Source organism: Pseudomonas haemolytica (assembly GCF_009659625.1).
Taxonomy (GTDB): Bacteria; Pseudomonadota; Gammaproteobacteria; order Pseudomonadales; family Pseudomonadaceae; genus Aquipseudomonas; species Aquipseudomonas haemolytica.
Genome location: NZ_VOIW01000006.1, coordinates 57672 through 115342, shown reverse-complemented (window position 1 = coordinate 115342; position 57671 = coordinate 57672). Strand labels below are relative to the sequence as shown.

General features: G+C 59.7%; 47 protein-coding genes and 1 pseudogene (2 of these 48 cut by a window edge). 20 read left to right on the top strand and 28 right to left on the bottom strand.

What is annotated here, in order from left to right; genetic code table 11:
- The 3 genes in view from gnd to FRT59_RS19810 are tightly spaced (each overlapping or abutting the next) and all read left to right on the top strand, a layout consistent with a single transcriptional unit that may run on beyond the window.
- Window positions 1-886, top strand: the 3' portion of a protein-coding gene (gene gnd, locus FRT59_RS19820; protein WP_153872128.1) for a phosphogluconate dehydrogenase (NAD(+)-dependent, decarboxylating). The gene continues 98 nt to the left of window position 1, outside the view; the window shows 886 of its 984 coding nt (coding positions 99-984); its start codon lies beyond the left edge, outside the window; the stop codon is at window positions 884-886.
- Entirely contained in the window at window positions 883-2406 is a 1524-nt protein-coding gene (gene zwf / locus FRT59_RS19815; RefSeq protein ID WP_034119324.1) for a glucose-6-phosphate dehydrogenase, read from the top strand. Before gnd ends, zwf begins: the two co-directional genes overlap by 4 nt.
- A complete protein-coding gene (locus FRT59_RS19810; protein WP_153872127.1) occupies window positions 2403-3227 on the top strand; it encodes an HAD family hydrolase in 825 nt (274 codons plus the stop codon). The genes zwf and FRT59_RS19810 overlap by 4 nt, the downstream gene beginning before the upstream one ends.
- A gap of 66 nt (window positions 3228-3293) precedes the next feature.
- On the opposite strand, the gene FRT59_RS19805 is transcribed toward FRT59_RS19810, so the two are convergent.
- The gene (locus FRT59_RS19805; RefSeq protein WP_034119322.1) at window positions 3294-3554 is read right to left on the bottom strand and encodes a hypothetical protein; all 261 of its coding nucleotides are present in this window, start codon (window positions 3552-3554) and stop codon (window positions 3294-3296) included.
- Window positions 3555-3887: 333 nt separating this feature from the next.
- Here FRT59_RS19805 and FRT59_RS19800 point away from each other — a divergent pair, with 333 nt between their 5' ends.
- Complete coding sequence (locus FRT59_RS19800; RefSeq protein WP_153872126.1) at window positions 3888-5210, top strand: sigma-54 dependent transcriptional regulator; 1323 nt, start codon at window positions 3888-3890, stop codon at window positions 5208-5210.
- A 118-nt stretch (window positions 5211-5328) separates the two neighbouring features.
- Here FRT59_RS19800 and FRT59_RS19795 read toward each other — a convergent pair whose 3' ends face one another.
- The 7 genes from FRT59_RS19795 to FRT59_RS19765 form a co-directional block, all read right to left on the bottom strand.
- A complete protein-coding gene (locus tag FRT59_RS19795; protein WP_034119320.1) occupies window positions 5329-6630 on the bottom strand; it encodes an autotransporter domain-containing protein in 1302 nt (433 codons plus the stop codon).
- A gap of 50 nt (window positions 6631-6680) precedes the next feature.
- The gene (locus FRT59_RS19790) at window positions 6681-7424 is read right to left on the bottom strand and encodes a hypothetical protein (protein ID WP_153872125.1); all 744 of its coding nucleotides are present in this window, start codon (window positions 7422-7424) and stop codon (window positions 6681-6683) included.
- A gap of 37 nt (window positions 7425-7461) precedes the next feature.
- A complete protein-coding gene (locus FRT59_RS19785) occupies window positions 7462-8142 on the bottom strand; it encodes a C39 family peptidase (protein WP_153872124.1) in 681 nt (226 codons plus the stop codon).
- A gap of 61 nt (window positions 8143-8203) precedes the next feature.
- Window positions 8204-8935, bottom strand: a complete 732-nt coding sequence (locus FRT59_RS19780; protein ID WP_153872123.1) for a hypothetical protein — start codon at window positions 8933-8935, stop codon at window positions 8204-8206.
- A gap of 68 nt (window positions 8936-9003) precedes the next feature.
- Complete coding sequence (locus FRT59_RS19775; RefSeq protein WP_034119315.1) at window positions 9004-9555, bottom strand: hypothetical protein; 552 nt, start codon at window positions 9553-9555, stop codon at window positions 9004-9006.
- Window positions 9555-10007, bottom strand: coding sequence for a hypothetical protein (locus tag FRT59_RS19770; protein WP_034119313.1), 453 nt, complete (start codon window positions 10005-10007; stop codon window positions 9555-9557). The genes FRT59_RS19775 and FRT59_RS19770 overlap by 1 nt, the downstream gene beginning before the upstream one ends.
- Before the next feature lie 315 nt (window positions 10008-10322).
- Window positions 10323-11318 (bottom strand): FecR family protein, encoded by a 996-nt coding sequence (locus FRT59_RS19765; RefSeq protein ID WP_153872122.1) that lies wholly within the window; start codon window positions 11316-11318, stop codon window positions 10323-10325.
- 152 nt (window positions 11319-11470) lie between these two features.
- On the opposite strand from FRT59_RS19765, the gene FRT59_RS19760 reads away from it, so the two are divergent.
- Window positions 11471-11740, top strand: coding sequence for a PepSY domain-containing protein (locus FRT59_RS19760; RefSeq protein ID WP_034119310.1), 270 nt, complete (start codon window positions 11471-11473; stop codon window positions 11738-11740).
- An 18-nt stretch (window positions 11741-11758) separates the two neighbouring features.
- On the opposite strand, the gene FRT59_RS19755 is transcribed toward FRT59_RS19760, so the two are convergent.
- Complete coding sequence (locus FRT59_RS19755) at window positions 11759-16903, bottom strand: dermonecrotic toxin domain-containing protein (RefSeq protein ID WP_153872121.1); 5145 nt, start codon at window positions 16901-16903, stop codon at window positions 11759-11761.
- Between the two features lie 170 nt (window positions 16904-17073).
- On the opposite strand from FRT59_RS19755, the gene FRT59_RS19750 reads away from it, so the two are divergent.
- The gene (locus FRT59_RS19750) at window positions 17074-18111 is read left to right on the top strand and encodes an Ldh family oxidoreductase (protein ID WP_153872120.1); all 1038 of its coding nucleotides are present in this window, start codon (window positions 17074-17076) and stop codon (window positions 18109-18111) included.
- A gap of 40 nt (window positions 18112-18151) precedes the next feature.
- Here the strand turns inward: FRT59_RS19750 and FRT59_RS19745 are convergent, their stop codons facing one another.
- Window positions 18152-18472, bottom strand: coding sequence for an ElaB/YgaM/YqjD family protein (locus FRT59_RS19745; protein WP_034119307.1), 321 nt, complete (start codon window positions 18470-18472; stop codon window positions 18152-18154).
- 164 nt (window positions 18473-18636) lie between these two features.
- Between FRT59_RS19745 and FRT59_RS19740 the strand changes: the two genes are divergently transcribed.
- On the top strand, window positions 18637-18891 hold the full coding sequence (locus FRT59_RS19740) for a hypothetical protein (RefSeq protein ID WP_003190904.1): 255 nt from the start codon (window positions 18637-18639) through the stop codon (window positions 18889-18891).
- Here the strand turns inward: FRT59_RS19740 and FRT59_RS19735 are convergent.
- A complete protein-coding gene (locus tag FRT59_RS19735; RefSeq protein ID WP_153872119.1) occupies window positions 18884-19783 on the bottom strand; it encodes a LysR family transcriptional regulator in 900 nt (299 codons plus the stop codon). The genes FRT59_RS19740 and FRT59_RS19735 overlap by 8 nt on opposite strands.
- A gap of 90 nt (window positions 19784-19873) precedes the next feature.
- Between FRT59_RS19735 and FRT59_RS19730 the strand changes: the two genes are divergently transcribed.
- On the top strand, window positions 19874-20800 hold the full coding sequence (locus FRT59_RS19730) for a carbon-nitrogen hydrolase family protein (RefSeq protein ID WP_153838275.1): 927 nt from the start codon (window positions 19874-19876) through the stop codon (window positions 20798-20800).
- Between the two features lie 49 nt (window positions 20801-20849).
- Here the strand turns inward: FRT59_RS19730 and FRT59_RS19725 are convergent, their stop codons facing one another.
- From FRT59_RS19725 to FRT59_RS19715, 3 genes are read right to left on the bottom strand one after another with little or no spacing between them, the layout of a single operon-like run.
- On the bottom strand, window positions 20850-21401 hold the full coding sequence (locus tag FRT59_RS19725; protein WP_153872118.1) for a GNAT family N-acetyltransferase: 552 nt from the start codon (window positions 21399-21401) through the stop codon (window positions 20850-20852).
- Between the two features lie 5 nt (window positions 21402-21406).
- Window positions 21407-21868, bottom strand: a complete 462-nt coding sequence (locus FRT59_RS19720) for an LEA/WHy family protein (RefSeq protein WP_043050713.1) — start codon at window positions 21866-21868, stop codon at window positions 21407-21409.
- 15 nt (window positions 21869-21883) lie between these two features.
- The gene (locus FRT59_RS19715) at window positions 21884-23311 is read right to left on the bottom strand and encodes a nucleobase:cation symporter-2 family protein (RefSeq protein ID WP_034119303.1); all 1428 of its coding nucleotides are present in this window, start codon (window positions 23309-23311) and stop codon (window positions 21884-21886) included.
- A gap of 233 nt (window positions 23312-23544) precedes the next feature.
- On the opposite strand from FRT59_RS19715, the gene FRT59_RS19710 reads away from it, so the two are divergent.
- Window positions 23545-25170 (top strand): methyl-accepting chemotaxis protein, encoded by a 1626-nt coding sequence (locus FRT59_RS19710; protein WP_153872117.1) that lies wholly within the window; start codon window positions 23545-23547, stop codon window positions 25168-25170.
- A gap of 420 nt (window positions 25171-25590) precedes the next feature.
- Here the strand turns inward: FRT59_RS19710 and FRT59_RS19705 are convergent, their stop codons facing one another.
- The 5 genes from FRT59_RS19705 to FRT59_RS19685 all read right to left on the bottom strand — a co-directional run bounded on the left by FRT59_RS19705 (window position 25591) and on the right by FRT59_RS19685 (window position 30703).
- A complete protein-coding gene (locus FRT59_RS19705) occupies window positions 25591-26568 on the bottom strand; it encodes an NAD(P)-dependent oxidoreductase (protein ID WP_034116795.1) in 978 nt (325 codons plus the stop codon).
- Window positions 26565-27857 carry an MFS transporter gene (locus FRT59_RS19700; RefSeq protein ID WP_034116796.1) on the bottom strand — a complete coding sequence of 431 codons (1293 nt, stop codon included), beginning with the start codon at window positions 27855-27857 and terminating at the stop codon, window positions 26565-26567. Before FRT59_RS19700 ends, FRT59_RS19705 begins: the two co-directional genes overlap by 4 nt.
- A gap of 45 nt (window positions 27858-27902) precedes the next feature.
- Complete coding sequence (locus FRT59_RS19695) at window positions 27903-28844, bottom strand: sugar kinase (RefSeq protein WP_153872116.1); 942 nt, start codon at window positions 28842-28844, stop codon at window positions 27903-27905.
- The gene (locus FRT59_RS19690) at window positions 28837-29619 is read right to left on the bottom strand and encodes a sugar phosphate isomerase/epimerase family protein (protein ID WP_034116798.1); all 783 of its coding nucleotides are present in this window, start codon (window positions 29617-29619) and stop codon (window positions 28837-28839) included. The genes FRT59_RS19695 and FRT59_RS19690 overlap by 8 nt, the downstream gene beginning before the upstream one ends.
- A 67-nt stretch (window positions 29620-29686) precedes the next feature.
- Entirely contained in the window at window positions 29687-30703 is a 1017-nt protein-coding gene (locus tag FRT59_RS19685; RefSeq protein ID WP_325168003.1) for a LacI family DNA-binding transcriptional regulator, read from the bottom strand.
- Window positions 30704-30933: 230 nt separating this feature from the next.
- Here FRT59_RS19685 and FRT59_RS19680 point away from each other — a divergent pair, with 230 nt between their 5' ends.
- The 3 genes from FRT59_RS19680 to FRT59_RS19670 all read left to right on the top strand — a co-directional run bounded on the left by FRT59_RS19680 (window position 30934) and on the right by FRT59_RS19670 (window position 37553).
- Window positions 30934-32907, top strand: a complete 1974-nt coding sequence (locus FRT59_RS19680) for a hypothetical protein (RefSeq protein ID WP_153872115.1) — start codon at window positions 30934-30936, stop codon at window positions 32905-32907.
- Between the two features lie 97 nt (window positions 32908-33004).
- Window positions 33005-35068 carry a hypothetical protein gene (locus FRT59_RS19675; protein WP_153872114.1) on the top strand — a complete coding sequence of 688 codons (2064 nt, stop codon included), beginning with the start codon at window positions 33005-33007 and terminating at the stop codon, window positions 35066-35068.
- 283 nt (window positions 35069-35351) lie between these two features.
- Window positions 35352-37553 carry an autotransporter outer membrane beta-barrel domain-containing protein gene (locus FRT59_RS19670; protein ID WP_411828987.1) on the top strand — a complete coding sequence of 734 codons (2202 nt, stop codon included), beginning with the start codon at window positions 35352-35354 and terminating at the stop codon, window positions 37551-37553.
- 70 nt (window positions 37554-37623) lie between these two features.
- Here FRT59_RS19670 and FRT59_RS19665 read toward each other — a convergent pair whose 3' ends face one another.
- From FRT59_RS19665 to FRT59_RS19655, 3 genes are all read right to left on the bottom strand, one after another.
- On the bottom strand, window positions 37624-38265 hold the full coding sequence (locus FRT59_RS19665) for a DUF1345 domain-containing protein (RefSeq protein ID WP_034116802.1): 642 nt from the start codon (window positions 38263-38265) through the stop codon (window positions 37624-37626).
- Between the two features lie 191 nt (window positions 38266-38456).
- The gene (locus FRT59_RS19660; RefSeq protein ID WP_153872112.1) at window positions 38457-41555 is read right to left on the bottom strand and encodes an efflux RND transporter permease subunit; all 3099 of its coding nucleotides are present in this window, start codon (window positions 41553-41555) and stop codon (window positions 38457-38459) included.
- 6 nt (window positions 41556-41561) lie between these two features.
- Window positions 41562-42704 (bottom strand): efflux RND transporter periplasmic adaptor subunit, encoded by a 1143-nt coding sequence (locus FRT59_RS19655; RefSeq protein WP_153838266.1) that lies wholly within the window; start codon window positions 42702-42704, stop codon window positions 41562-41564.
- A gap of 289 nt (window positions 42705-42993) precedes the next feature.
- Here FRT59_RS19655 and FRT59_RS19650 point away from each other — a divergent pair, with 289 nt between their 5' ends.
- From FRT59_RS19650 to sfnG, 5 genes are all read left to right on the top strand, one after another.
- A complete protein-coding gene (locus tag FRT59_RS19650; RefSeq protein WP_005788610.1) occupies window positions 42994-43695 on the top strand; it encodes a response regulator in 702 nt (233 codons plus the stop codon).
- A 3-nt stretch (window positions 43696-43698) separates the two neighbouring features.
- On the top strand, window positions 43699-45003 hold the full coding sequence (locus FRT59_RS19645; RefSeq protein WP_153872111.1) for an ATP-binding protein: 1305 nt from the start codon (window positions 43699-43701) through the stop codon (window positions 45001-45003).
- A gap of 59 nt (window positions 45004-45062) precedes the next feature.
- On the top strand, window positions 45063-45833 hold the full coding sequence (locus FRT59_RS19640; protein ID WP_153872110.1) for a class I SAM-dependent methyltransferase: 771 nt from the start codon (window positions 45063-45065) through the stop codon (window positions 45831-45833).
- 91 nt (window positions 45834-45924) lie between these two features.
- Window positions 45925-46710 (top strand): sulfite exporter TauE/SafE family protein, encoded by a 786-nt coding sequence (locus FRT59_RS19635; RefSeq protein ID WP_153872109.1) that lies wholly within the window; start codon window positions 45925-45927, stop codon window positions 46708-46710.
- Between the two features lie 321 nt (window positions 46711-47031).
- Entirely contained in the window at window positions 47032-48117 is a 1086-nt protein-coding gene (gene sfnG, locus FRT59_RS19630) for a dimethylsulfone monooxygenase SfnG (RefSeq protein WP_153872108.1), read from the top strand.
- A gap of 17 nt (window positions 48118-48134) precedes the next feature.
- Here sfnG and FRT59_RS19625 read toward each other — a convergent pair.
- Window positions 48135-48578 (bottom strand): annotated as a pseudogene (locus FRT59_RS19625) (GNAT family N-acetyltransferase); the annotation flags it as partial.
- Between the two features lie 94 nt (window positions 48579-48672).
- On the opposite strand from FRT59_RS19625, the gene FRT59_RS19620 reads away from it, so the two are divergent.
- Window positions 48673-50259: a RimK family protein gene (locus tag FRT59_RS19620; RefSeq protein WP_153872106.1), complete on the top strand. Its 1587-nt coding sequence runs from the start codon at window positions 48673-48675 to the stop codon at window positions 50257-50259.
- 6 nt (window positions 50260-50265) lie between these two features.
- A complete protein-coding gene (locus FRT59_RS19615) occupies window positions 50266-51204 on the top strand; it encodes a magnesium transporter CorA family protein (protein WP_153839935.1) in 939 nt (312 codons plus the stop codon).
- A 14-nt stretch (window positions 51205-51218) separates the two neighbouring features.
- Here the strand turns inward: FRT59_RS19615 and map are convergent, their stop codons facing one another.
- Window positions 51219-51974, bottom strand: coding sequence for a type I methionyl aminopeptidase (map, locus tag FRT59_RS19610; protein WP_153872105.1), 756 nt, complete (start codon window positions 51972-51974; stop codon window positions 51219-51221).
- Complete coding sequence (locus FRT59_RS19605) at window positions 51974-52174, bottom strand: ParD-like family protein (RefSeq protein WP_003190946.1); 201 nt, start codon at window positions 52172-52174, stop codon at window positions 51974-51976. The genes map and FRT59_RS19605 overlap by 1 nt, the downstream gene beginning before the upstream one ends.
- A gap of 396 nt (window positions 52175-52570) precedes the next feature.
- Between FRT59_RS19605 and FRT59_RS19600 the strand changes: the two genes are divergently transcribed.
- Window positions 52571-52840 carry a DUF1652 domain-containing protein gene (locus tag FRT59_RS19600; RefSeq protein WP_153872104.1) on the top strand — a complete coding sequence of 90 codons (270 nt, stop codon included), beginning with the start codon at window positions 52571-52573 and terminating at the stop codon, window positions 52838-52840.
- Window positions 52841-52927: 87 nt separating this feature from the next.
- On the opposite strand, the gene FRT59_RS19595 is transcribed toward FRT59_RS19600, so the two are convergent.
- The 3 genes from FRT59_RS19595 to xylB all read right to left on the bottom strand — a co-directional run.
- A complete protein-coding gene (locus FRT59_RS19595; RefSeq protein ID WP_153872103.1) occupies window positions 52928-55528 on the bottom strand; it encodes an autotransporter family protein in 2601 nt (866 codons plus the stop codon).
- Window positions 55529-55672: 144 nt separating this feature from the next.
- Window positions 55673-56611, bottom strand: coding sequence for a carbohydrate kinase family protein (locus FRT59_RS19590; RefSeq protein ID WP_153872102.1), 939 nt, complete (start codon window positions 56609-56611; stop codon window positions 55673-55675).
- Window positions 56612-56623: 12 nt separating this feature from the next.
- Window positions 56624-57671, bottom strand: partial view of a xylulokinase gene (gene xylB / locus FRT59_RS19585; protein WP_153872101.1) — the 3' portion only. Its footprint extends 434 nt past the window's final position; 1048 of the gene's 1482 nt are visible here — the last part of the coding sequence; its start codon lies beyond the right edge, outside the window; it ends in the stop codon at window positions 56624-56626.

Below are 57671 nucleotides of genomic sequence, written 5' to 3'. Positions count from 1 at the left end.
AGCCTTCGTCAAAGGCTTGAGCGAGGAGGGCGCTACCGGCGTCGCCGACTTGAAAGCCCTGGTGGCCGGCCTGCAAAAGCCCCGCGCCGTCTGGGTCATGTTGCCGGCAGGCGCGCCTACCGAAGACACCATCAATGCGCTCAGCGAACTGCTGGAAGACGGCGATGTGATCATCGACGGCGGCAACACCAACTATAAGGACGACGTGCGTCGCAGCAAGGCCCTGGCGGAAAAGGGCCTGCACTACGTCGACGTCGGCACTTCGGGTGGCGTCTGGGGGCTGGAGCGTGGCTACTGCATGATGATCGGTGGCGATGTCGAGACCGTGCAGCGCCTGGACCCGATCTTCAAGAGCCTGGCGCCGGGCCTGGGCAACATTCCGCGCACCAAGGACCGTTCGGCCTCTGCCGACCCGCGTGCCGAGCATGGCTACATTCATGCCGGCCCTGCGGGTTCGGGGCACTTCGTCAAGATGATCCACAACGGCATCGAGTACGGGATGATGCAGGCGTTTGCCGAAGGTTTTGACATCCTCAAGACCAAGAACTCGGAAAACCTGCCAGAAGACCAGCGCTTTGACCTCAACGTTGCCGATATCGCCGAAGTCTGGCGCCGTGGCAGCGTGGTGTCGTCCTGGCTGCTGGACCTGACCGCCGATGCCCTGGCCACCGACCCGAAACTCGACGGTTACTCCGGCTCCGTAGCCGACAGTGGTGAAGGCCGCTGGACCATTGAAGCGGCGATGGAGCAGGCGGTGCCGGTGCCGGTGTTGTCGACTTCGCTGTTCGCGCGTTTCCGTTCCCGCCAGCAGAGCACCTACGGTGACAAAATGCTGTCTGCCATGCGCTTCGGCTTTGGCGGCCATGTGGAGACTTCCAAAAAATGACCGCTACCGGCAAGAAACCCAAGGCCGAACCTGCACCACCGACTACCCTGTTTCTGTTTGGCGCCCATGGCGACCTGGTCAAGCGCCTGCTCATGCCGGCGCTGTACAACCTGAGCCGTGATGGCCTGCTGGGCGATGGCCTGCGTATTGTGGGCGTTGATCACAACGCCATCAGTGACGCGGACTTCGCCAAGAAGCTTGAGGACTTCATTCGTACCGAGGCCGCCAACAAGGTCAGGGGTAGCGCTGAAAATGCCCTCGACCCTGCGCTGTGGGCGCAATTGGCCAAGGGCATCAGCTACGTTGAGGGCGATTTCCTCGACGACAGCACCTATGCCGATATCGCGCATAAGATTGCCGACAGCGGCACCGGCAACGCAGTGTTCTACCTGGCGACCGCACCGCGCTTCTTCAGTGAAGTGGTGCAGCGCCTGGGCAGTGCCGGGTTGCTGAATGAGACGGACGAGGGCTTTCGCCGCGTGGTCATCGAGAAGCCGTTTGGCTCCGACCTGGCCACCGCCGAGGCGCTGAACGCCTGCCTGCTCAAGGTGATGAGCGAGAAGCAGATCTATCGCATCGACCATTACCTGGGCAAGGAAACGGTGCAGAACATCCTGATCAGTCGTTTCTCCAACGTGCTGTTCGAAGCGTTCTGGAACAACCACTACATCGACCATGTGCAAATCACCGCGGCTGAAACGGTCGGCGTGGAAACCCGGGGCAATTTCTTCGAGAAGACCGGCACGCTACGGGACATGGTGCCCAACCACCTGTTCCAGTTGCTGGCGATGGTCGCCATGGAGCCGCCGGCAGCCTTTGGCGCCGACGCAGTGCGCGGCGAGAAGGCCAAGGTGGTCGGTGCGATCCGCCCCTGGTCCCTGGAAGATGCCCGGGCCAATTCGGTTCGCGGCCAGTACACCGCGGGCGAAATCGCTGGCAAGTCGCTGCCCGGCTACCGCGAAGAAGCCAACGTCGCGCCCGACAGCAGCACTGAGACCTTCGTCGCCCTCAAGGTGATGATCGATAACTGGCGCTGGGTCGGTGTGCCGTTCTATCTGCGTACCGGCAAGCGCATGAGCATTCGCGACACTGAGATCGTGATTTGCTTCAAGCACGCGCCCTATGCGCAGTTCCGCGATACCGAGGTCGATGAACTCAAGCCAACCTACCTGAAAATCCAGATCCAGCCGAACGAAGGCATGTGGTTCGACCTGCTGGCCAAGAAGCCTGGGCCGACCCTGGAGATGGCCAATATCGAGTTGGGCTTTGACTACAAGGATTTCTTCGAGATGCAACCGTCGACGGGGTACGAAACCCTGATCTACGACTGCATGACCGGTGACCAGACCTTGTTCCAGCGTGCCGACAACATCGAGAACGGCTGGCGTGCCGTGCAGCCGTTCCTCGATGCCTGGAAGGAAGATGACGGTATCCAGGCCTACAAGGCCGGTGAAGATGGCCCGGCGGCGGCCGACGCGCTGCTGGCCCGTGATGGCCGCACCTGGCACAGCCTCGGATGAGTGACGCGACGATACATCCCATCCGATTTGTCCTCAGTGATGTGGACGGGACCTTATTGCATCCCGACCACAGCCTCAGCCAGCGCACCGCCGATGCGATTCGTGCAATGCGTGAGGCCGGGGTGCTTTTCAGCCTGGCCAGCGGGCGTCCGCCCAAGGCCATGCGGCATCTGATCGAGACGTTTGGCATCGATGTGCCAGTGGCCGGGTTCAATGGCGGCACGTTGGTCAACCCGGATGGCAGCATCCTGGTTGCTCACCATCTGCCGGCGGAGGCGGCACTGGTCACCCTGGCGCTGTTTTCGGCTGAGCCGGACGTGGAAGTCTGGGTGTTTGCCGATGGCGACTGGCTACGCCGTGATCCGCCGGGGCCTATGGTGCAGCGCGAAGCCGATGGCTTGGGCTATGGACCGGTGGTGGTGGAGAGTTTCGAGCCTTACCTGGATCGCGTCGACAAGATCGTCGCCGCCAGTAACAACACGCAGTTGTTGGTGGAACTGGAGGCGCAATTGCAGCCGAAGGTAAAAGGGTTGGCTCAGGTGTCGCGTTCGCAGCCGGTGTACCTGGACGTGACCGCGATGCTGGCCAACAAAGGCGAAGCCCTGAGAACCCTGGCCGAGCACCTTGGTGTGCCGCTGGAGCAGACGGCCGCTATCGGTGATGGCGGCAATGATCCGGCGATGTTTCATGTGGCGGGATTATCGATTGCGATGGGGCAGGCGGAAGAAACCGTCAAGCGCCAGGCCAGTGTGGTTACTGGCAGTAATATCGAGGACGGCGCTGCGCAGGCGTTCGAGCGGTTTATTCTCGCGGAACGTTAAACTCGGAAGTTTCACCGCACAACTCCCAGTCCGTGTTTCGCACGGGCTGGAAGTTGCTGTATTGAATTACTTCGGCATTGCCCAGTGCTGCAACTGATAGCCATCTTTGTCGAGTTCGGCGCGGGCCTGCAACAACAGGTCTTCAAGTTGAGCTGGATCGGTATAGGTCGTCGATGACAGCTGTTTGCTACCGATACGGGTATTGGTACGGTCGATGACACTCAGGCTCAGGGCGCCATTGCCATCGTGCCAGGCCACGCACTGGAAGGGCTGGAAAGCACGGTCTGCAATCAAAAGAGCTTCGTTGATGCGCAGCGGAGCGTTCATTTGGGTCTTCTCTCTGTATGCCCATTCAAGTGAGTACCGGCGGTTGGGCGGACCGTGCGGTGGGTTACTTGTACTGATGCACGATGGTGGGGTGCGGGTCACATGCTAGAGCAAGAATTTTTAACTTTCCCTGATTAACGTCATGTAAGCGGCTGTTTTGAAAGCTGAATGAAAGTTTCGACGGCCGACAACTTGTCCAGCTACATGGCTTTTTGCCCGCACTTATAGCGAAATAGTACAAGACCGGCGTCAAGATCTTGCTAGGGTTAGCTTCAGGCACCACAAACTGTTGTTTCTAAATAACTTTAATAATCTTGGCGCCAAGGAACAGTCATGCTTGTGACACCCGTCCAACGCCGCTTGCTGGTGGTCGACCCCTGTGACGACTGTCATGGGTTATTGCCCGGCTTACGCACCGCCGGTTGGGAAGTGGACAGCTGTGCATTGGAGGCGGTGGGTGATCGCTCCTGCGATGTGGGCCTGCTGCGCTTGCAGCCCTACCATCTGGGGCGCCCTGAAGCGGTAAAAGAGTTAATTGGCCGCAGTGGTACCGAGTGGATTGCCGTCCTTAGCCAGGATGTACTGCGCCTGCAGAACGTCGGTGATTTTGTCTGCGAATGGTTCTTCGACTTCCACACCTTGCCGTTCGACGTGTCCCGGGTCCAGGTGACCATCGGGCGTGCGTTTGGCATGGCGCGCCTGCGTGGCAAGGGCCACGCCCCGGTGGATGAGCCCCACGAATTGTTGGGCGACAGTCGCCCCATCCGCGAACTGCGCAAATTATTGGGCAAGTTGGCGCCTACGGAGTCGCCCGTATTAATCCGTGGCGACAGCGGTACCGGCAAAGAGTTGGTGGCCAAGACGTTGCACCGCCAATCCCAACGGCATGCCAAGCCGTTTGTTGCGATCAATTGTGGCGCCATCCCTGAACATCTGATCCAGTCCGTACTGTTCGGCCACGAAAAAGGTGCGTTCACGGGTGCTCATCAGCGCAAGGTAGGGCGCATCGAAGCCGCGAACGGCGGCACTTTGTTCCTGGATGAAATCGGTGATTTACCGATGGAACTGCAAGCCAACCTGTTGCGTTTCCTACAGGAAAAGCACATCGAACGCGTTGGCGGCAGCCAGCCGATACCAGTGGATGTGCGGGTGTTGGCGGCGACCCATGTCGACTTGGAAACTGCAGTGGAGAAGGGCGCCTTTCGCGAAGACCTGTATTACCGCCTGAATGTCCTGCAAGTGGTCACTGCGCCCTTGCGCGAGCGTCATGGCGACGTGGCAATGCTGGCCAACCATTTTTCGCGCTTCTACAGCCAGGAAACAGGTCGCCGCCCGCGCAGTTTCAGTGAAGAGGCGCTGGTGGCGATGGGGCAACATCCGTGGCCGGGCAATGTGCGTGAACTGGCCAACCGCGTACGCCGTGGCCTGGTGTTGGCTGAGGGGCGCCAGATCGAAGCCGTTGATCTGGGGTTGCAAGGCCAACCGGCAATCTCGCCGCCGATGGCTACACTGGAAGACTACAAGCACCGCGCCGAGCGCGAGGCGCTATGCGATGTGCTCAACCGGCACAGCGACAACCTGAGTGTCGCGGCCCGTGTGCTGGGGATTTCCCGGCCGACGTTCTACCGGTTGCTGCACAAACACCAGATCCGCTAGGGCGGGTAGTGGCAGGGGGCTTGCCGCCGATGAGGGAGTGTCAGTAAACACACCTGTGACTGACCCACCGCCATCGGGGGCAAGCCCCCTCCCACACTTACAAGTGTTCGCATTTCAATCAGAAGTAATACGGGAATTTCAGGCTGAACGTAAAGTCCGGCGCATCATCGGTCATGCCGATCGCCAGGTTCGGCACGATAGTCAGGTTATCCGATGCGGCAATCGTCATGCCCACGTTGAAATAGCCCGCGTTGGCATCGCTGGAGATCACCGATTGCCAGTCGCGGCCTTCTGGCTTGAGCTTGCTCTTGCGTTGCACCAGGTCGGAAACCGAGAACGACATGCTCATCTTCTCATTCAGGGCAAACGCTACGCCGACACCGAACTGGAAGCTGTCGCCCAGCCGCACTTTACCAGCGGTCTTTTGATTGATATCGCTGCTGATGTCATCAAACGAGTCTTCAAAGTTGTGGGTATACGACAGCGAACCAAACAGCACCGCCGGGTCGAAGGTCTTGACCAGGGAAATGCCCGGTGTGACCGACCATACCCCATTGCCCGTGGGCAGGCTTTCCGGCAAGTACAGGTTGTCGTTGTTGGGTTGCCTGACCAGCTTGATACCGAAGGGCTCTTTACCCGTAGGTGCCTTGACCCGTACAGACACCACCGCATCGGGTAACGTCGGTGTTTCGTCGAGGAACTTGTAGGCCACCCCAAAGTTGACATCGCCGATGGTCGGGTCGCGGGTCACGGAGCCTTCCGAGGTGGCGGTGGCATCGTTGCCGGCGCCGGCCGACTGGTAGGTTGAGTCGCGATAGACCACCGGTACGTTCAGGTCGAACTGCCAGCGGTTATCGACGTTGTAGCGTCCGGTCAGGTCCAGGGTCCAGCTATCGGACTTGATCCGGTCCAGGTTGATGTTGCCGAGGAAGATTGAGTCCAGCGCCAGGAAACCATTAAGGGTCAATTGGCGCGCGTCATAACGGGCATAGGTGATGCCGGTTTCAACGCTGAACTTGCCATTGCCGAAGAAGCCACTGGCCTCGTTGTACAGGTTGCTCACACTTTGCGCAGGGGCGGAGTCGTCCTTGAGGGATTGGCCGTAGGAACTGCCGCCACCGCCGGCGCCACCGGATGCCGCCGCAGCGCCGGTACCTGCGACGGTGGTGCCGCCGTTCTTGAAGTCGGCGGGGGACTTGGCCAGGCGTTTGGGCGCGGGCGTTGCCGGTTGATCTTCCACCTGGCGCACGCGTTGCTCCAGCACGGCCAAGGCTTTTTGTTGCACGTCATAGCGTTGCTTGAGTTCCAGCAGTTCCTTCTTCAGGGTTTCGATATCGGCATCTGGCGCGGCATACAGCAGGGATGCGGGCAAGAGCGTACTTAAACAAACCACCGCACGTAGCGATAACGATCGATGCATGAAATAAGCCGTCCTTTTCTAATGCGAAAGTGTCGAAGGGTCAGCGTAGTTCAATAACCGAGTGTGCGTAGGCCTTTGAGCTGATCCAAGTTGCAGTTCAACGCGGCGTTGTTCAAGCCGTTATTGTTCATCACAACGTTGATCTGAGTGATATTTCTGACAAGGTTGGTATTGCCGGTCAGCACCGTACCTTGCAGCACGTTGCCGCCGCCGATCTGTTGCAGGCTATTGCCTTGGTTGTGGTTAGCCTGGATCGCCATCTGCACGCCGCCGTTGTTGGCCGATACGCTCACACGGCCCGCCGCGCTGTCGCCGGTCACGGTGCCGCCAGCCATCAGCACATGCCCGGACTGAACGTTATTAGCGGGGGCAACGCCATTCTCGACGTTGATGCCGACGTTGTTGTAGGCGGTGTTGCCATCGCCGGCCGTGCGCACGCTTTGAGTCACGCCCTGGCCGCTGCCGAGGCCGGCACCACCGACCACATTGCCGGTGCCAGTGTTTGGCGGCGTGCCGGTGCCTGTCGAGCCGGTGGTTTGCACATAGAATTGCGGAGTGATGGTGGTCTTGTCGATCTGCATGTTGGCGGTGCCGGTGATGCTGTCACCGACCGCATTGGTCCAGGTGCTGCTCATGACAATGCCGAAGCTGATGATACGTCCCGGCATTACATACCGGCCGCGCAGCTCGGCCATCTCCGAATCCTTGAGTTCGATGGGCTTGAACCCCGATGAGGCATAAGCGGGCATTGAGGCTGCCAGACACAATGCCGTCAGCCAACGGGAAGTGTTCATCTGCTGCTCCTGGGGCGTCCTGCCCCTTATTGCGCTTCTAGAAGAAGTCGCTCTGGATAAAACCGAAATCCATCAGCTCGGCATCGCCTACGGGCCTGAACTCATTCATCTGGCTCTTGGCGGTCAGCGGCATGGGCGGGTCGAGCAAGACGTTGGTCTTGTCGTAACCTTCACCCAGTACGGCGAACACAATGCCATTCCAACCTTTGACAAAATCGTCACGCGAGTAGCGCTTGTGGCCCAGCACGGGGTCGCCGATATACACCCAGTCCTTGTCGGCCCGCTGCAGCACCACGAAGTGCTTGTAGCCACGGATCTCCAGCAGCACCACCACAGGGATTTTCACGGTCACCAGGGTGTCTGGCGCGATCTTGTAGCCCCGGGCACGCATGCCGATGCTTTCGAGGTAGCGCTTCATGTCCAGCATGGAAAAGCCCTGGGTTCGTACCAGGTCCTGATCGGCAGTGACCAGCATGCCTTTGATGAGGTGTTCTTCGTCGACGTCCAGCCAATAGGCCTGGCGCAGGATAGTGGCGAGTGCCGCAGCACCGCAGCTGAAATCGGTTTTCTGTTCCACCAGGTTGGCGAACCGGCGCTCACGAATACTCTCGACCTTCTTGAAGATCACCGCACCGCCGGGCATGGCGGAGATCGCCATGGTGCCTGCCCAGGTCGTGCCGGTGAGCAACATCAAGAGGGTGAGGGTCGCGAGGCGCATGATCGAATGACCTGTTGGACACTGGAATAAAAAAGGGCCTTGTTGCCAAGGCCCCGTTGGATCAGAAGCGTGTGCAGACGCTGCAACCTTGGCCGATCGCCAGGCTGTTGCTGCCTTGGTTGCCCGAACCCGATTGCAGGTTCACACCGACGTTGCCGGAGTTGCGGTTAACCGAGTTGTCCAGGCTTGCGTTGTTGGACACGTATTGAGGTTTGCCACCATAACCATGGCTGCTGGCGGCCGCATTGAGGTAGCTGTTGTTGAGCGAATTTTGCTCGGTGTTGGAGGCCGCTGCGATGTTCTTGCCATCGGCCGTAGTGATTGCGAGGTTGTTTTTACCCTGGTTGCCTTGCCCGGCCTGGCCGTTGTAACCCACGTTGCCGGAGTTCCCAGTGATGGAGCCGTCCAGGGAGGCGTTATTTTGCGTGCCTTTGTTGACGAAGTTGTTGCCCGCACTGCCTTGATCCACATCGATCACCGCAAACACCGTGGCAAAGTCGCCTTTGGCACTGGAGATGGCACCAGCGTTGTCGGCCTGGTTGCCGGAACCCGACTGCGCATTCACCCCGACGTTACCGCTGTTGCTGTTGACCGAGTTATCGGCCGAGGCGTTGTTTTCGGTGTTGGTGTCGTCGAATTTGTTGTGTTCGCTTTTTTGTACATCAGTGACGACAGCAGCAACAGTACCGGTGGGTTGAGGGGTAGGGTGCCAGCCACCACCCGCTTGAGCAGCAGCAGCCATGAGCGCGGCGAGAGCGAAAACCAGTGGTTTCAGAGCCATTTGAGGTTTCATGGTGTTTCTCCTTGCTTCTAATTAGTTGGTTAAGTGTTGGTACGGTCTAACTGACGTCTACCAAGGGTTTACTTGATAGTGATGCCCAGGGTGTTAGCCACTCGGTTCCCCACCCCGGCACTCTGGTTCACCTGAATCACTCCTCGGCTGCCGGTGAAGGCCTGGTCGCTGGTAACGACCTGGCGGCTGCCAGTGGTGGAGGTGAGCCCTGAGTCGGTTGCCAGCGTCGTCGTGTTCTGTTGCAACAGGACGCTGTCATCGATGCTTTGCGGGCCAGGGTTGAGGCTGATCCGCACGGCATTGACTGATTGGTTATTGGCCCCGGCCGACTGGTTGATGCCCAGTACACCGTTGCCATTGGTAAAAGAGCTGCCCTGGATCGCCGCCTTGGCGTTCAGGGACGGGTCGACCTTGCCATTGAGGTTCTGGATGTCGACGTTGGTGGCTTGGCCACCGAGCGCAACGGCGCGGCTGTTGGACATTTGTTGCTGGTTGCCGGCCGCCTGATTGATCGACAGCACACCTTCGTACTGCTGGCCGCTGTTGTTGACCACGGCGGTGTTGTCGGCCATGGCCGAGGCGCTGCCCAGCAGGGCGAACAGCAACAGGGCGCGATTCATCACTTGCCCCCCATCATGTTGCCGAGGTTGTTCAAGGGCGCCATGCCGCGCTGGATCGAGTCGCTGATTTGCCCGCCCATGCTGCTGCCCGCACCGTGGCTGGCCGCTGCGCCCGTGCCCAGTGTCGACATGCTGTTTTGGGTGGCGCCCAGGCCGGACAAGCTGCCATTGGGCTGGATAGAGCGAGCGAGGCTGGAGCCGCTGCTGATGCCGCCAATGTCCACGTCGCTGAGTTCACCCGACATGGCGTTGATGATCTCTTTGCTCGGATTGGCGTTGGCGGTGGTGGGGTAGGGGTCAGGGCCGAAAGAGGCACGCCCATACATGTGTGCTTGAACGTTACGTCCCGTCACGATAACGCCGTCACCTGCATAGCTCGCAATGCTGATGCCGGCACTGAGTGCGCAGCTCACCAGCAGTACGTTCAGAGATGCGTGTGTGAGTGTGTTCACGGCGACGTTCCTTATTCTTCACGCTGACCCTAAACAGCGTTGTCAGAGAAAGAGCAGAAGCCGTGCCGCTTTTTGTTTATTGCCTATATTCAATAAGTTGCGCTCCAAGCGAGGCAAACTGATGGCCGGGTTGTTTCATCGTTGAAACAGTCCTCGACGCTGGGGATATGCCGGTGCGCATTTGCACCCTGTCTCAGTGATGTAACACCACCTGTGACAAAACGGTGAATCCGCACGAGACGGGCGATTCAGGCGAGGCAGGTGTTTCAAAAGTGGACACAACGGGCGCGAGCGCACCCGCTCTTGCCGCAATACTCAGCCCTTGGGCGCTTTGCGCGGGATGGAATTGAGTACGGGGCTGCCGTCCTGGTTCTGGGTCAGGTAGACCGGTAGCACCTTGGGCAGGGAGGGGACGAGGTTGTTGACCTCGCTGATGTTGTAGATACCGCCGATGCGAATCGCGCCGGTACTGGCGTCTGCGAGCATGACCGGTTTTTTCAGGTAGCGGTTGATCAGCGGCAGAGCGTCCGTCAGCGTCAGGTTATCGAGCACCAGCTTGCCCTGGCGCCATGCCAGCGCGGTGTCATCGGGTTTGATGGCGGCGACGTGTGGGGTGGCTTCACCTTGACGAAAGCTGGCCTGCATACCTGGGCTCAGCGGCACACTGGCGTGCACCCCGTCGCTGGAAATCTGCACCGAGCCCTCAAGCAACATCACCCGCACTTGCTCTTCATATTCCCAGACGTTGAACTGGGTACCTGTGACCCGTACCTGGCCTTCACCGGCCCGCACGATAAATGGGTGGTCGCGATCATGGCTGACCTTGAAAAACGCTTCGCCCTTTTTCAAGGTCACCCGGCGCTGGTTCTTGTATTGGCTGTAGACCAACTCGGTGCCCAGGTTCATCTCCACTTGGCTGCCATCGCCGAGCGTGACCTTAGTCAGGCCATCGGCCGCTTCGAAATGCTCATAGGAGCTAGGCAACCAGCCTGCCTCCCAGCCAGTAAGGGCGGCAAGCGGCAATGCCACGAGGCAGACCGCTGCGGCTACCGCGTAAGTGCGCAACCGGCTGCGCGGCTTGAACGGCACCACGGCAGGGGCGGATTCGTTGCGGGGCAGATGATCGGCCACGTCCCAGATTTCCAACATGGCCGCATATTCGAAGGCGTGCAGCGGATGGGCGTCGTGCCATTGCACAAAAGCCTGACGTTCGCCCGCCGTGCAATCACTGGCGTGCAGGCGCATGCACCAATGCGCAGCGGCGTCGGTAATAGCGTCATATTCGGCTTCTGAAAGGGGCTTTTCGCTCATTAACTCATCCTGATTTCCCACATTCTAACCTCCCAATGCCGATGGCGAGAACCGCCATCATGGCGATTGCACATCAATTGGAACTTATTCTTATTGGGTACTACCTAAAATCCCAGGACAAGTGTCCGTAATCCCCTCAATGGAGTACGAATATGTTGAAGAAAACCTTAGTCGCCCTGTGTGCAACCACCGCGCTGCTCAGCGCCGGCGCCGCCCTGGCCGATAAGCCAGGTGCGGGCTGGATCACCATCGAAAAGGCCATCGAGGTGGCGAAGACCAAGGCCGGGTACATCGAGGTCTACGCGGCGGAAGCCGACAATGACGGCTACTGGGAAGTCAAAGGGCGAAAATCCGACGGCATTGTTTATGAAGCTCGAATCGACGGCGCTTCTGGCAATGTCCTGCGCGATCAGAAAGACTGACGCCACCCGGGGGCCGGTTCAGGCCCCCGGATCCAGCAGACGCCCAAGATGGGTAATCAGGTAGGTGACTGAGTCGGCGTTGGCCAAGATTGTGTCGATGCGTTTATCGGGGTCACTCATGAAAATCTGTCGGGCGTTATCAAGGTCCTTGGCACCCGTGGTGTTGAGGACTTTTTGTTTGACGTGATAGGTAGCGGTTTCAGCGCCGAAGTCTGCCCATTTCGACTCTAGATCATCCCAGGTCTTGAACAGCATGGTGGCGGGGGTCAGCATCGACAGAGCTGTCTTGTGCAAATCTTCCAGAGTGGTTTTCATCAACTGAGCACCCGGCTTGTTCGCGTCAATCAGGTCAGAGAAAGGCCGCATGCTGTCGAGGTACGCGATGTCTTCGGTGCGGAATTTCAAGTGCGTCAATTCATGAATCAACACGCTACCCCTGGCGTGTGCGGATATGTCGAAGGGTGTGGTCAAACGATTCTGGTAATCATCCATGGCTGGATCAAAGAAACGATTGAGTAAATACAGCTTGCGTTCGCGGTCTTCGGGTATGACAAAGGCATATTCCTGCGCGCCCCCCACGCGACTGGTCCCACTGACAAAACGTTTTGAGTCGGGGCCGGTTAAAGTGGGATCACTCAATTCAGCAAGTATTCCATCAACCATTTTTTCGGTTCTATCGAGCTGATCAGAGGTGAGGCTGATGACACCGAACATTTCGCCCAAAAGCTTACCGACCCGGCTATTGGGATCCAGCAGGTTTGAAAAATGAGCAATATTGCGCTTGCAATTGACGGTGTAGTAAGTCGCTACATTCAACGCCTCATTGATCACTTGGGCCTTCCAGCTGGACAATGCGGCAATCTGTCTTATGCCGGTGGCCTCTATATTGATTGCCAGGCGTTCGTCGCTTCGCGTTCTATAGCGCGACAGGGCTTTGCCAAAACGCGGGTTATGACGACTGAGGTCCAGTACCCAGGCGCCCTGTGCATTGCGACCGATATACGGCCCGGTGTGCTCGTTGTTGCCCAGGCGCCAACGTTGTGCGGTTCGCTTGACTGAATAAACTTTACCGCCCAGTGGCACGTAGTCCTTCAAGCTCTTCTTATCGCAATAAACATGGTTGATGGGGCATTTCTCCAGGTCCTTCAGGGCAATGTCGTGATCTTCGAAAGGCTGCAACTGCGTACGCGACGCCGCCGTGACATGCAGGCTGGCCAGGCTTGTGGCGGTAGGCAGTGTTTCGTCCTCAAGCTCGGCCAGCGGTACTTCCTTTTCCGTGGGCGGTGGTTCCGCGCAGCCTTCAAGTTCCGTACGCAGTGAGGCTAATTCAGCCACACCAGAGATGAAATCTTTCAGTGCTGGCGTCCATTCATGCAACTGCAGTGCCTCAGCCGAGCGCTTGAACAAGCGGTAGCTACGCCACACAACCAGCGGATAGGCGAGTTTCCCAGCCATAAATTCCACGGCCTTGGGAATGTCATCACCCAACAGGCCGACCGCTTTGTTCCATAGCATCTGGGCATCTTTCTCGAACTGGCCGGCAAACATCTTGAGCAGCATCTGGGTATTGTCATTAAACAGGTCGTGAAGGGCATTGCCGCTTATGGCGGGCGAGGCCAGACGGATGTCGGTGGAGGGGCGGCGGTTGTTTTTCAACAAGTTCCGGTACGTGGCCTGATGCGGTGCCTCCAGGTGGTTCAAGGTCCACTCCTGGAGTTCTCCCGGCCGTTCCAATTCATCGAGCAATGCTTGCTCGTTCGCATATTCCTTGAACACATGGTTTTTGCTATAGGGCGCGTGCAGTACCAAAGGGCCGGCGCTCTGGGTTTTCGGGCCTATCAAGTACATGCCCAAGGCCTTGACGGCCGCGGCGCCCTTGGTGGCAATCAATGCCAGGGAGCGAATAATGGCCGACGCGCCGGTAAGCATCCCGCGCGCCAGGGCGTCGGGCATGTTGAAGACCTGTTGGACCATACCCAGCGCCCGTGTTGAAAGTCGTTCTCGCAGCTTTTGCTCATGGGCGTATTGCAGGGTCTGCCAGGGCAGTTGCCGACAAAACAGGCCACGCCGTTTTCGCCCTTCCTGCGTCTGAGGGTTGAGCTGGTCTTGCAGGAGCTTCTGGTAGTGGGTTTTCAGATCCAGTTGCCGGACCATCTGGATCACCGCACTCGCATCCAACGTGGCCGGCAGGGGCGTGGCCGTTCGAGAGCGTGGGCGGATGTTCTCGGCGTCCAGATCTGGCCAATGGCGCAAGGCAAACTCGGTCAGGCTGTAGACATGAACGTCGAGGGCCGGGTGTGCGGGGATCAGTACGTCATCCGGGTCGATGTGCTGCCCGGGGAACCGTGCCTGTAGCAACGCTAAAAGTGCGGTGCTCGTATGCTTGCGGATCGGCGTTATTCCATGCAGGTAGTCTTTTTCGTCCGGGGCGCTGTTGCGGTACTGCTCAAGCAGTTCTACCTGGTGGATCTGCGCCTGGGCCGACGCCATGCCCAACCAGGCGGGTAGGGCCTGCTGGTTGATCATCGCACCGGCCACCGTAATGGCCCGTGCCAGGTTGGTGGGCGCAGCCTGTGCCAATACCGTATCCAGTCGGTCTTGCAGCGCCCGTGCGGGCAACCTCATGGAAAGCAGGCGATCAACGCCGTCCATGACGTAGTCACTGTAGGTTTGCAGGCGATTGTTCAACACGTTGTCATCAATGCGTTGCAAGGGGCCCAGTCGATACACCTGGTGGGGCACACGCAGGGAGGCCAACAGGTTTTCCAGCAGGCTCAAGCGCCTGATCGGGTGCGCCAGACGCTGTGTCATTCCTTCGCGCAGGGCTGTTATCGAGGTAAAGACCTCGTGGCCGTGGCGCGGCGTCCACAGTACGACATGGCCCGAGCGCTCGGGGTCGATACCACCGCGTTCCGTCAATAAAAACGTATTGGCAAGGGGCTGCACTTTCTCGGGTGTACCCGTGGCCAGTGTTAACGCATAGGCATCGGGTAGAAAGCCGTTGATACCATGACGAGTCACGCGCGTCAGGCTTTCGGCGCGCAGCACGGCGTCAAGGATTTGCTGGCTACGCGGCGCCAGGGTGTTGTCCAGCAGCCTCAATTCAGCTTCGCTGCGCAACCCCATGAGCATCGAATGGGCATGTTTGTCGCGGCTGTTGGCAAGAAACAGGAGCGGCAAGTCGCGCATCGAGTGTTTGGCGAAAACCAGCAGTACTTGCTCGATCACGTTGTTAAAGGTGTTCAGGGTCATGCTGTGCAATTTAAGCGCGATGCCCGTGCCGGGTTGGCTGTAGAACCAGGTCCGGGACGAGGCCGCAACCGGCGAGGCCTCGAGGCTCAAACGTTCGATGAAGTGTTCAACCATGCTCAGGGACGATACCGGTGGGCGTTCTTCACGCTCTTGAGCCTGGGTGGCGTAGGTGTTGATAAACACCTCATGGGCCTTGAGGTCCTGTTGCTGTTTTTGCAGTTCAGTATTCAATGCCAGCGCGACCATGCTGCGTAAGGTCGGATGCTTTTGGCGTTCTGCGGCAAGTGCCTCCTCTGCGGTCTCAAGGCGTTGAAGGTGGAGCTTGGCACGCTCTGCCTTCACCGTAGAGGGGCGGTCGTTGCCACTGGTGACGGGGTGGACAGTCCAGCGCCCGCCTGTATCCAGTGTCGTCAGGCGGTGGTCGAGCATCATGCGTATGTCCAGGGCGTAGTCAAGCAACGCCGCCAGGTCCACTTGGCCATCGCTGCGGCGGTAGAGCTCCAGCGCGTGGTTCATATTACTGGTCTGCTTGAGCGCAATGTCTTCGACCATGCTGGTGAAAATCCCGGCCGTGGCAGGCTCTACAGCGATGTTAATCTGGTCGAGACCGATAAACGTGTTGCGCTCATCCAAGGACAGAAAATTGAGCAGCTCGTCTTCGTGTCCCGCGCTCTTGAGCATGCTCAATAACGTATCTTTCAGATCATCCAGATCTTTGAGCACCGTTAAACCGCGCCGTTGCGTGTAAAGGTAAGCGTGTGTCTCGCTGAGCGCCAAAGTGCCGGCCAGCTCCACATAATGTTGGTAGGGCGCGTACAGGCGTACCTTTTCCACGCTAAGGTTGCGGGCATATGTGCGGCGAGTGGTCTGATCACTGAGGAACATGGCCTGGAGCATATGGCTTTCGTCGGCACTGATGATGGTTTGCTGGCGTTTGAGCAGGATATCGACGCGAAACTTATCTGCCATGACCTGCGCGAAAAGGTTCAGGCGTGAGGTCCCGCTATTTGTATCCTCGTTCCAGTACGTTTGCAGCAGGCTGTCCAGTAGCCTTGAAAGTATGTTGGAGATTTGTTGGATCAGCATTTCCCAGTTCAGACGGTCTTGTTCAAGCTGGGCTGGGGTGAAAGCCGTTGTGTCACGTTTCGGGTTGACGAATTCGCGGGTTTGTTCCTTGGGCCAGGCATGTTTCACATAGAACTGCAGCAGCGCTTCGCTTAAAGGTAATGAAGCGACCCAGCGACGAGGGCCACCTGCCGTCTCTTGGGTAAAACAGTTCACCCGGGTGTCGCGTTGGTCCAGGCCGGGGAAGTGAGCGCGCGCCATGATGCCCAGCAGTGTGCCAAGCATGTCGGGCAAGGTAGGGATTTTTTGCAGTTGCTCCAGCATCGCCTGTACGTTGGCTTGTTGGCAGGCCTGGAGGGTCTGCTCCTGGTCCTCTTGCACGGAGCCCTCGACGATCTCGCTGGTGAGCGTTATGGCGGTGCCGATGGGTAACACATTGCGTTGCGCAATCGATTGGAAGCTCAGCAACTCAACGCGCTGTAGCGGGTCCGCCAACTGCTCGCCAAGCTCGGTGAGCAGCGTGGTGTGATCGTCAGCAACCTGTATGCCGCCATAAGGGGTGTACAGCAGGGCCTTGCCACCGTCCGGGCTGGGGCTCATCACGAAAGCGCCGGCGAGAACTATCGCCGGTTGCCCTGCAACGTTGATCAGCAGCTTTTCCACGCTCATAGGATGTGTGTGCACCTGGGGGTCGCGTCGGGCGGCGTCGGTGGCGTAGTACCGGGTGTGCAACCACTCCAGGTCCTTGACGGTGAGCCCCAGCGTACGTTCGCGCTCGCTCGGTGCTTTTCGGCTGTTGGACAGCAGGAACTCGTCGAAAAAATACGGCGGGGTTACGCGGACCATCGTCTGTCTCCATTGTGCTTGGGGAATGACAGGCTAAGTTCGCGTCCAGGGTGAGCAGGGGTAAATAATCAGCCCCTGTGCAAGTTGACATCAGGCGCCGGGCGTGGTGTTTAATCGACGGTCTGGATGTTCATTCGTTGCCCCCTCCAATCATAAAAACGGAGCTTCAAATGTCTGCGCAGTCTCCGACAGTTGCCACGGCTTGCACCTCAATCGGCTTCACCGAACTGGTGACATTGCTTGAACAGGTTTTTGTGAGGCACGGTACCTCGCCAGAGGTAGCCGCTGTCCTGGCGCATAATTGCGCGAGTGCCGAACGCGATGGTGCTCATAGCCATGGTGTGTTTCGTATTCCCGGGTATGTGTCCACGCTCAACAGCGGCTGGGTGAACGGCCGGGCGGTGCCGGTAGTGGAGGACATGGCCACAGGTTTCGTGCGCGTCGATGCCAGCAATGGTTTTGCCCAACCGGCCTTGGCGGCCGCGCGTTCATTGCTGGTGGCCAAAGCGCGTAGCGCCGGGATTGCGCTATTGGCCATCCATAACTCCCACCACTTTGCCGCGCTGTGGCCGGATGTCGAACCCTTCGCCGAAGAAGGCCTGGTGGCACTGAGTGTGGTCAACAGCATGACCTGCGTAGTGCCCCATGGTGCGGACCGGCCGCTGTTCGGCACCAACCCGATTGCATTTGCGGCGCCACGGGCGGACGGCGCGCCGATAGTGTTTGACCTGGCGACCAGCGCCATCGCCCATGGCGATGTTCAGATCGCTGCGCACGAAGGCAAGCGCCTGCCGCCGGGCATGGGCGTCGACAGCCTTGGCCAGCCGACTCAAGACCCCAAGGCCATTCTGGAGGGCGGGGCGCTGTTACCGTTTGGTGGTCACAAGGGCTCGGCGTTGTCGATGATGGTCGAATTATTGGCAGCAGCGCTTACCGGTGGCAACTTCTCGTTTGAATTCAATTGGTCGGATCATCCTGGGGCTCGCACGCCTTGGACGGGCCAATTACTGATCCTGATCGACCCGAGTAAAACTGCTGGGCAAAACTTTGCCGAGCGCAGCCAGGAGCTGGTGCGGCAGATGCATGCGGCGGGGTTGCGGCGGTTGCCGGGGGATCGGCGCCATCGCACACGGGCGAAGTCGCAAGAGGCAGGTATCGAGATGCAGGTGCAGGTCCTTCGGCAATTGCAGGAACTGGCTGAAGGCTAGGCAAACGGGGGGGCGCGCCAGCGGCGCAGCCCCCCATGGCTCAGCTGCGACGACCGAGCAACAGGCCGACAACCAGGCCAAAGCCTGCGGAGATCGCCACGGTCTGCCACGGGTGGCCACCGATGTAGGTTTCAGTGGCATCCACCACGGGCTTGCTGCGTTCACGTACGTTGGACACCGAGTCCAGGGCTTGCTTGAGCTTGATGGCGACCTGCTCGCGCAGGGTTTCACCTTCCTCACCCACGAGGGAGGCGCTGCTTTTGAGCAGTTTGTCCGATTCCTCGATCAGCGCGGTCAATTCGCTGAAGGCTTGGTCCTTGATTTGATCTTCGACAGCTTGGGCGGCGGTTTTGCGGGCCATTGGGTGACTCCTTGCAGGTGAATGTGACAGTGAACAATGGAGTATTGGGCAGCGGCAAAAGTTGCAGTTTTTTTCCCGGGTCGATCATCTGAGGCAAAATCCGAATCGGGAACTTTAGACCTACAGTGTAAGATGTCGCCTATTTGTGTAGCAGGTAATTCAACATGAGCTTCAATCTCGCCAACAAGACCCTCGCCGAACGCGCCGAGCTGGAAGATGAAAAGTCCCGCCTCTACGACCTATGGCAAACCAACCTGGGCAAGGCCAAGGGCGAAGCCGCACGGTTGTTCGGCGAGCGTGCCAAGCGCAAGGGCAAGTGGGCCGAATGGGTGCGTGCGGAACTTGACGGCATGTCGCCGCCGGAGTTTTCCAACATGGTGCGCAGTGAAGTCAACAAGCTGATGGCGGCGGCTAAATAAAGCCCGCCACAATGGCCTCGCGCACTTTGAGCAGCATCGGGTCGAGTTGGGCTTGGGTACGCCAGCCCAACTCCACCGGGTAGCGCGGCAGCACCAGCGGGCAGGGCAGCACACTCAGGCCGGTCATTTGCGCAATGGCTTGGGCCGCATGCCCGGGAATCGTCGCCACTGCGGCGCTGCCTTTGAGCAGATACGGCAGCGCGGCGAAATGGCTGGTGGACGCGCACACCTGGCGGCTCAAGCCTTGTGCCGCCAAGCCTTCATCGGTAATGCCGATAAACCCGCCTGACGACACCAGCACATGTTCCCGTGCAACGAATTCCTCCAGGTCGATATTCTGCTGGTCGGGCGCCAGGCTGTGCGGGTCTACCACGCAGCGATAGTCACCTTCGCCCAGCACTTGTCGACTCAGCCTGCGTTCGGCAAAGCCACCGGCGGTGATGGCCAGGTCCAGGTCACGGTCAAGCAGGGCGCCGGCGACGATCTGGCTGTGGGTCTGGCGAAAGATCACTCGCAGTTTCGGCAGGCGCTGGGCAATGGCGTCCATCAGTCGACGGCCGTAGGCAATCTCGAAGTCGTCGGACAGCCCCAATACCACCGAGCGCCCCCCGTAATGGAGATTATCCGGGCTGATCATCGCCAGGCTCTGCCGGCAGCGGTCCAGCGCCTCGCTGATCACCGGCTTCAACTGATTGGCGCGCAATGTGGGTGCCAGGCCGCGACCGGTGCGTATGAACAGTTGATCGCCATACAGCTCTCGCAAACGCCGCAGGCCAGCGCTGATCGCCGATTGCGTCACGCCCAGGCGCAATGCTGCGCGGCTGGCACTGGACTCATCGTGCAGGGCTTCGAAGGTTTTCAGCAGGTTCAGGTCGACCTGGGCGATATTCATTTGGCTCATATCAATTAGCACTGAGTTGGGCTTTATTCATGATCGAGCCTGACCTGAAAATGGGCAACCCTTATCACTGGAGTGAGCGTAATGCCCGTATCGACTGTCGCAGCCCTGCAAATCGGCGCCTTGCCTGGCGGCAAGGCTGAAACTCTGGCGCAGATCCTGGCCTATGAAGATGAAATCCAGCGCAGTGGCGCGCACTTGGTGGTGCTGCCCGAGGCGTTGCTGGGCGGCTATCCCAAGGGCGAAAATTTTGGCACGCAGTTGGGTTATCGCCTGCCCGAGGGCCGTGAAGCCTTTGCGCGGTATTTTGCCAACGCCATCGACGTGCCGGGTGTGGAGACGGAGGCGCTGGCCGGATTGTCGGCGCGTACCGGCGCCAGTCTGGTGCTTGGGGTGATCGAACGCAGTGGCAGCACGTTGTATTGCACTGTGCTGTATTTCGAGCCGGTGGGCGGTCTGGTTGCCAAGCACCGCAAGCTGATGCCTACCGGTACCGAGCGGCTGATCTGGGGCAAAGGCGATGGCTCGACGCTGCCTGTGATTGACACGGCAGTCGGGCGTATTGGAGGTGCTGTGTGCTGGGAAAACATGATGCCTTTGTTGCGTACGGCGATGTACGCAAAGGGCGTAGAGGTGTGGTGCGCGCCCACCGTGGACGAGCGCGAGATGTGGCAGGTGAGCATGCGCCATATCGCCCATGAAGGCCGCTGCTTTGTGGTCAGCGCGTGTCAGGTGCAGGCATCGCCGCAGGCGTTGGGCGTCGAGATTGCCAACTGGCCCCAAGATCGCCCGTTGATTGCCGGCGGCAGTGTGATTGTCGGGCCCATGGGGGACATCCTGGCTGGGCCACTGTTGGGAGCGTCGGGGTTGTTGACGGCGCAGATTGATACTGATGATCTGGTGCGGGCACGCTATGACTATGACGTGGTGGGGCACTATGCCCGGCCGGATATTTTTGAATTGGTTGTGGACGAGCGTGCCAGGCCGGGCGTTCGCTATATCACTGACTGAACAGGGTAAAAAGTGTGGGAGGGCGCTTGCCCTCTCCCACATTTAATCTTCAGCGTTTGGGGGGCTGGGATTTTAGCCATTCTTCACGGGTGATTTCCCAGATCTCCCGTGGGAGCGTGCCTGCGACAAACTCACCCTCATCCGTCCTGATCAAACGCATACCCGTACGCTCTGAAATGCGCCGCGACTCCACGTTCGGCGCCGCCTTGGGCGCGCGCAGCACGGGGCGCTCAAGCACGTCGAACCAATAGTCAGTCACGGCGGCACTGGCTTCGGACATAAACCCTTGCCCCTGCCACTGCGGCCCGAGCCAGAAGCCCCGGTTATCATCCTGCTCGTCCGTCAGGTTGATATTGCCGATCAATTGTTCTGGCGCGCTTTTAAGGCAAATCGACCAGTGCCATTCCTTACCACGGGCCATGGCGGGCAGGGCAAGCTGTTCCAGATAGATTCGCGCGCCGTCCTCCGGGTAGGGCCAGGGCACCATGGCATTGAGGTAGCGCACCACTTCCCAATGCGCAAATTGCTGCTGGATCGCCTCGGCATCCTCCAACACCAGCGGGCGCAGGATCAGGCGTTCGGTGACGAGTGTCGGTTGCATGACGGTTACCACGTGGCGGTGTTGGGCAAGTCCAGGGTGCCGCGTTCTACAAAACGCATGGTACCGAACAACCCGCCCGCCAGTTTGCCGCGTAGCACGTAGGGCAGGTTGTTCAGGCTTTGCGTCTGGCTCAGGCCCAGGGTCTGGCGCAACACAGAAAACGCTGAAACGCTGACTGGCACCATCAGAACGGTCTCGGAGAAGCGTGGGATGCTCCCGGCCTGGTCACTCACACCCGACGCCAATGGCCGGCCATTGACCTCCAGGTCCAGGGCCACACCGTTGTAGTCGATCGCGGTTTCATTGGGGTTCTGCACCCGCAGTTTCACGGCAAAGCGCACTTCCAGGTCCTGGCTTTGCAGCGGCTCGATACCCACGACATTGATGTTGACCGGGTCGCGGTTGGGGAACAGCGCGCAGGCGCTCAAGGTCAGCAGCAACAGCGATAGAACCATGAGCTTGCGCATATAACAGTGCTCCTACTAGTGTGTCACGTCCGGGTCTTGCATGACCTTGAGGGTCGAGGACTCCGGATCGAATTCATCTTCTTCCAGCTCTATGAACTCTTCGGGCAGGAAAATGTTCAGCAGGATTGCACAGAACGCGCCCACGGTGATCGGCGATTCGAAGATGTTGTGCAGGGCCTTGGGCAGGTCGCGCAATACTTCCGGCACGGCGGCAACGCCCAGGCCCATGCCGAGGGAGATCGCCACGATCAGCACATTGCGCCGATGCAGGCCGGCTTCGGCGAGGATCTTGATCCCGGCCACGGCCACGGTGCCGAACATGATCAGGGTCGCGCCGCCGAGTACCGGCTTGGGCATCAGTTGCAGCACGGCGCCGATCATCGGGAACAGCCCCAGCAGCACCAGCAGGCCGGCGATAAAGTACGCGACGTAGCGGCTGGCCACGCCGGTCAATTGGATCACACCGTTGTTCTGGGCGAAGGTCACCATCGGCAGGCTGTTGAAGGTCGCGGCCATCGCCGAGTTGAGCCCGTCGGCCAGCAGGCCGGATTTGATGCGCTTGATATACAGCGGGCCCTTGACCGGTTGTTGGGAAATCATCGAGTTGGCGGTCAGGTCGCCGGCGGCTTCCAGGGGCGAAATCAGGAAGATCACCGCCACCGGGATAAACGCTACCCAGTCGAACGAGAAACCGTACTTGAATGGCACCGGCACGCTGATCAACGGCACCTGGGGCAGGGCGGCCATGTCGACGCGGCCCATCCACCACGCCACCAGGAAGCCGAGGCTCAGGCCGATCACGATCGAACCCAGACGCAGGAACGGATTGCTGAACCGGTTGAGAACCACAATGGTCAGCAGCACCAGCGCCGCCAGGCCCATATTGCCCGCGGCACCCAGGTCGCTGGCGCCGTAGCCACCGGCCATATCGGTGACCGCCACCTTGATCAGCGACAGGCCCATCAGGGTAATGATGGTGCCGGTGACCACCGGAGTGATCAGCTTGCGCAGCTTGCCGATGAACTGGCTCAGCACCACCTCGATAAATGCGGCGAAAAAGCAAATGCCAAAGATTGTCGAGAGAATTTCATCGGTGCCACCACCCCGAGCCTTGACCATGAAGCCGGCACTGAGGATCACGCTGATAAAGGAAAAGCTGGTGCCTTGCAGGCACAACAGGCCCGAGCCCACCGGCCCGAATGTGCGTGCCTGCACGAAGGTGCCCAGGCCCGAGACGAACAGCGCCATGCTCACCAGGTACGGCACTTCGCTTTCCAGGCCCAGTACGCCGCCGACGATCAGGGTCGGCGTGATAATGCCGACGAAGCTGGCCAGTACGTGCTGCAGGGCGGCAAATATCGCGGCGGTGAAGTGCGGACGGTCTTCCAGGCCATAGATCAGGTCGGATTTATAGCGCGGGCGGGGGGCTTGAGCGTCAGACAAAATGAGGGCTCGGGTCAGAAAATGGAGGCGCAGGATGCCAGAAACCGTCGATGGTCAGAAGTGTAAAAAAATATTTATGAAGACCCTGCGCTAAAGCATCGACCCGGCCGATATCGGGTATAGGCCCACATTACAACGACAACAGTGGTGACCAAGGTCCGGGCAGCGCGTTGACGCTGACGGATCGTTTCGCGGCAGGGACGCTCGCAAACACTACTTCTGAGAGCAGCCCTATGTCCCTCCGTCACCTGAACATTGCCCCTCGAGCGTTTCTCGGTTTCGCCTTCATTGCGGTGTTAGTGGTGTTATTGGGCGTGTTTGCGGTCAACCGCATGACGCAGATGCGCCAGTCCTCGCTGGACATGAGCGCAAACCAACTGCCCAGCGTGACGTACCTGGGCACGATCACCGAAAACGTGCTGCGCCTGCGTATCCTGTCGTTTCGCGTATTGGTCAACCGCGAGCCTGCCGCCCTGCAGGAAGCCGAAACCCGCATCGGCGTGTTGGCCGACAAGGTCAAAACCGCCCAGGCCGGGTACGCCACGTTGCCGGCCGGCCCGGAGGAAGCGGCGCTGTACAAGGCTTTTGGTGTCACCTTGGACAATTACTTGAAAGCCCAGGCCGACATGCTCACCTTATCCAAGCAAGGCAAGGTCGATGACATGCGCGCACTGATCAACAGCCGCATCAAGGACGGCACGGACCAGATGGGCGAGCAGTTGAATAAGCTGATCGCCATTAACGCGGCCGACGCGAAGAGCGCGGATGCAGCGGCCGGGCAGAGCTACGAAGGTGCGATCACCGGTGTGGTGGCGGTTTCCGTCGTCGCCGCATTGCTCACGGTGTTGCTGGCCTGGTTGCTGACCCGCAGCATCGTCACGCCGTTGCGCAAAGCGGTGGAAGTCGCTGAAACAATCGCCGCTGGCAACCTCAGCACCACCATCGAGGACGATGGCAAGGATGAGCCGGCGCGGTTGCTCAGGGCCTTATCGGCGATGCAAACCAGCCTGCGCCAAACCATCCAGCACATCGCCGGTTCGGCCACGCAGCTGGCGTCCGCCGCGGAAGAGTTGAGCGCTGTCACCGAGGAAGCCTCCCGCGGCCTGCAGCAACAGAACAATGAAATCGACCAGGCCGCCACGGCCGTCAATGAGATGACGGCGGCGGTGGAAGAGGTGGCGCGTAATGCGGTCTCCACGTCCGAGGCGTCCGGGCAGTCCAACCAGGCGGCGCGGGAAGGCCGCGATCGGGTAATGGACACCGTCGGCGCGATCCAGACCATGACCCAGGACGTGCAAACCACCGCGGTGATGATCGAAGGCCTGGCCACCCAGGGCAGGGATATCGGCAAGGTACTCGACGTAATCCGCGCGATTGCCGAGCAGACCAACCTGTTGGCGCTTAACGCCGCCATTGAAGCCGCCCGTGCTGGTGAGGCCGGGCGTGGCTTTGCGGTGGTCGCCGATGAAGTGCGCGCACTGGCCCATCGCACCGCGCAGTCGACCCAGGAAATCGAGAAGATGGTCGCCGGCATCCAGAACGGCACCGGTGAAGCCGTGCAGTCCATGCAGCAGAGCAACCAACGCAGCCAGGCCACCCTGGAAATGGCCCGCGCTGCCGGCGTGGCCCTGGAGCAGATCACTGAATCCATCAGCCTGATCAACGAACGCAACCTGGTGATTGCCAGCGCCTCGGAAGAACAGGCCCAAGTGTCCCGTGAGGTGGACCGCAACCTGGTCAACATCCGTGACCTGGCCACCCAGTCGGCGGCGGGGGCTAACCAGACCAGTGCGGCCAGCCATGAGCTGTCGAGGTTGGCGGTGGATTTGAATGGGATGGTGGCGCGTTTTGTAATCTGATCTGGGATACGGTCAAAAATGTGGGAGGGGGGGACCGAGTACATATCCGTTGCTGCGGTAACGGCTGCTATTGGTTGCGCTCTTACAGCGGCCCACGGATTCAAGCCTGCGTTCGGCCAGCGTGGTTTAACGGGGCGCCGGAGATCAAGATCAAGAGCGGCTCGCTTCGCATCGTAGATACGCTGGCGGCGCTTCTGCTTTTCTGTGGGAGCCGATCAGTTAAGCGAACGAAATGCTCAACGCAGCGAAGATAAAATGTGGGAGCGGGCTTGCTCGCGAAGGCGTCGGCCCAGCAAACATTGAGGTTGACTGACCCACCGCTTTCGCGAGCAAGCCCGCTCCCACAGGGGTACGCGTACTCAGCATCGATCAGGTCGGCAGTCAGGCCACCATCGAGGGCAAGCCCCCTCCCACATGGGTTCACTGTTTCCAGACGGTCGCGTTCACCAGGTTTTGCGGCCGCTCGCCTGATAACGCCTGCAGCAGATTATCCACCGCACACGTGGCCATCGCCTCCCGCGTCTCATGCGTCGCCGAGCCGATATGCGGCGTCGCCACCACGTTGTTCAAGCGCAGCAACGGCGAGTCGTGGCTGAGCGGTTCTTTCTCGAACACATCCAACCCCGCAGCGCGAATGGTGCGCTGTTGCAACGCTTCGACCAGCGCGGCCTCATCCACCACCTTGCCCCGGGAGATATTGATAAAGATCGTCTCCGGCCCCATCAGTGCAAACTCTTCAGCGCCAATCAACTTTTCGGTTTCAGCCGTCAACGGCAAGGTCAGGCAGACAAAGTCCGCCTCTTTGAGCAAATCCTGCAGGCTGCGGTATTGCGCGCCAAAACGTGCCTCCACCGCCGGCTTGGGCGAATGGCTGTGGTAGATCACCGGCATGCCAAAGCCAAAATGCCCCCGCTGGGCCAAGGCTTCGCCGATGCGGCCCATGCCGATGATGCCCAGTGTCTTGCCGTGCACATCGCTGCCGAAGTGCGCCGGGCCGATGTTCTTGTTCCACTGGCCGGCGCGCACCATGTCCGCCAGTTCGACCACGCGCCGGGCGGTTGCCAGGATCAGCGCAAAGCCGGTGTCGGCGGTAGTTTCAGTGAGTACATCCGGGGTGTTGCTGAGCAGGATGCCGCGTTGGGTCAGGTAGTCGATATCGTAGTTATCGACCCCAACCGAGACGCTGGCCACTGCCTCCAGTTTGGGCGCCAGGTCGAGCAACTTGGCGTCCAGGCGCAGGCTGGCACCCAGCAGGCCCTGAGCCGTTGGCAATGCATCACGCAGTTTGGCCAGGCCGGTCTCATCCAATGCGTCGATCAGTGTGACCTCAGCCTGCTCATGCAGGCGGGCCATCAGCGGTGCGGAGAGTTTTTTGTACAACACGACAGACTTTTTCATGAGGTCTTTACCTTCAACTCCAGGGTTGGCACCCGCACGCGGTCACTGGCGCCGGGCTTGAGGAAAATGGTCAGCACCACCGACAGCAGCAACGCGCCGCTCATCAGCAGGTACGAAGCGCCGGGCGAGCCGGTGCTGCTGTTGAGATAACCCACCAGGTACGAGCCGCCGAACGAGCCCAGTGCGCCCATGCTATTGATCAGCGCCATGGCGCCGCCGGCGACGTTGGCCGGGAGGATTTCCGGGACGATGGCGAAGAACGGGCCGTAGGGTGCATACATGCACGCTCCGGCGATCACCAACAGGGTGTAGGACCACCAGAAATGTTCGGCGCCCAACATGTAGGACGCGTAGAAGGCGATGGACGCAATCAGCAGCGGCGGCCACACGAAACGCTTACGTTTCTGCAGTTTGTCCGAGCCCCAGGACACCACCAGCATGCCGATCACCGCCGCCAGGTAGGGCAGCGCCGAGAGCCAGCCGGCTTCGACCATGTCCATCTGCAACCCGGCCTTGAGGATCGACGGCAGCCACAGCACGAAGCCATACACGCCGATGCTCCAGCAGAAGAACTGCAGGGCGAGGATGATGACCTTGGGCGAACGGAACGCCTCGGCGTAATTCTTCACCGCCTTGATGCCCACCTGTTCGGCGGCGAGGGCGGTTTCCAGGTCTTTTTTGTGCTGTTCACTCAGCCACTTGGCGTCGGCGGGTTTTTCATCCGCCAGTTTCCACCAGATAAACGCCCACAGCACCGCCGGCAGGCCCTCGATGATAAACATCCAGCGCCAGCTGAAATGCTGCACCAGGTAGCCTGACACCACCGACATCCACAGCATGGTCACCGGGTTGCCGAGGATCAGGAAGGTGTTGGCCCGCGAGCGTTCGGCACGGGTGAACCAGTGGCACAGGTACACCAGCATCGCCGGCATCACCGCCGCTTCGACCACCCCGAGCATGAAGCGAATGGCGATCAGCATGTAGGCGTTGGACACCACGCCAGTCAGCGTCGCCAGGCCGCCCCAGAGGATCAGGCTGACGAAAATCAGTTTCTTGACGCTGCGCTTTTGCGCGTAGATCGCCCCCGGCACCTGGAAGAAAAAGTAGCCAAGGAAAAACAGTGCGCCGAGCAGGGAGGACATGCCCGGTGTGATCATCAGGTCTTCGGCCATCCCGGAGGCGGCGGCGAAGCCATAGTTGGCGCGGTCCAGGTAGGCCAGGCTGTAGGTGATGAAAACGATAGGCATGATGTACCACCAACGGCGGGTGGCGAGTTTCACGGTTTCCATGGGGTTGCTCCTGAGCTTGTTGTAGTTGTGGCAACAGGTAATGGGTCAAGCAACGGATCGGTTGGGTAATTCGCTGCGGCTGGGCAAGCCTTCCATATCGCCACGGCTCTGTACGGCGCGGCTGCCGATCCAGTTGCCGCGTTGTACCGCTTCGGGAAAGCTTGAGTTTTCCAGCAGGGCGCTGATCATGCCCACGGCAAAACCATCGCCGGCGCCGACCGTGTCCACGACTTTTTCCACGGGTACGGCGGCGACAAAACCCTGATCCATGTGGGTGCGGTAATAGGCGCCTTCGGGGCCGAGCTTGATCGCCACGGCTTCGGCGCCCTGGTCGAGATAGAAGGCGGCGATATCCGCCGGGTCGTCGAAACCGGTGAGCAGGCGACCTTCACCCAAGCCCGGCAGTACCCAGTCTGCAAGCCCAGCGAGGGCGTTGATTTCGCGGATCATCTGCGCCTGGCTGGCCCACAGGGAGGGGCGCAGGTTCGGGTCGAACGACACGCTGCGCCCGGCCTTGCGCATCTGGGTCATCAGTTCGAAGGAGAGTTCACGGGTGGCATCCGATAGCGCCGGTGGAATCCCGGTAGCATGCAGATGGCGGGCTTGCAGCAGCGCCGGGCTGATGGCCGCAATAGACAAATGGCTGGCCGCTGAACCTCTGCGGAAGTAAGCCACCTGAGGATCGGCGCCGGCCTCTTCCCGCGACTTGAGTTGAAAACCGGTGGGGTGCAGCGGGTCGACGGCCACATGACGGCAATCAAGCCCCTCCTTGCTCAGCGTGTCGACCACAAAGCGCCCGAGGGAATCGTTACCCACCCGGCTCAGCCAGGCGACGTTGAACCCCAGTCGCGACAGGCCGATGGCGACATTGCTGTCGGCGCCGGCAATGCGCTTGTGAAATTGCCCGACCTGGGCCAGATCGCCGGTCTGCTCGGCGACAAACATCGCCATGGTTTCGCCAAACGACAGGATATCGATCTCAGACATGGGCGTTCTCCACACGGGGTTGGCCAAGGTGGGCGAGGGTGGCGACCTGCTGCGCGGTGACCTCGATCAAGTCATCGCCCTGCAATGGAAATTCCACCGCTCGGGTAATACCTTGAGTCATGTGCTTGAGCAGTTGTTCCCACAGATGCAAGTCGGTGGCGCCGGGCGGCAAGGCCACGAGCTTGCCATCGTCGCGGCGGGCTACGGCCTTGCAGTGCAGGTAATCCACATGGCGGCCCAGCAGGCGTGCGGCGGTGAGTGCGGATTGGTCCTGCCACTGCCAATTGCCGATGTCGAAGGTCATTTTCACCGGCAAACCCAGGCGCTCGACTTCAGTGAAAAACCGTTGCATCGGTTCGATGCGCCCGCCATGCAGGGTCTGGTCGTTTTCCACCAGCAGCTTGACCGGGTGGCGATTGAGCAGGGCGTGCAGGCTTTCAAGGTCGTTGGTGTCGGTGAAGTAGCCGAGGGAGACTTTCAGCCAGCCCGAACCGAAGGCTTGCGCGCGGTCCAGGGTTGCGGCGAGCTCGGCGTTGGGCTGGGCGCGGCCGGCGACCCAGAGCTCCAGGGGCGACGAAAACACGCTGTCCAGGCCCTGCTCGGCGGCGGCCTGGGCCAGTGTGGCGGGGTGTTCACTGGTCAGTAGCTCTTCACGCCATTCGATGCGCTGTGCACCGGCGGCGCTGAGTAACGCGACAAAACTCAATTGGCCTTGCTGGCGTACGAGGTCGGCGCCGTAGCTGGAAAGGCTGATGGACACGGGGTATTTATGCATTGTTGTTTACCTCTGAAACCGGTTTCATTTTTATATGCAGAACACAATGTGGAAGCGGCGGTGCCACTCACACAGGGGGCTGGGTGGAGCCGCGGATAATCAGCTCGGGCAAAAAATCCAGGGTGCGGGTCGGTGCGGTGTCGCCGCGCAAGCGCTTGAGCAAACAGTCGAAAGCGCTGGCACCAATCGCTTGCGTCGGCTGGGCGAGGGCGGTGATGCCAGTGCCCACCAGCGGGTACCAGTCGAGGTCATCCAGAGCGACCAGCCCCACTTCGCCGAACAGGTCACAACCAAGATTCTTCAGCGCCCGCGTACAGGCCAGCGCAGCCACGCCGTTGGCACAAAACAGCGCCTTGGGGCCGGGTTGGGCCAGAAAGATGCGTAGGCGGTTTTCCAACTCGCCGTCCAGTTCAACCACGGCGCCCGTCAAACGGGGACGCTGGGCAATCTCGGCCTGAAAACTCTCCAGGCGCTCCAGGCGTGAGCTGGTGCCATCGGTGGCCTCGCTCACCAGCAACACGTCGCGGTAACCCTGCTGCTCAAGGTGTTCCACTGCGATACGCACCGCCGCCGGGTTATCCAGGCCCACCAGGTCGCTGTGCAACGGCTCGACCTTGCGGTCCACCAGCACCAGGGGCATTTCCCGTTGCAGTTCCAGCAGTTGGTCGAGGTGATGGCCGAGGGTATTCACAATCAGCCCTTCGATGTTGTACGAGCGCAGCGCCGCCAGATGCTGGCGCTCCTGTTCGTCATCGCGGTCGGTATTGCACACCACCAGGCTGTAGCCGTGCTGGCGGCAGGCGGTTTCGACGCCGTGCATCACGGCAATGGAATAGGGGTTGCGAATATCGGCCACCAGCATGCCGATCAAGCGCGTGCGCCCACGCTTGAGGCCGCGGGCCATCTGGTTGGGGCGATAGCCGAGTTCATCGATGGCGTGTTCGATGCGCAGGGCGATGGCATCGGAGAGCAGGGCGCGGTCATCGCCGATAAAGCGCGACACGCTGGCCTTGGATACGCCGGCGTGTTCGGCGACGTCGAGCATGGTCACGCGGCTGCGCTGGGCGGCGGAAAATGGAGTCACGGTGACGGGCCTTTCTTATTGGAGGTGTGGTTGACAGTTTGAGTGACTGAAACCGGTTTCAGAAGACACCAACTCGGCTGACACGTCAAGCGTCTGTCAGCAAATTGCGTACCGCGGCCGGTCTGCCAGGCGACGGATGGTATTGCCTACCTGTTAGTTCTGACAGTTACCACATTGCGCAATACAGTATCTAATTCATGCGTAATCGCGATGACGCAGGAGCGAAAAGCATGTCCAGTTCTAACCCATTCGTATCGCACCAGAGCGTAGTGCTACACGCCGGGGGCGGAGCCGTTGCAATGCATGGTGATTTTGAAGAGATCGTGGGCGTAGACCCAACTGATCCTGAAGGGTTGATTCCTCTTGCGGTGTCATTGGTCCCGTTGCAATGCCGCATTCCGCAGTGGATACCCGGACCGTCACCTGGCAGAGTCGAGACCCTCAAGCTCTGGTGGCGCATACGGGGTATTGATGTACTGGCAGACGAGCACCCCTTTACCGGTCCCTTGGACCCTGCTGACTTCCCTTATTCGCTGTATGTACCCGATGACTACATGCGTGAAATTGATGCAGTGGTTCAACTCTATTTTACGATTGAGGACGAGAGCGGTTTTGTAACACCTTCCAATCCGTCGACGTTGACCGTTGACAATAATGCCCCGCGATTTGCTGACGCTGACGACCACGCTGAATTCGTAGATCCGGATATCGCTCTGACGGGTATCACGGAGGCGGTGCTTGCAGCTAACCCGTTCATAGAGTTCCTTGTACCGGATTATATCGGTAGGCAAGGATGGGATCAGGTCGGATACTACTTGGATCATAATGTGCCGCCGGTTCCTGCGATTCAGAAAGACCGAGTGACGTTTGTATTCACTGATGAAGCACTGATCTTGCGCGTTCCTGCGCATCTGTTTCGCAATCTGAGAAACGGTAGCAACCATCTGCAATATCGCCTCTATGACCGTGCCGGTAACTTTTCCGGTCTAAGCGCTCCGCTGAGTTTTCAAGTCGATCTAATACCTCTGCCTAATAACCTCCCTCGCCCCCAGATCCGCCCGCCGGCGTACGGTGACGCGTTGATTGATCGCGCAGATGCGCGAGCGACGGTCGAAGCGGGAATCCCGTCCGAATACGATGATTTTGCCCCGGGAGATAACGTTGTATTCATTTGGGACGGTCGCCAGGTACTACCGCCGCAACCCATCACAGGCTTTCCATTTTGGGTGAATATACCGTGGAGCATTTTGCGTCCACCGGGTACGTTGGCGCGTGAACAGGTACGCGTAAGTTATGAAATTCACCGCCCTGGCATTACTCCAGTCCCATCGCCCTCCGAACTCTTTTGGGTGGACTTGACCATCGCGGGGCAGGATCACGCTAATGCGCCGGCCAGGCTTAATGGCACCTTGTCGCGGGTAGATGTCTTCGGGTTAGGCTCTGGTTTGCATAATGAACTGGATAACCGGGATGAGGTGCTGGGCGCCCAGGTGTGGGTACAGTTGTATTTAGACCCTCAGGCTGGAGAGCGATTGACGCTTCATTGGGGGGCAATGGGGGCGGTTGCTCACTACGATGTTCAGGCAACAGATGTATTCAACCAACCGGTGAGATTTTTACCGGACGTACCTGGCAGCGTGATTGTTGCCGGCGGCAACGATCCAGAACTTCCAGTGTTTTATGTAACGAGTAATGGAGTCAATGAACAGGATTCATCCAATACGTTAGTCAATGTACATATTGAACCCTTGATCGTACTGACGCCGCCGGAAGTTATAAATACGTTGCTGGGGGGGGCCAAGTATTTGACGTGTGATTCCATACCGTCTATTTGCAGGGGGGTGATCTGGAGCGTACCGCCTGATGAGGCTTTCCAGTTAAACGATGAGATTCAGTTTAGTTGGGAGGGCTACTCCACAAACAACGGCAGCGGCCTTCCTATAGAACATACAGACTTTTTTGCCACGGTATTTTTAGACACGCCAGAACGCGTGGCCATCGGTGTGCTGGTGACGGTTTTGCCTTGGGATACAAAAATCGAGCCGATGCGCACTTATGCATCGGCGCTGGCCCGTTATGTTTTGCTCCGCAATGGAGTGCCTTTCGGTAAATCGACCGATCGTTTGCTCCGAATTGATCGGACATCTGCCGGGTCCGGCAAAGTCTGCAACGCGGGTGATGAGGGTTTTTGTGATGAACCTTAGGCGCATGGATATTGATTGAGCTCCTATGTTCTTGTTCGGTGGAAATGTGCGCTTCGTGAGTGTGAAGATTGTTTTCTCACAGTAAGCGTGTGCACTTATGAAATTGACGGTGGTTCAATTAAAAATAGGTGAAAAAATGAAAAGCAGGAATAGAAAAAATCTCGGGAAAGTACCCGGTATCAATGCGGTACCGATCACATTAGATCCGGCAACTATTGACGGCCTGGTTGACCCGGTCAACTATCCCGGTCTGATATCTCGCGCTAAAGCGGATGAGCCGTTTCTGAACATCGAAATTCCCACCTCGACGTGGGTCCCAGTCCCCACCAACCCCGCAAGGGCCGATGTGCTGGATATTTACCTTGACGATAAAGGTAACTTTGAATCCGGGCATGTCAGCAGTGAGACGGTTTTTTTTCCTGGGGCTGTTCCTGCCTCTTATTCTGTCCGGATTCCGCAACGGTTATTGACAGAGGGCGCTCACCATTTCAGTTACGTCATCACCACTTCGGGAGCTGTGGGCAGTGAAGCCGGCTCTGCACAAGTGCCTTTGGTTATTGACCGTACCGCACCTTACGACAGCTTCCCTTACGTGCCGCCTCGCTTGACGCTCCCGGCGGGTTGGCCGGGTAATGTCACGGAGGCGTATCTGGCTTCGTTCGATGCCGCTGGCGGTATACCGTTTGGCATTCCAGACTATGCAAGTGAAGGGGCCGATCCCGGGGACGAGTGGGAGTTGTTATATGAAGGGGCCAGCCAGGTCATTGCGCGAGGATCGGTATTTCCTGATGAGGTCGTGCGCTTTACCAGAGACATGGCAGAGGCCGCCGATGGTCCCAGGAAGCTAAAATACCGTTTGGTCGATCGCGCGGGTAACGTGAGTGATCTTTCATTCGAACTACCGATCACTGTTTCACTCGCCCCCGCACCTACGCTGGGCGTGGCGGGTGTCAGGGACGCGCTGTCTTTGGTGGGGGCGGGGGACCGCTTGATCGATCGAGCTGATACGGCTAAGTCTGCCGGTATGTTTGTCATTATTCCCACCTATGACGCGGACCGCATGGCGGACGAGTTTTTCGTGCACCTGACCACCACACATGGCACGCAAGAGCTGGGCCCCTTTCCCTTGGGGGGATCACCGCTGCCATATGACTTCCATGTGGCCTATGCAACCCTTGCCGCGCTGTACGGCACCAGCATCGGCCCTATAAACCTTTCAGTGGAGTACTCGGTAAGGCGTCACGGCACACTTTATAGAGTACCTACCGCCTCGAATATCGAGCTGGATTTGGCCGAGGGTGGGCCAGACTATCCAGAGAAGCCCGACCCCGTTAACACGAACCTGTTGCCTCCGGTGCTGACCGGTGCTGGCTCGGGTAAGACAAATGAGCTCGATGAAGACGATAATGGGTTAGATGCCAATGTGGTCGTTGAACTGTGGAGTGATCTTCCACCTCCTTCGGCCCGGGATTTTACATTACACCTCAAATACATGAACGATCTGGTGGACAGCAAGCCCGTGGTTGCCGCCACTGCAATGCCAGGCGACGAGATCAACATGAAGGTCCCGTGGCCCTACATCCAGCGGCATGCCAACAACACTATCCCGCTGTACTATGAAATTGAGATCGCCGGTACCCAGAATCGAGCGCTTTCACCTTCTCAGCCTATCAACGTCAATGCCAACGTCATTTCCTTTCTGAAACCGAGCGTAGAGGGGGCTCTGGCCGAACTTCCCGGACCACCACTGATTCCCGGAGAGATTCGCTGTGGTGCGTTGCGGGCACCGCTAAGACAAGCTCGCGTGCAGATTCCACCTCATCCATTACTGCAGCAGGGCATGATCATCACGGTGAATTGGACTGGTTGCAGCGACGACGACGGGGCTGTACCTATTCCTGCGACAGTCGGTACATTTCCTTATGGGCCTATTTCATTCGCAGAGGCGCAGCTAGGTTTTACGGTGGCCGTGGGGCCTTACGACACCTATATCAAGCCTATTAACAGGGCCAACCACAGCATGGGCTCTGTGGTTATTTCCTATACCGTGCCAATTCTCAACCCTTCACCGGTGACGTCGGCAGAGGCCATTCTGCTGGTGCGTGGTGTCGTGGCCGGTCCGGGCTATTGCGACGGTTCGCCATGGCCTGGAACGCCATAAGCCATAGATAGAGAGAGGAAGGCGCGAGAAGCGCCTTTTTCTCATTGTCAGCCTACGTTCTATTATCAGTGTTCGTTCGTAAACCACAGATTAATCCTACATACCTGTTCGCCCCGCCGCCCTAATCTGCGGCCCGTCGAGGCTTGGTCCCTTCTCGCTGGGTACCGGTCAATACGCTCCTTTGGGAAGTTAATTTACGGGTATGTACGCAATGAGTATCAACGCACTTTTTAAAAAGCATCCATTGGCACTTGCGCTTCAAGTGCCTGTCGTCGGTTTTTGCATGCTGGCCGCCTCTGTAGTGGAAGCACGTTCCGAGTTGCACCCAGGCATGGAACGTACCATTGGACAGGACCATCGCCAGGATGACTGGGTGATAGGAAAAGGGGCTCATCTGACCTCCAATGGCGCTACCTTGAAGCAGTCCCGTGTGTCGGCTGGCAAGATGACATTGAATGCTGGAACCTACGCTCAAGATATCCACGCTTCCGGCGGCTCCCAGCTCACCCTGAGCGGTACAACGGTCGTGGCAAGGAGTTCGTCCGCCTTTGCCATCAACCTGCAGAGCAGCCAGGCTGATATCCACGGCAGCACGATCACTAACCACAACGGCGTGGGTATTTACGCTGGGCGTAGCCCACTGGCGGAAGGCGGCTCTACGGTTAACGTTTTCAACAGCACCATTAACGGCTCTAATCGTGGCGCATTCTCCGCTGGATTAAGCGAGATGAATTTCACCGGCTCTGAGATCAACGGTACGGATGCTGACGGGGTCGGCATCCTGTTATGGGGTTCAACCGCGACCGCCACAGACAGTCGCATCAGTGGCGGGGCGAACGGCGTCGTTCTGAGTTATGAAAATGACGACCTCAACACCAGTACTTTGATTCTGGACCGTACCAGTGTTGAAGGGCGAAACGGAGCCGCACTGCTGGTCGAGGGGGATGACTATGGAAGTACAGAAGCTGATATTCATGTACGTAACGGCTCGACGCTGACCGGTAGCAACGGCACTATCCTCGAAGTCACTGGCGGTTCCTTCGCCAACATGAATGTCGACGGAAGCACATTGTTCGGTGACGTAGTGGTCGAAGAGGGCAGCACCGCCAAGCTGCAGCTCAACAACGGCTCCTGGCTGACCGGCCAGTTAAAAAACGTCGCCGAGCTGAGCGTGAACAACGCTTCCCACTGGGTGCTGGTGGGTGACAGCGAAGTCGGCGACCTGAAAATGGCCGGCGGCAGTGTGCATTTTGGTGGTGCGGATGAGTTCTATCAGCTGGATGTCGACAGCCTGTCGGGCGAAGGCACCTTTGTGATGCACACGGACTTTGGCAGCGGCCAGACCGACTTGCTCAACGTCAACGGCATTGCCGAAGGCAACCACAGCCTGCTGCTGGCGGCAACGGGGTCAGAGTTGGTGACTGCCGAGCCTATCCGTGTGGTTGCCACCCAGGGCGGTGATGCCAAGTTCGCCCTGGTCGGCGAAACGGTTGACGTCGGTGCCTACAGCTACGGGCTCAAGCAGGAAGACACCGACTGGTACCTGGACCCCAACCGTCGCGGAACCAGCAACAGCACCAAGGCGGTAATGGCGTTGTTCAACACATCACCGACGGTGTTGTACGGCGAGATGACCTTGTTGCGTACCCGCATGGGTGAGCTGCGCTTCAGCCAAGGCAACAACGAAGGCTTCTGGATGCGCGGCTACGGTAACAAGTACGAGGTCAGTGGCAACCAGGACGGCGGTGGCTACACGCAAAATCAACGAGGCTTTACCCTGGGGATCGATACGCCGCTGTACGGTGGTGATGGTCAGTGGGTGGCCGGTGTGATGGCAGGCCACAGCACGTCCGACATCGACCTCAACCGCTCTGGCGGCGGCAAGGTCGACAGCTACTACGTCGGTGGTTATGCCACCTGGCTCGATGATGAGAGCGGCTTGTATTTCGACGGTGTAGTCAAGCTCAACCGCTTGCATAACGAAGTCAATGTGAGCATGAGCGACGGCAAACGCGCCAAAGGCAACTATACCCAGAACGCAGTAGGGGCTTCGGTTGAAGTCGGTCGACATATCACCTTGGACGACGACTTCTTCATTGAACCCTACGGGCAACTCAACGCTGCAATCACCCAGGCCCAGAGTTATGACCTGGACAACGGCCTGCAGGCCAAAGGTGACCGTTCGGCCTCGGTAGTGGGTAAGGCCGGTGTCACGGTGGGCAAGAATATCCAGTTGGACAGCGGTGGAGTGGTGCAACCTTACTTGCGTACCGCACTGGCCCATGAGTTCAACCATAACAACAAGGTCACGGTGAACGGCGAGCGCTTTAACAATGACGTGTTCGGCTCACGTATCGAAATGGCCGGCGGTGTGGCGATGTCGGTGTCCAGGAATGTCAAGCTGCATGCGGACGTCGAGCACACCCGTGGCAAAACCGTCGATCAGCCATGGGGTGTCAACTTCGGTGTGCGTTACGACTTTTAATGCACGCGTTCATCTGAACAGGGGAGGCTTCGGCTTCCCTTTTTTTCGCCTTTAGATCCGCAGACTCAGCCTAGCCAAACAATCCGGCGGCGATGTTGATCGAGAAACCCAGGATCGCCGTATTGAACAGAAACCCGATCAACGACTGCCCCAGCACCACCTTGCGCATGCCACGGGTGGCAACGCCCACATCCGAGGTTTGCACCGCCACGCCGATGGTGAAGGAGAAGTACAGGAAGTCCCAGTAATTGGGGGTGAGCAGGCCCTCGGCAAAGCGCAGCGCCGGTTCCTTGCCCTGCCAGGTGTAATAGAGCCGGGCGTAATGCACGCTGAAAATCACCCCGATCAGCAGCCATGAGCCGATCACGGTCAACCCGGTAAAACCGTAGTGCAACAGGCGCTCGGAGGTGGCCAGGTCTTTGCTGCCCACCAGTTCGAAGGTGATGGTGGCCAGGCTGGCGATGGCGGCGATGCACACCATGAACAGCACCAAACCGGCGTTCTCATCTTCGACCTCGGCGATGCGCTTGACGTCTTCGGCCTTGGCGCGGATGGTCAGCCACAGCATCAGAACCAGGTAGGTCCAGACGCCGGCGTTCCAGCCGATCAGGATTTTGCTGGCGAGGGTGTCGGCCGGCACCAGGATGCCTACGGCGAGGCCCAGCACGGCGGCGGTGGAGAGGCGAGGGTGGGTGCGGGCGAGGAAGGGCATAGTGGCTCACAGCTGGTTTAGGTGTGAGCAGACTGTACCTGATCATACTGTACCTGATCATGTAGATACCTAAGAACTCCTGTGGGAGCGGGCTTGCTCGCGAAAGCGGTGGTTCAGCCAATGAATCTATTGACTGACACTCCGTATTCGCGAGCAAGCCCGCTCCCACATTTTGATCGCGTTCGGCTGGATTAATCTTTCGTGTGGCGCTTGCGCACCAGCTTCATGACAACCACAAAGAACACCGGCACAAACACCACCGCCAGTGTCGCCGTGATCATCCCGCCAATCACACCGGTACCAATGGCCTGCTGGCTCGCCGAGCTGGCGCCCGTGGCAATCGCCAGCGGCACCACGCCGAGAATAAACGCCAACGACGTCATGATGATCGGCCGCAAGCGCAACCGTGCGGCTTTCAAGGTCGCGTCGATCAAGTCCTCGCCCTGGTCATACAGGTCCTTGGCGAACTCGATGATCAGGATCGCGTTCTTCGCCGACAAGCCGATGATGGTGATCAAGCCAACCTTGAAGAACACATCATTGGGCATGCCGCGCAAGGACACGGCCAGGACCGCACCGAGTACCCCCAGTGGCACCACCAGCAATACCGAAGTCGGGATCGACCAGCTTTCATACAGCGCCGCCAGGCACAGGAACACGATCAGCAACGACAGGCCCAACAGCAGCGGTGCCTGGGAGCCCGACAGGCGCTCCTGCAAGGACAAACCGGTCCATTCCTGGCCCAGCCCTGCGGGCAACTGGCTGACCAGGCGCTGGATTTCTTCCATCGCCTCGCCGGTACTGTGCCCCGGCGCTGCTTCACCGCTGATAGCGATGGCCGGGTAGCCGTTGTAACGGGTCAACTGAGTCGGGCCTTGGGTCCACTTGGCTTCGACAAAGGCTGACAAGGGCACCATCTTGCCTGCGTTGTTGCGCACGTTGATCTTCATCAGGTCGGCCACCTGGCTGCGCTGGTCACCCTCGGCCTGCACCACCACGCGCTGCATGCGGCCCTGGTTGGGGAAGTCGTTGATATACGCCGAACCAATCGCCGAGGAGAGCACATTGCCGACGTCGGCAAACGAAACGCCCAGGGCGTTGGCCTGCTTGCGGTCGACTTCCAGCTGCACTTGCGGCGCTTCGGCCAGGGCGCTCTCGCGTACGTTGGCCAGGATCGGGCTTTTTGCCGCCGCTTCCAGCAATTCGGTACGCGCGGCCATCAACCCGGCATGGCCGACACCGCCACGGTCCTGCAAGCGGAACTCGAAACCACTGGAGGTACCCAGGCCGTCAACCGGTGGCGGCAGGATCGCATAGGCAATCGCATCCTTGAGTTCGCTGAAGGCCATGTTGGCGCGGTCGGCAATCGACGCCGCCGAGTCATCGCTGCCGCGCTCCGACCAGTCCTTGAGCGTGGTAAACGCCAACGCTGCGTTTTGCCCGGAACCGGAGAAACTGAAGCCCATGATCATGGTGGTATCACCCACCCCGGGCTCCTCGGCGTTATGCGCCTCGATCTGTTCGGCCACCTGCACGGTGCGGTTCTTGCTGGCGCCCGGTGGCAGCTGGATGTCGGTGATGGTGTAGCCCTGGTCTTCCACCGGCAGGAACGAGGAGGGCAGGCGGCTGAACAGCAGGCCCATGCCCACCAGCAGTACCAGGTAGATCAGCAGGTAGCGGCCACTGCGCTTGAGGGCATAGGCCACCCAACCTTCATAGCGGTTGGTAAGCTGGTCAAAGCGTTTGTTGAACCAACCGAAGAAACCGGCCCTGGCATGGTGCTCGCCCTTGGCAATCGGCTTGAGCAAGGTGGCGCACAGGGCCGGGGTCAAGGTCAGGGCAAGGAACGCCGAGAACAGGATCGAGGTGGCCATCGACAGCGAGAACTGCTGGTAGATCACCCCCACCGAACCCGGCATGAACGCCATCGGCAGGAACACCGCCACCAGCACCAGCGTAATACCGATGATGGCCCCGGTGATCTGGCCCATGGCTTTCTTGGTCGCGTCCTTGGGTGACAGGCCCTCGGTGGCCATGATGCGCTCGACGTTTTCCACCACCACGATGGCATCGTCCACCAGGATGCCGATGGCCAGCACCATGCCGAACATGGTCAGCACGTTGATCGAGAAGCCCAGCAACAGCATGGTGGCAAAGGTGCCCATCAACGCAATCGGCACCACCAGCGTGGGAATCAAGGTGTAGCGCACGTTCTGCAGGAACAGGAACATCACCGCAAACACCAGCGCCATGGCCTCGAGCAAGGTGTAGACCACCTTGGTGATCGAGACCTTGACGAACGGCGAGGTGTCGTACGGGATCTTGTATTCCACATTGGCCGGGAAGTAGCGCGACAGCTCGTCCATCTTCGCCCGCACCAGGGTCGCGGTGCTCAGCGCGTTGGCCCCCGGCGACAGCTGCACGCTGACGGCGGTGGACGGTTTGCCGTTCAGGCGTGTGGAGAACTGGTATTCCTGGCTGCCGACTTCCACCCGCGCCACATCCCCGATGCGCACGGTGGAGCCGTCAGGGTTGGCCTTGAGCACGATGTCGGCGAATTCCGCCGGCGTCGACAACTGGCCCTTGACCAGGATCGCCGCAGTGATTTCCTGGGTGTTGGTGCCCGGCAAGTCACCGATGCTGCCCGCTGATACCTGGGCGTTCTGTGCGCTGATCGCGGCGTTGACATCGGCCGGCGTGAGGTTGAAACCGATCAGCTTCTGCGGGTCGATCCAGATACGCATGGCCCGCTCGGCGCCATACAGCTGGGCCTTGCCGACGCCGTCCAGACGCTTGAGTTCGTTCATCACATTGCGTGCCAGGTAATCGCTGAGCGCAACGTCATCGAGCTTGCCGTCGTTGGAGGTCAAGGTCACCAGCAACAGGAAGCCGGCGGAGACTTTCTCCACCTGCAAACCTTGCTGGGTCACGGCCTGGGGCAGGCGCGGCTCCACGGCTTTAAGGCGGTTTTGCACATCCACCTGGGCCATTTCCGGGTTGGTGCCCGGTTGGAACGTCGCGGTAATCGTCGCCGAACCCAGGCTGCTCTGGGATTCGAAATACAGCAGGTGATCGGCGCCGTTGAGCTCTTGCTCGATCAGGCTGACCACGCTTTCATCCAGGGTCTGGGCCGAGGCGCCCGGGTACACCGCGTAGATTTCCACCTTGGGTGGCGCGACGTTGGGGTACTGGGCCACCGGCAACTGCGGGATGGCCAGCGCACCGGCCAACAGGATGAACAGGGCCACCACCCAGGCGAAAATCGGGCGGTCAATAAAGAACTGCGGCATGACGGGTTATTCCTTTACGAGCGGGCTGTCGTCCACTTCAACTTTTTCGCCGGGGCGCGCGTGTTGCAGGCCCTCGACGATGATGCGGTCGCCGGGCTTGAGGCCACTGGTGACGATCCAGCGATCCTCGATCACCGCACCCAATTCCACCGGCTGCTGGCTGACGGTTTGCTCGGCATCCAGCAGCAAGACCATCGGGATACCGGCGCTGTCGCGGGTGATGGCACGTTGCGGCACGCTGATGCCTTGCTTGTCGACGGCTTGCTCCAGGCGTACCCGCACGAAACTGCCGGGCAACAGGTCGAGGTCCGGGTTGGGGAACTCGCTGCGCAAGATGATCTGCCCGGTGCCCGGGTCGACGCTGATCTCGGCGAACAGCAATTTGCCCGGCAACGGATACAGGCTGCCGTCGTCCTGGATCAGGGTGGCCTTGGCCTGGTCCTGGCCGACCTGCTTCAAGCTGCCGGCACGGAAGGCCCGGCGCAGGTCGTTCAGCTCACGGGTGGACTGGGTCAGGTCGGCGTGGATCGGGTCCAGTTGCTGGATGATCGCCAGTGGCGTGGCTTCGTTCTGGCCGACCAGCGCGCCTTCGGTCACCAGGGCGCGGCCGATGCGCCCGGAAATCGGCGCAGTCACGGTGGCGTAACCCAGGTTCAACTTGGCACGCTCGACGGCGGCCTTGTTGGCAGCGACTTCGGCGTTGGTCTGGCGCACGGCGGCGCGGGCATTGTCGTATTCCTGGCCGCTGATGGCATTGCCTTCGACCAACTGGCTGTAGCGCTGCTCTTGCAGGCGTGCCTGGAACGCGTTGGCCTCGGCCTTGCTCAAGTTGGCCTGGGCGCTGTCGAGGTCGGCCTTGAACGGCGCTGGGTCAATACGGAACAGCACGTCGCCCTGTTTCACATCGTGACCTTCGTTGAACACTCGCTGCATGACCACGCCGGCGACCCGGGCGCGTACTTCGGCAATCCGGGGTGCGGCGATACGCCCGCTGAGTTCGCTGGTAATGGACAGGGGCTTGGCCTGCAGGGTTTCGATGCGCACTTTTGCCAGGGGCATTTCCGGCGCCTCGTCCGCAGACTGACCACACGCGCTCAGCGCCAGTGTGAGGGCCAGCAGGCAAAACGGCGCAAATAGATTCTTCGACATGCTCTTATCCCAATATTGACTGGCGCATCCTAGGGTCACCTGCGCCTTAGTGCTGTGAAGCTGTGTAGCTCGTCTGTGAAGAAGTGTAAGGTGCGGCGCGCGTGGCGTCGGGGGCGTATATCCTTGCACAACCTTGCTTACAATGAAGATCAAATGTGGGAGGGGGCTTGCTTCCGATAGCGGTGAATCAGTCGACCTTTGTGCAACTGAACCACCGCTATCGGGAGCAAGCCCCCTCCCACATGGGATTTGTGTACGACTTATCACTGTATTTTCTGGAAACACCTTCATGCCCAACATCCTCCTGGTGGAAGACGACGCCGCACTCTCCGAGCTGATTGCCAGCTACCTGGAGCGCAATGGCTACCACGTTTCCGTGCTCAGCCGTGGCGACCATGTACGCGAACGTGCGCGCCTCAACCCGCCGGACCTGGTGATCCTCGACCTGATGCTGCCGGGCCTCGACGGCCTGCAGGTCTGCCGTTTGTTGCGCGCCGACTCGGCGGGCCTGCCGATCCTGATGCTGACCGCCCGCGACGACAGCCACGACCAGGTGCTGGGCCTGGAAATGGGCGCCGACGACTATGTCACCAAACCCTGCGAGCCGCGCGTGCTGCTGGCCCGGGTGCGCACACTGCTGCGCCGCAGCAGCCTGTCCGAACCCCAGGTCGCCAACGACCGGATCATCATGGGCAACCTGTGCATCGACCTGTCGGAACGCACCGTCACCTGGCGCGAGCAGGCGGTGGAGCTGTCCAGCGGGGAATACAACCTGCTGGTGGTGCTGGCCCGGCATGCCGGTGAAGTGCTCAGCCGCGACCAGATCCTGCAGCGCCTGCGCGGCATCGAATTCAACGGCACCGACCGGTCGGTGGACGTGGCTATCTCCAAGCTGCGTCGCAAGTTCGACGACCACGCCGGCGAGGCGCGCAAGATCAAGACCGTGTGGGGCAAGGGCTATTTGTTCAGCCGTTCCGAGTGGGAATGCTGAACCATGTTCCGTGTGTTGCTACGTCTCTACCTGATCACCATCGTCACCTACAGTGCGGCCATCTTTCTGATTCCCAAGCTGGTGATCCAGCTGTTCGAACACCGCTACATGAACTACAACATCGAACAGTCCCGTGGCCTGCAAAAGCTGATGGTCAAGCAATACCAGCGAGCACCGGTAGAGCGCTGGTCCCAGGTTACCGACCAGTTGAGCCAGGATTTTGCGCCGTTGAAGGTCGAACTGCTGCTGCGCCAGGACGCCCGCTACACCCCCCAGGAAGAACAGCTGCTGGAGCAAGGCAAGCCGGTGATCCGCCTGGGCGAGTGGGGCTGGATGGAAGAAATCAGCTCGCCGATCAACCAGCAGTTCGCGGTCAAGCTCACTGTGCCGCCGGACCCGCTGGACATGAACCTGCTGTACTGGTCGATGAACGTGCTGATCGGCGCCGCATTGCTGGGGTGCCTGCTGGTGTGGCTGCGCCCGCACTGGCGTGACCTGGAACGCTTGAAAAGCACCGCCGCGCTCTTGGGCAAGGGCCACCTGACAGAACGCACGCAGCTTCCACCCAGCTCCAGCATCGGCAGCCTGGCGACGGTGTTCGACACCATGGCGGACGATATCGAGCATCTGTTGAACCAGCAGCGCGACTTGCTCAATGCGGTCTCCCACGAACTGCGCACGCCGCTCACACGCCTGGATTTCGGCCTCGCTCTGGCGCTCTCCGAAGACTTGCCCGAGGCCAGCCGCGAGCGCCTGCAAAGCCTAGTGGCGCATATTCGCGAGCTGGATGAGTTGGTGCTGGAATTGCTCTCCTATAGCCGCCTGCAAAACCCGGCGCAATTGCCCGAACGAGTGGAAGTGGCGCTGGACGAGTTTATCGACAGCGTGCTGGGCAGCGTCGACGACGAGCTGGAAAACCCCGAGATCGTTATCGACGTGGCGCTCGACTGCACCGTGGAGCGTTTCAGCCTCGACCCGCGCCTTACTGCTCGCGCCTTGCAGAACCTGCTGCGTAACGCCACCCGCTACTGCGACAAACGTATCCAGGTGGGCGTCAAGGTGTGCTCCAACGGCTGTGAAATCTGGGTGGACGACGACGGCATCGGCATCCCGGTAGACCAGCGCGAGCGCATCTTCGAGCCGTTCTACCGCCTGGATCGCAGCCGCGACCGCGCCACGGGTGGCTTTGGCCTCGGCCTGGCGATCAGTCGGCGCGCCCTGGAGGCCCAGGGCGGCACCCTGACGGCCTTGGCGTCGCCCTTGGGCGGAGCGCGGTTCCGGGTGTGGTTGCCCAGTCGAGCCGATTAGAAAAACCGCGGGGAAGGGCGCACACTGTGCGCCCCGCTTTACCCGAGGAGAGATTGGCAATGACTGGTGTTCACACGTCTGCTCAACAGGGTTTCTCGACCCAGGCTGTCACCTACGCCCAAGGCCGGCCAGACTATCCACGGCAACTGACCGGCTGGCTGGCCGATGCGCTGCAGATCAGCGCGCAGTCGACGGTGATCGACCTGGGCGCCGGCACTGGCAAGTTCACCCGTTTGCTCAGCAGCCTGGCGCCGACGCTGATAGCCGTCGAACCAGTGGCGGCGATGGGCGCGCAGTTAGCCAAGCTGTTGCCGGATGTACGCCTGGTCGACGGCACCGCTGAATCCATCCCCTTGGCGACCGCCAGCGCCGATGCACTGGTGTGTGCCCAGGCCTTTCACTGGTTCTCGACCCGCGCTGCACTGGCGGAAATTCATCGCGTGCTCAAGCCCGACGGGCGTCTGGGCCTGGTGTGGAATGTGCGCGATGAGTCGGTGGACTGGGTGGCGGCGATCACTGAAATCATTACCCCTTACGAGGGCGACACCCCGCGTTTTCACTCCGGACGTTGGCGTGAGGCTTTCACCGGTGAGTATTTTTCCGACCCCGAAATGATCTGTTTCCCGTACAGCCATGTTGGCAGCCCGCAGGAAGTGATCATGGATCGCTTTCTTTCCGTGAGCTTCATCGCGGCGTTGCCCGCTGCGCAGAAAGCTCGAGTGACTGAGCAATTACGCACGTTGATTGACACGCACCCGGCGTTGAAGGGGCGTGACACCGTCGCCTTCCCGTACCAGACCCAGGCTTACCGGTGTAACCGACTGAGCTAAAACGCATAAAGTCAGATCATATTGGTATAAGTGGTTATAAGAAAAATCGCTATCCTGCGGCCAGAAATTTATAAGGCCGCAGGTAGTTGCAATGGATGTGGGTAATATTGGTTTCGTGGTTGCCGGCCTGATCGTAGGTTTTATCGTGGGCATGACCGGTGTCGGTGGGGGCTCTTTGATGACCCCGATCCTGTTGTGGTTCGGCATCAACCCGGCCACTGCGGTGGGGACCGACTTGTTGTACGCCGCCATTACCAAGTCTGGCGGTGTGCTGGTGCACAGTAAAAACAAGAATATCGACTGGACCATTACCGGCTGGCTCACCCTGGGCAGCGTGCCGGCGGTGTTGTTGACCCTGTGGTTCCTCGCCAGCCTGCACACCGACCCCAGCGCGATGAACGCGGTGATCAAGCAAGCCCTCGGCGTGGTATTGCTGCTCACGGCCCTGGCGATTCTGTTCAAGAAAAGGCTGTTGGCCTTTGCCCAGCGCCATGCCGGCGATGACTACCATATGCACCCGCGCAACTTGAACGCACTGACGGTAGTCACTGGTGCGATCCTTGGCACCATGGTCGCCTTGACCTCCATCGGCGCCGGTGCCCTTGGCACGGTGGCGTTGTTTATCCTGTATCCATTCCTGGCCACGCGGCGGCTGGTCGGCACCGAGATCGCCCATGCCGTGCCCTTGACCCTGGTGGCGGGGTTGGGCCATGCGAGCATGGGCAATATGGATTGGCAGTTGCTGGGCTTTTTGCTGATGGGCTCGTTGCCGGGGATCTACTTTGGCAGCCATATGACCGGCAGGATTCCTGACGCAGTGTTGCGGCCGTGCCTGGCGGTGATGCTGATGGCGGTGGGGTATAAGCTGGCGTTTTGAGTGCTCGCACCGCGAGCAGAGTGAGATTTCACATGATCCACATGTGGGCTTGTTCCCGCTGGCGGCGTGACTGCAAACGGCTATCTAGATGATGCGACGCGATCCAAATGTGGGAGGGGGCTTGCCCCGAGTACTGCCAACCCAATCCGCAGTGTTGCTCCAGCAACAGCCTATCGACAAACCGCTGCGTTCCCTGGCACTAGCCGGCCGCCGACTCCACCCACGTTTTTTACTGCAACGCCCAAAGCGCGGGCGTTTGCCGGTACCTGGCACGCTTGCTGCTCCAGCACTGTCACATCCCTTTGTGTGAGGTAGCGTTCAATGAGTCAGCAAGCCGTGAAATTTGCCTACTGGGTGCCCAACGTCAGCGGTGGGCTGGTGGTGAGCAAGATCGAACAACGTACCCATTGGGGCATCGACTACAACCGCAAACTGGCGCAACTGGCCGAAGCCGCCGGCTTCGAGTATGGCCTGACCCAGATTCGTTTCACCGCCGGTTACGGCGCCGAAAACCAGCATGAATCCGTAGCGTTCAGCCATGCCTTGCTGGCAGCGACTACTACTCTCAAGGTCATCGCGGCGATCCTGCCCGGCCCGTGGCAACCGGCGCTGGCGGCCAAGCAATTGGCAACCATCGACCAACTCACCAACGGCCGTATCGCGGTGAATATCGTCAGCGGCTGGTTCAAGGGCGAGTTCCAGGCGATTGGCGAACCTTGGCTGGAGCACGATGAGCGCTATCGTCGTTCCGAAGAGTTTATCCGTGCCCTCAAAGGCATCTGGACCCAGGACGATTTCACCTTCAAGGGCGACTTCTATCGCTTCAACAACTACACGCTCAAGCCCAAGCCCCTGGGCCAGCCGGAGGTCTTCCAGGGTGGCAGTTCACGGGCGGCACGGGACATGGCGGCGCGGGTCTCGGATTGGTACTTCACTAACGGCAACACCCCCGAAGGCATCAAGGCCCAGGTCGATGATATTCGCGCCAAGGCCGCTGCCAACCACCATTCGGTGAAGGTGGGCGTGAACGCCTTTGTAATCGCCCGCGACACTGAAGAAGAGGCCCGGGCCGTGTTGGCGCAAATCATCGACGAGGCCGACCCTGAGGCGGTCAACGCCTTTGGTGATGCCGCCAGACAAGCGGGCAAGGCGTCACCGGAAGGCGAGGGCAACTGGGCCAAGTCCAGCTTCGAAGACCTGGTGCAGTACAACGATGGGTTCAAGACCAACCTGATCGGCACACCACAGCAGATCGCCGAGCGTATCGTCGCGCTCAAGGCCGTGGGTGTGGACCTGGTGCTTGCGGGTTTCCTACACTTCCAGGAAGAAGTGGAGTACTTCGGCAAACGCGTATTGCCGCTGGTACGCGAGCTGGAGGCCAAGGCCGAGATTAAACAAGTGGCCTGAAACGATTAGCGCCTGGGCAAGGTTTTTTCCAGGCGCAACGCAGCGGTGTGGTCGGCGTAGTAGTCGTCGACCAAGGCAAAGCGCCGATAGTCATTGCGCTCATACAGGGCGAGGGCACCGGGGTTATCGGTGCGCACTTCCAGACGCAGGTAGACGCAATCGTTGGCCAGGGCGCAGGTTTCGATGTGCTCGAGCAACTGTTGTCCGAGGCCGATACCACGGGCGTGCTCGGCTACAGCGAGGGAATACAAGCGTGCCAGTGAGGTGCCGCGACGAAACAACACCAACCCATAACCGAGCAGTTGACCGCGCTGTTGCGCCACCCACAACTGGCCGTTCGCCCGGCTAATCATCCAGCGCAAACTGCGCGGTGACAGGTGGTCGCTGCTGAAACATTGCTGCTCCAACGCCATCAATGCGGGCATATCGTCAAGAGTTGCAACGCGAAAGAAAAGAGCCATGAGACCGCCGTAAAAGTTGCGTAACGAAACGGGACTTCTCTAAAAGATCGTGCTTAATAGAAAAGGTCGAGTTCTCTAAAGCGGATCAAATATTATGTCGGCGGTACAAGGTCATTGGCGTCAAGTATCCGAGCAAACCGTCGCGGCGACAATAACTTCCAACGGTTATTTTTCCGCTGCGCCCCGAAGTTCAAGCCAAGTCGTGATTATTGTGGAGCGCAAGGAAGATTGGGCCTCCTACTTCCCCAGCGAAGACATCGTCAATGCCCAGGAATACCTCGAGCAGACCCGGGAAAACGAGACAGGCAAGCGCGTGCAGGTGATCAACCTGTGCCGCAGTTACAAGTACCTGGGGCACGGCTACTACTGCTCCTTGCTGGCCGAGGCGCGCGGGCACAAGGTGATTCCGTCGGTGCGCACCATCAGCGAGCTGACCAGGAAAGCCCTGTATGGCCTGGCCCTGGATGACCTGGACAAAACCCTGGATAAAGCCCTGAGTCATCATCTTTATAGCAATACCGAAGGTTTTACCCTGACGCTCTATTTTGGTCGAACCAATATCGAGCCGTTGCAGGAGTTGGCGCGTCAGTTGTTTGAAGCGTTTCCGTGTCCGATCCTGCTAGTTGATTTTAAAAAGAACAACGGCTGGCATATCGAAGGGGTCAAGTCCGGCGTACTTCACAAGTTGCGTGATGATCAAGAAGATCAATTTGCCAACGCCCTTGATAACTTCAGCCGCAAGATATGGCGTCAACCCCGTTCGCGCCGACTGGCCCGTTATGACTTGGCCATCCTTCATGATCCCCAGGAACAACTGCCGCCGTCCAATGCCCGCGCCCTGGAAAACTTCGTGCGGGTTGGCAAGGGTTTAGGCATTGATGTGGAGTTGATCGAGCGCAAGGACTACGCACGCCTGGCCGAATACGACGCTTTGCTGATCCGAGAGACTACCAGCGTCGACAACCATACCTACCGCTTCGCCAAGAAAGCTGAAAGCGAAGGCCTGGTGGTGATGGATGACCCCGCGTCGATCCTGCGCTGCACCAACAAGGTCTACCTCACCGACCTGCTCAACAGCCATCAATTGGGCATGCCCGCCACCGAGATTCTTTACAAGGAACGACCGGAAGATTTCGAGCGGGTTGGCGAGCGCCTGGGCTTCCCACTGGTGTTGAAGATTCCCGATGGCTGCTTCTCACGCGGGGTGATCAAGGTCGAAAGCCAGGAAGCGTTGCTCAAAGCCACGGCCGAACTGTTTGAGCATTCGGTGCTGCTGCTGGCTCAGGAATTCTTCTACACCGAATACGACTGGCGCATCGGCGTACTCAATCGCAAACCGATCTTTGCCTGCCAGTACTTCATGTCCAAAGGCCATTGGCAGATCTACAACCACAAGGCCATCGGTCAGGACATCAATGGCGAATGCCGCACCTTGGCGGTTCACGAAGCGCCCAAAGCGGTAGTGGAGCTGGCGGTGAAGACCGCCAACCTGATCGGCGACGGGCTCTACGGCGTGGACCTGAAACAGTCCGGCGACAAGGTGGTGGTGATCGAGGTCAACGACAACCCCAACCTGGATGCAGGGATCGAAGATGCCTACCTGCAGGACGACCTGTATGGCTTGGTGCTGGAGGAGTTTGTGCGGCGCCTGGAACTGAAACGCCAGGGCCAGGTGTGGTGAGCCGCGATGATCCAGCGCTTTGACTTGATCGACGGCAAGCTGCAACAGGGGGAGGGCGACGCGGTACCGATCATGCTGGTCAGCAACCCCGACCCGGTGGAGCGCAGCTGGCTGCGCGACCACCACAAGTTGGACGAACACGCCCTGGCCTCGGCGCTCGACCCGGATGAAGTCTCACGCATCGAGTTTCATCCGGATAACCTGTTCCTGATCTGGAAGCGCCCGGAAAATTACTCCGGCGGCGGTAACCTGGTGTTCGAAGTGTCGTCCTGCGGCCTGTTATTTTCCCCAGGTCGTCTGCTGGTGATCGCCACCGATGACACGCCGTTGTCGGGGCTCGGCGCACGCCGCCCGCTGCATACGCCATTGGACGTGTTGCTTGATTTGCTGCTCAACAATATCCATCACTATCTGGGCCATCTGAAGGTGATCAAGTTGGTCGCCCGGGAGTTGCAGCAACAGTTCAACGCGTCCATGAGCAACCGCCACCTGATGCAGATGTTCAACCTCAGCGAAAGCCTGATCTATTACATCAATGCCTTGCACAGCAATGGCGCCGTGCTTTCGCGGTTGCGCAACCATGCTGAAAAGGAGCAGTTCAGTGCGCAAGTACTTGGCCTGATCGACGACCTGATCATCGAGAATCACCAGTGCTACAAACAGGCCGAGATCTATTCCAACGTGTTCTCCGGGCTGATCGATGCGCGTGGCAACCTGATGAACAACAGCATGAACAATCTGTTGCGCAAACTGACCCTGATCAACGTGGTGTTCCTGCCCCTTAACCTGATTGCCAGTGTGGGCGGCATGTCGGAGTTCAGCATGATGACGGCGGGTACGCCGTGGTGGGTGTCATACCCACTGTTCCTCACGGCGATGGCGCTGGGGGCCGGGTTGATGGTGCTTGGGCTCAAGCGTATGGCGGGTGGTGCGAATGGTGTGTAAAAGCCGAATGCCGCTCAAGTAGAGCTTTGCAGGGTCAGCACCTCAAACCCATCCGCCGTCACCGCCACCGTATGTTCCCACTGCGCCGACAGGCTGTTGTCCTTGGTCACCACCGTCCAGCCGTCCTTCAGGCTGCGCACCTTGGCGCTGCCCTGGTTAAGCATCGGTTCGATGGTAAACACCATGCCTTCGCGCAGTTCCAGCCCGGTGCCGGGGCGGCCGAAGTGCAGGATTTGCGGTTCTTCGTGCATCTCCCGGCCGATGCCATGGCCGCAGTATTCGCGCACTACGCTGTAGCCATTGGCTTGCGCGTGGCTCTGGATCGCATGGCCGATGTCGCCCAGGCGTGCGCCGGGCTTGACCTGGCGGATGCCTGCCCACATGGCCTCGAAGGTCATTTGCACCAGGCGCTTGGCCTTGGGTGCCACGTTGCCGATCATGTACATCTTGCTGGAGTCGGCGATAAAGCCGCCTTTTTCCAGGGTGATGTCGATGTTGATGATGTCGCCGTCCTTGAGGATTTGCTTGGCGCTGGGCATGCCGTGGCACACCACTTCGTTGATCGACGTGTTGATGGAAAAAGGGTAGTCGTATTGCCCCAGGCTGGCCGGGCGGGCCTTGAGGTCGTTGCGGATGAAGGCTTCGACGGCGCTGTCCAGCTCCAGGGTGGAGCGGCCGGCGGCGACAAAACCATCGAGCATGCTGAACACCTGGGCCAACAGGCGCCCGGACTCACGCATCACGGCCAGTTGCGCGGAGGTCTTGATCATCAACTGCGCCCCCGGATCAGGTCGGGCTTGTCCAGCAACAGCTTGTTGATCAGCTCGTTGTAGGGCAGGTGCGGGTTGAGTTCGGCGAGCAGGCCGATCTTGATCCAGAACTCGGCCTGGGCGTTGATGGAGCGGTCCATGGCGGCGCTGGCCAGGCGAAGCTGTTCGTGTAGTTGGTCGGTGATCTTGACGATGCCCATGAAGTTCTCTGTATAGGTTTGATATACAAAGCGTATACGTTTCGTATGGTGCGCGTAAACCCCTACGGCCAAATGTGCGCTCGGACATCGGGCAGTCTATTCCAGGGTGAACATCAACGTTGATAGTTTGCGATATGTTGCTGAAAGAGTGGCTGCGCAGCGGTTGTTTAGTTGGGTTAAACGTTTAATCGAAGTGGTTCGACGATGATCCTCGCCGGCCGAATCACGTTATATAGCGCGACACCCCGCTTATGAAGAATGGTTACAACGGCCTCTGAATTTGCCGAGTAGGCTTGGTGGTTACAAGCGTCTTCCAGGGTTGGCAAGACGTGGCGGGCCAGCGCCTGCCAGACAAACGACAAACTGTTGGCAGTCTCAAGAAAGGAGAGGTTAGCCATGCTTTCGGAACTAGAGCTTCGCAGCATTATCGAAGGAAGTTTCCTGCCTAAACGGTGCGAATGCACCAAAGCCGAAGATGCCTCGCTGACGATCAAAGTCTATGACGACCGCGACCGTGACCGGGTGGATTTGGAAGTCAAAGGTATAAACGCTGACAAACTCGACAGCAGCCGAGCCATCTGCAACCTGATCACCGGGTTGCGCGAAGACCTCAAGCACAGCCACGCACCCGTCCTGCAACGAGCAGGAGGGCGCGGTTATCGCTAGTTGAGCGCTTGAGTTGAGTTGACCCGTGGGCCTGGTATTTGCCAGGCCCAATGCTATCTGCGTCCCGCCGCTAAAAAACCTTCATCTTCACCAGCTCAAACGCACGCCGGCATTGCCGCTGACACCCTCCAGGGCGTTGCCATCCAGGTTGGTGTTGTAGTCGGCCGCCACGTAAACGCTGACCGTGGACGACAAGCGCGCCACCACCCCGACGCCCACATCGGCCGAGGACGCCTTGTGATCGCTCTTGATGCGGTCGACATCGTCGTACGTCACCGTGTCACTGCCACCGAAGGTGCGCCAGGCGTTAACCCGCAGGTACGGCTCCACTGGCGTATTGCTGACCAGGTAGCGGCCCTTGAGGCGTGCGCCGAGGCGGCCGGTCCAGTATTCCTGTGAGTCGAAGGAGACCTTGGAAATACCATCGTGCTGGTTATCCAGGTCGATCTTCTGGGCGATCACCTGGGCCTGGGGCTCCACCACCCAGTGTTCGGACACTGTGATCGGGTAGCCGGCCTCGGCGGATAGCGCCAGGGCGTGACCCTTGGTGTCCATTTTCACCCCACGGTCGGACTTGTTGTCGCCATCCATGCGGGTGCCCATGGCCACCAGATCCACGTACCAACCAGTCGGGTCGGTGAGGGTCCAATAGGCGCCGAAGTTGTCGCCGTCCAGCTTGACCCGACCGGAGCGATTGTCCTGGAAGCCCATCGAGAAGCCTTTGACGTCACCGCGCAGGCGGCTCTGGCCGACAAACAGACCAAAGCGCTGGGTCTGCCCACCGCTGGTTTCGGCGGCGTAGAGGTCATGGCCGACTTGATAGCCTTTGGCCGTACCGTCAAAGCTTGGCGCCACCGTGCCGGACCAACTCTTGTTGAAGTCACTGCCGTAGGCTCGGCCCCAGCCGGCCGGCACCGCGCCGGTTTCGGTGAGCAGGCTTTGCTCACCCTGGCGATCATGGAAGGTGCCGAGGGCTTGCAGCGTCATCACCTGTGCGGCGGGAATATTTACCGAGTAGACCGGTACTTCCAGGCGATACAGAGGGATCGGCTCGGCGCCGGCCACAGCCGTCGGCAATGGCGGGCTACTCACCGCGGGTTGCGGCGAGGTGGCGGCGGGAACCTGGCTGGGCGGTGGCGCAGGGGGCTCGATCGGCGCTACCGGTTGTGCGGTGGGCGGCTCCACGGGTGGTTCATCAGGGTCCACCACCGGCTGCGGCGCTGGGATCGGCGGTACCGGCACCACCACAGGTGGTATTGGCGGTACAGGCGGAACAACAGGCGGTTGTACGGCCACCACCGACGAGCGCAGGTACCAGTTGTTTTCCGTACCAGCGGTGACGCCGCCTTTGAACAGCAGGTATTCATAAGCCCCGGCGGACACCGAGCCCTTCAAGGCGAACGCGTCGGTAGTGCTGACGGCGCCGTTGAGCGCCTGGACCACCTCGATGCCGTTGTTTTGGGTCAGCCCGCCGATACCGCCGAGGTTGCTGACACCCAGTTGCGTGTGGCCGCTGATGCCGCCGTCGGACACCACCAATTTATCGGTGGCCGAGTTTTCGTCGCCGAGCACAGTTTGCAAATGCAACTGGCCATTGTTACCCACGTAGTTGCCATTGACCGTCAACACACTGGTCGCGCCATTGTCGCCAGTCATGTCGATAATGCCGGCGTTGTTGAGGGTCGCCAGTTGGCCGGCGGTATAGGGGCGGAGGCTGCCTTGGGTCACGGCCAGGGTACTGCTGGCGTCGATGTTGAACGTGCCGGTGTTGCTGCCACTGTCACCGAGGAAAAAGTCTCCAGACAAGTCAAATTGCGATTTGTTAGTGAGGTTGACCGTCTCCCAGCCAATGTAGCGGGCGGCGGCGCTGGAGGTCGTCGCGTCGAAGGTCAGTTGATCGTTGCCCAGGCCGCCATCGATGGAGGGCGTAGAGGCCAGCAGGTTTGCGCTCAAGCCACGCAGCAGAGCGGTATCGTCGCCATCGCCCATCAGCACCGAGGATTTGATCTCCCCTCCGTCAAGCCACCGGAAAGTGTCGTTGCCGACGCTGGCGCGGATCTCGCCACTGATCACGCCACCGCTCACGGTAATGCTGTCATCGCCACCACTGGTGCTGATGTTGCCGCCGATGGTGCCGCCGGAAACGATGATGGTGTCGGTGTCGAACCCGGTGACCAGGTTGCCCAGAATGGTACCGCCGGACATGTCATAGCGGTTCTTGTCCAGTTTCATATTGACCCGACCGATGGTGCCACCGGTCTGGTACGCCACATCGCCGTCCTCAAAGGCATCGACGATGGTGCCGCCCGTCATCCTGAAGGTGTCGAGGCCATCACCTTGAAACAGGGCCTGGATCTGCCCGTCGCTCATGATGAAGTCGTCGATACCAGCGCCTTGCTGCACGGCGCCAGTGATCAGGCCAGAGTCGATACGCACGGCATCGGTTCCTGCGCCAAAGGTAACATTGCCATTAATGGTGCCGGAGCCGCCTGCAGGGAGCGTCAGGCTGTTGTTACCCGAAAGATCGGTCAGCCCGGCACTGCTGCCGCTGTCGCAAACGAATGTATCGTTGCCGGGTCCGGGGGTGAGTACACAGGCGGACTGCGCCTGTTGGGGGGTGACGTATTGCAGAGAGAGAAGGCCGACAGCTAAAACGGCCCGGGTCGATAAACCGCTGGGCTTTTGCATGGGTCTGTCCTGGGTTTGTTGTAATAACTGCTCCTGTTCTGGGTGTAGCACAGTTTTCCGACATGGCAATATTTGGGTACATAGAGCGCAGCCCACGGAATACCTGGGCTGCGTGATGGCACATTGATTTCTTCCGCGACTGACTCAGCCCAATTGGTGGCGATAGGGCAGGTCCGGGCCGGTCTTGCCGCAGGTCAATGCGGCAGCCCGAATCGCGAACCCCAGCATGGCGTCGATCTGCTCACGGCTCAGCTGTTGCAACCCTTGCACTGAGTCCAGTTGTTGCTCTGTCAGCCAGGCAATCAGCGCGGCCTGGAAGGTATCGCCGGCGCCGACCGTATCGGCCATCACCACCTTGAGCGCAGGTTGCGACCAGGTGCCGTGCTGGCGGCTGAACACCGAAGCGCCGTCGCCGCCACGGGTGAGGAACACCAGTTGGCAACGGTGTTGCAGCCAGCCGTGCAACACGCTTTCCGGCGATTGATCGGGGTAGAGCAGGTGCAGGTCTTCGTCGCTGACCTTGATCAGGTCGGCGTGCTGCGCCAGTTCCGCCACACGCGCTCGCCACAGCTGGATATCCGGCTGCGGGTTAAGGCGCACGTTGGGGTCGAGACTGATCAAGCGCTTGCCGCTTTCGCGCTTGACCAGGTTCAGCAGGGTGTCACCAACCGGCTGTACCACCAGCGAGAACGAACCGATATGCAGCCCACGTACTTCATCGCCCAAGTGCGGCAGGTGCGCCAACGCTAATTGACGGTCTGCGCAACCTTCGCCACGGAAGCTGTATTGCGGTGAACCATTGGCACCGACGGCCACCATCGCCAGGGTGGTTGGCGCGTCGAACGCCACCAGGAAGCGTTCGCTGACGCCTTCGTCCTTGAGCACCTGCAGCAAGCGTCGGCCCAGGTAGTCATTGGAGATACCGGCGAAGAACCCGGACTCAATGCCCAGGCGGCGCAGCCCGACCGCCACGTTGAACGGCGAGCCACCGGCAATCGCCTTGTAATTGAGCTTGGCGGCCTGCCCGCTGGCATCCTCCTCGCTGAAAAAATCAAACAGCGCTTCACCACAAACCAGGTACATAGTCGTTCGCTCTTAAAGGGATGCCACGTGCTGTTGATAACGCTCATACGTCTGTTGATAGGCGCTGACACGCTCGGCCACCGGCAAGGTGCGGCTGGCCGTATCGATGCTCACGCACTTGTCGCACAGGCTGGCCAGGGATTCACCGCTCTGGCACCAGGCCGCCTGGATCGCCGCGCCCAAGGCGGCGGCTTCGCTCTGTTGGGTACAGACCACTTCGGTGTGCATGATGTCGGCGACCATCTGCCGCCACACCGGGCTTTTCGAGCCGCCGCCGATCAGGCGGATACTCTGGCTTTGCAGGCCGGTCTGGCGCAGCAGGTCGAGGCCATACCGCAGGCCGAACGTGGTGCCTTCGACCACGGCGCGGCACAGGTTGGCGCGGGTCAGGTTGGTCATGGTCAGGCCCTGCAGGCTGCCGGTGGCGTGGGGCAGGGCGGGCACGCGCTCACCGTTGAGAAACGGCAGCATGCTCACCCCATCGGCACCTATCGGCGCCTGCTCGACCAGGGCGTTGAACGCCTCCAGGTCCAGTTCGAATAGTTCGCGCATCACCCCGGTGGCGTTGGTCAGGTTCATGGTGCAGATCAGCGGCAGCCAACCGCCAGTCGATGAGCAAAAGGTTGCCACCGACGGCTGCGGACTGACGTTGGGCTGGTCAGCAAATGCATAGACGGTGCCCGATGAGCCCAGGCTCATGGTGATCACGCCAGGGGCAATGTTGCCGGTGCCGATGGCGCCCATCATATTGTCGCCACCACCGCTGGACACCACGGCGTTGGGGTTGATGCCCAGGCGTTCGGCGATGGCCGGGAGGATGATGCCCACGGCTTGGTCGGCTTCGATCAACAGCGGCAGCGCGGCTTCCAGGCGGCCGCTGGGGTCGATGTGCTTAAGCAGCGCCACATCCCATGTGCGGCTGCGCACGTTGAAATAACCGGTGCCCGAGGCGTCGCCGTACTCGGCGCAGGCGCGGCCGGTGAGCCAGTGGTTGAGGTAATCGTGGGGCAGCAGGATATGGGCAATGCGCGCAAATACGTCCGGGTGCTGTTCGCGGGTC

Excerpts from the sequence above, each read along its gene's own strand:
- zwf (WP_034119324.1), top strand. The coding sequence starts at position 883 with ATGACCGCTACCGGCAAGAAACCCAAGGCCGAACCTGCACCACCGACT.
- FRT59_RS19810 (WP_153872127.1), top strand. The coding sequence starts at position 2,403 with ATGAGTGACGCGACGATACATCCCATCCGATTTGTCCTCAGTGATGTG.
- FRT59_RS19805 (WP_034119322.1), bottom strand. The coding sequence starts at position 3,554 with ATGAACGCTCCGCTGCGCATCAACGAAGCTCTTTTGATTGCAGACCGT.
- FRT59_RS19800 (WP_153872126.1), top strand. The coding sequence starts at position 3,888 with ATGCTTGTGACACCCGTCCAACGCCGCTTGCTGGTGGTCGACCCCTGT.
- FRT59_RS19795 (WP_034119320.1), bottom strand. The coding sequence starts at position 6,630 with ATGCATCGATCGTTATCGCTACGTGCGGTGGTTTGTTTAAGTACGCTC.
- FRT59_RS19790 (WP_153872125.1), bottom strand. The coding sequence starts at position 7,424 with ATGAACACTTCCCGTTGGCTGACGGCATTGTGTCTGGCAGCCTCAATG.
- FRT59_RS19785 (WP_153872124.1), bottom strand. The coding sequence starts at position 8,142 with ATGCGCCTCGCGACCCTCACCCTCTTGATGTTGCTCACCGGCACGACC.
- FRT59_RS19780 (WP_153872123.1), bottom strand. The coding sequence starts at position 8,935 with ATGAAACCTCAAATGGCTCTGAAACCACTGGTTTTCGCTCTCGCCGCG.
- FRT59_RS19775 (WP_034119315.1), bottom strand. The coding sequence starts at position 9,555 with ATGAATCGCGCCCTGTTGCTGTTCGCCCTGCTGGGCAGCGCCTCGGCC.
- FRT59_RS19765 (WP_153872122.1), bottom strand. The coding sequence starts at position 11,318 with ATGAGCGAAAAGCCCCTTTCAGAAGCCGAATATGACGCTATTACCGAC.
- FRT59_RS19760 (WP_034119310.1), top strand. The coding sequence starts at position 11,471 with ATGTTGAAGAAAACCTTAGTCGCCCTGTGTGCAACCACCGCGCTGCTC.
- FRT59_RS19755 (WP_153872121.1), bottom strand. The coding sequence starts at position 16,903 with ATGGTCCGCGTAACCCCGCCGTATTTTTTCGACGAGTTCCTGCTGTCC.
- FRT59_RS19750 (WP_153872120.1), top strand. The coding sequence starts at position 17,074 with ATGTCTGCGCAGTCTCCGACAGTTGCCACGGCTTGCACCTCAATCGGC.
- FRT59_RS19745 (WP_034119307.1), bottom strand. The coding sequence starts at position 18,472 with ATGGCCCGCAAAACCGCCGCCCAAGCTGTCGAAGATCAAATCAAGGAC.
- FRT59_RS19740 (WP_003190904.1), top strand. The coding sequence starts at position 18,637 with ATGAGCTTCAATCTCGCCAACAAGACCCTCGCCGAACGCGCCGAGCTG.
- FRT59_RS19735 (WP_153872119.1), bottom strand. The coding sequence starts at position 19,783 with ATGAATATCGCCCAGGTCGACCTGAACCTGCTGAAAACCTTCGAAGCC.
- FRT59_RS19730 (WP_153838275.1), top strand. The coding sequence starts at position 19,874 with ATGCCCGTATCGACTGTCGCAGCCCTGCAAATCGGCGCCTTGCCTGGC.
- FRT59_RS19725 (WP_153872118.1), bottom strand. The coding sequence starts at position 21,401 with ATGCAACCGACACTCGTCACCGAACGCCTGATCCTGCGCCCGCTGGTG.
- FRT59_RS19720 (WP_043050713.1), bottom strand. The coding sequence starts at position 21,868 with ATGCGCAAGCTCATGGTTCTATCGCTGTTGCTGCTGACCTTGAGCGCC.
- FRT59_RS19710 (WP_153872117.1), top strand. The coding sequence starts at position 23,545 with ATGTCCCTCCGTCACCTGAACATTGCCCCTCGAGCGTTTCTCGGTTTC.
- FRT59_RS19705 (WP_034116795.1), bottom strand. The coding sequence starts at position 26,568 with ATGAAAAAGTCTGTCGTGTTGTACAAAAAACTCTCCGCACCGCTGATG.
- FRT59_RS19700 (WP_034116796.1), bottom strand. The coding sequence starts at position 27,857 with ATGGAAACCGTGAAACTCGCCACCCGCCGTTGGTGGTACATCATGCCT.
- FRT59_RS19695 (WP_153872116.1), bottom strand. The coding sequence starts at position 28,844 with ATGTCTGAGATCGATATCCTGTCGTTTGGCGAAACCATGGCGATGTTT.
- FRT59_RS19690 (WP_034116798.1), bottom strand. The coding sequence starts at position 29,619 with ATGCATAAATACCCCGTGTCCATCAGCCTTTCCAGCTACGGCGCCGAC.
- FRT59_RS19680 (WP_153872115.1), top strand. The coding sequence starts at position 30,934 with ATGTCCAGTTCTAACCCATTCGTATCGCACCAGAGCGTAGTGCTACAC.
- FRT59_RS19675 (WP_153872114.1), top strand. The coding sequence starts at position 33,005 with ATGAAATTGACGGTGGTTCAATTAAAAATAGGTGAAAAAATGAAAAGC.
- FRT59_RS19670 (WP_411828987.1), top strand. The coding sequence starts at position 35,352 with ATGCTGGCCGCCTCTGTAGTGGAAGCACGTTCCGAGTTGCACCCAGGC.
- FRT59_RS19665 (WP_034116802.1), bottom strand. The coding sequence starts at position 38,265 with ATGCCCTTCCTCGCCCGCACCCACCCTCGCCTCTCCACCGCCGCCGTG.
- FRT59_RS19660 (WP_153872112.1), bottom strand. The coding sequence starts at position 41,555 with ATGCCGCAGTTCTTTATTGACCGCCCGATTTTCGCCTGGGTGGTGGCC.
- FRT59_RS19655 (WP_153838266.1), bottom strand. The coding sequence starts at position 42,704 with ATGTCGAAGAATCTATTTGCGCCGTTTTGCCTGCTGGCCCTCACACTG.
- FRT59_RS19650 (WP_005788610.1), top strand. The coding sequence starts at position 42,994 with ATGCCCAACATCCTCCTGGTGGAAGACGACGCCGCACTCTCCGAGCTG.
- FRT59_RS19645 (WP_153872111.1), top strand. The coding sequence starts at position 43,699 with ATGTTCCGTGTGTTGCTACGTCTCTACCTGATCACCATCGTCACCTAC.
- FRT59_RS19640 (WP_153872110.1), top strand. The coding sequence starts at position 45,063 with ATGACTGGTGTTCACACGTCTGCTCAACAGGGTTTCTCGACCCAGGCT.
- FRT59_RS19635 (WP_153872109.1), top strand. The coding sequence starts at position 45,925 with ATGGATGTGGGTAATATTGGTTTCGTGGTTGCCGGCCTGATCGTAGGT.
- sfnG (WP_153872108.1), top strand. The coding sequence starts at position 47,032 with ATGAGTCAGCAAGCCGTGAAATTTGCCTACTGGGTGCCCAACGTCAGC.
- FRT59_RS19620 (WP_153872106.1), top strand. The coding sequence starts at position 48,673 with ATGTCGGCGGTACAAGGTCATTGGCGTCAAGTATCCGAGCAAACCGTC.
- FRT59_RS19615 (WP_153839935.1), top strand. The coding sequence starts at position 50,266 with ATGATCCAGCGCTTTGACTTGATCGACGGCAAGCTGCAACAGGGGGAG.
- map (WP_153872105.1), bottom strand. The coding sequence starts at position 51,974 with ATGATCAAGACCTCCGCGCAACTGGCCGTGATGCGTGAGTCCGGGCGC.
- FRT59_RS19605 (WP_003190946.1), bottom strand. The coding sequence starts at position 52,174 with ATGGGCATCGTCAAGATCACCGACCAACTACACGAACAGCTTCGCCTG.
- FRT59_RS19600 (WP_153872104.1), top strand. The coding sequence starts at position 52,571 with ATGCTTTCGGAACTAGAGCTTCGCAGCATTATCGAAGGAAGTTTCCTG.
- FRT59_RS19595 (WP_153872103.1), bottom strand. The coding sequence starts at position 55,528 with ATGCAAAAGCCCAGCGGTTTATCGACCCGGGCCGTTTTAGCTGTCGGC.
- FRT59_RS19590 (WP_153872102.1), bottom strand. The coding sequence starts at position 56,611 with ATGTACCTGGTTTGTGGTGAAGCGCTGTTTGATTTTTTCAGCGAGGAG.